The organism is Pseudomonas sp. HY13-MNA-CIBAN-0226, from assembly GCF_040310305.1.
GTDB classification, from domain to species: Bacteria; Pseudomonadota; Gammaproteobacteria; order Pseudomonadales; family Pseudomonadaceae; genus Aquipseudomonas; species Aquipseudomonas gregormendelii.
In genome coordinates this window covers 56,363-111,546 of sequence record NZ_JBEOPS010000022.1, presented here as the reverse complement: position 1 = coordinate 111,546, position 55,184 = coordinate 56,363, and the positions used below count along the sequence as shown (strand labels likewise).

Sequence of the window (55,184 nt, the reverse complement as noted above, 5' to 3'; positions counted from 1 at the left end):
GGAATTCGATGGCCGCGATGACTGCGCGTTGAACCTGCATTTTACTGGTCTCTCCGGCAGTAAAGTTCGTTTGATTCTATACGAACTTGCTCTGATCAAGACACCCGTCTCTCTCTACCATCACCTTACAGTCTTTCCTGATTGTCGGCGTTTTTTGCTCGCACAATCATTTGGTTCCAGAGGTGTTGCATGAGTATCGAGACAACGGCCGCCATCGCCAAACCGGTGATTAACATCCGTCTGTTCACGATCCGGATCATTACCGCCGTGTCGTTGTTTGCCGTGCTGGGCAAAGCCAACGTCTGGCTCGACACCGCCACCAACAGCATCCTTGCCCTGGGTTATCGGGCGTTGTTATTGCTGCTGCCGTTGACGTTGCTGGTGCTGGGTCGTCGTTCCCTGAGCGTCACCTTGCTGTGCGCCGCCCTGGGGTTGGTGCTGCTGGCCGTCACCAGCAATCAGGGCATGGTGATGTTCGCTGCGGCGCTGTTTGCCTATGGCATCGCGATTGCCGGGTACCTGATCAAGAGCGAAGCGGCGCAGACCAAGGAGGGCGCGGCCTACAACCGTGTGGCGATGAACATGGGCAGCCTGCTGGCCGGGTTGATCCTGCTGTCGCCACTGCTGACCCCGCCCCTGTTTTTCCTCGGTGCCGCCAGCTTTGTCCTGCTGTGCGTGCCAATTGCCATGGGCGCGACCTTCACCACCCAGTCAGCAGCGGCGAGTCCGGTGACACAGGACGGCAGCGGCTGGCGCAACAAACTGCCGTGGGCGATCGCCGGCATCATCATGGGCATCAAGCTGTTTGCTGTGTTCTCGATTCTTCCACAAGCGATCTTGCTCGAAACTGGTGAGTTGCCAGCCTGGTACGGCCTGATGCTGATCCTCAACAGCGCGGTCGTGGTGTTTGCCCAGGTGCCGGTGATGAAACTCATCGAGCGCACGGGGCGCTTCAAGGTGCTCGCCGTGATCGGGATCATCGTCGCCGGCTTCGCGGTGCTCTCGTCTCCCGCGGCCTTTCATGTTGAAACCCTGCTCGGCGCGTTGATCTGGGTGGCCTTGCTGTCCATCGCCGAGTGCGCCTTCAGCTACCTCGATTACTTCTCGGTCAAGCAGAACAACATGTTCGTCAAGGAAGTGTCCCTGGGCGTCGGCGCCGGGCTCACTGTGCTGATCATGCGGGTGGTGCCGGCGCCCCATAACGCGTTGCTGCTGGCCGCCATCGGCGCGGGCGGGATTCTGGCGTGGTACTGGCTCAACCGCACATCCAACGCGGCGCTGCACGACTGAGCCATTGCGGTTGCTTTTTTTGCTTCACAGGCAGGAGGTTTCATGAAGACGACGTCATGCGTAGTAGTGGTCGGGTACAACGGCAACCGGGTTCACGATATCCAGAAGCTGCGCGACCTCTGCAGGACGCTCTACAACGCAAGGCTGATCCTGGTGGTCGAGCGCATTGCCCCTGATGACGACCAGGTGGCGGACCACGTCTGCAGCGCTTCAATGGCGCCCGAGGATGTAACCGATTCCCTGGAACTGGTGGTGGGCTGCCTGGCGGTCGATCGCTGGAAACTGATCGGCGTGCTGCCGTTTTCCGACCGCGGGGTGTTGCTCGGCGCGGCCCTGGCCAGTCATTACGGCCTCCCGGGCATCACGCCCAACGAAGCACGGGCGGGGCTGGACAAGCAGATTTTCCGCAAGCTCGAAGCAACCTCCAGCACGGCTCCCGAAGATTACCGTCCCGTATTTTCAACCCGTGTCGAGAGCCTGGCAGAACTGCGCCAGCGGGTCGTCGAACTGGGCGGCAGGGCGTTCATCAAGCCCGCCTGTGAAGGTGCAAGTCGCGGCTGCCGGGTGATCCATCACCCGTCCGAATGCGACGAGGCGTGGCAGGCACTCAAGCCTTATCGCAATGGCGGCATCGTGCTTGAAGAATTGGTTCGCGATGCTCGGGAGTACAGCTGGGACTACGTGGCCGGCAGCACCTGGATCACCGAAAAAACCACGACCGAAGGCGCCTTCCGGGCCGAGATCCAGCAGGTGGTGCCTGCGCCGTTGCAGGGTGATGCCCAGGCTCGCCTGGCAGCGGCGGGGCGGCACATGTCGGGGCTGGTCTCCTTGGACAACGGTGCCTACCACAACGAAATCTTCCTGCGCCCTGAGCAACTCACTTCGGCGGTAGAAACCAACATGCGCCCTGGCGGCATGCACATCTGGGACCTGGCGCGCATTGCCTTTGTCGACTTCGACCCATGGGAGCGCTGGGTGAGGTGGGCCGTGGAGGGCCAGTGCGAGCGACAGGATCCGGTCGCGCGGGGTTATTGCGGCATTCGCCTGCTCAGGGCGCCGGGCGGTGGCCTGTTACGTGACCTGCCAGACATCGACGCCGTGGCACGGATGCTCGGCATCGAGTTGGTGGCGGCCGTGTATGAGCGGCGCATCGGCGACTCGGTGTCGGCGCTGGTCAAGGACAACACTTCATTTATCGGCCACATCGTCCTGTTCAACAAGGACTACGAGCAACTCACCAGTGACTTGTTGCGTCTGGCCGAGGCGGTTGAAGTGCGCATGGAAGTCGCCTGCCTGGCGCCGCCCGCCAGAGCGATGGGCTGAACACGATTTGATTGAGAGGTAATACCCATGTTTGAACACACAACCTGTGATGAGCGCTTCCTCACCCTCGCCAAGGAGTTGGGTTACGACATCTATGGCGAAAACACCGCCGGCGGCCACTACGCGCCCTTGGTCCGGCACCATGATGAGCTGTACATCAGCGGCATGGTGCCGCGCATGAATGGCAAGATCCAATACCCCGGACGGGTTGGCCTGGAGCTCAGCCTCAGTGATGCCCAGGCAGCCGCCAGCATCAGTGCCATGCGCGGGCTGGCGTTGATAGTGGATGCCATCGGCTCGCTGGATAAAATCAAGTCGCTGGTGCGGGTCACTGTGTACGTGAAATCCACTGCGGACTTTGTCGACCTCAGTGAAGTGGCCAATGGCGCATCGGACGTGTTCAGTCATGTGCTGGGGGATGCGGGTAAACATACAAGAACCACAGTTGGGGTTTATCAGTTGCCAAAGAATGCGGCGGTGGAAGTGGACATGATCGCAGCCCTGCGGCCTTCTGCGTTATAAGCGCGGCGTGTTGGGTTTACAGTGTCGATGGCTTCACCTATTGTTCGGTGAATGACGTCGACATCAAGTTGGAATGCGCGAATGAATAATGTTCAAGGTGCGTTTTTTTCATATGACGAGTTTCGTCAGAGTTTGCATCAGCCGCCCCAGAGTGCGCGGGTATGGACGAGCGATAAACTTGCTGCAATGCGCGAAAGTCTTGCGGGCAGCGAAGTCGATATCGTCGCATTGGCCCACGACAACAGCCTCGAAGGCTGCAAGTTGACACCGGGTGTGGCGGTGTCCATGCAATGGTTGAAACCCGGCGCTGTGTTGAATGGCCACGCCCATGGCTGGTGGCATCTGTTTGTCATACAGGCCGGCAGCGGCCTGCTGACCATGGGCGAGGATGACGAGGTGCGCGCCAGCACCGGCGACGTCCTGCTGGTGCCCGCCTGGACCCGACATGGCTTCGTCAACACCAGCGCCACCGAGTCGATGGCCATGCTCAACATGAGCAACATGCCGCAATTGGCGTTGCTTTCCAGTATGGCTACCGCAGTGAGCTGAGCCTCGACAACCCCCATACTCTGTTTGCTGTCCTTCCGGGAGTCCGCATTAGCCGACTCCCTGTTTTTGTTTTTGTATTGTCCGATGCGAGATTTCTGTATCCGTGTAAACAGATAATTTCTGTATCTGTTCAGTGCGTGAGCAACTATCTAGCATCGACTCCAGTGCAACGGATTAATAGTCTTGATGCAAGGGAGTGGTCCATGGAAAGTTCAAATATAAAGTTGTACGTAGGGGCGGATTTTGTCAGTGCTTTTGCCATGTCGGCATTTGTGGCGCTGAAAGAAAAACAACTTCCGTTTGAATGTGTAACCCTCGATTTGAAAAATAGAGAGAACTATCAGGCGAGTTATCGAGACCTGTCGATGACTTGCAAGATACCTACCCTGGTCCACGAAGACTTCGCGCTTTCAGAGTCTTCGGCCATTGCCGAATACCTGGACGAAGTCGCGCCCGAGGGCCGAAAACTGTTCCCTGCAGACACCCGGCTGCGCGCCCGGGCCCGCCAGCTTCAAGCCTGGTTACGCAGCGACCTGCTGATCATTCGCCGGGAGCGTCCGGCAGATCTCATCTACTTCGGAACAAAAGACACGCCCCTGTCCGAGGAGGCCCTGGTGGCTGTGGATCGATTGTTCTTCGTGGCCGATCGCCTGCTCAAAGGCGGCGCTGATCACCTGTTCGGTGACTGGAGCATCGCTGACACCGACCTGGCAATCATGCTCAACCGCTTGCTTGCCAATGGCGATCATGTGCCAGCGCGACTTGCCGCCTATGTTCGCCGGCAGTGGGACCGCGACAGCGTGCGGGCGTGGCTGGACATCGAGCGCATAGCACCGACTGCCCAGTAACTCGTCAGGAATTCATCGGGAGCGCTGCCATGCAGGGAATGTCGGAGCTGCACAGATACAAGCCCTATAACGCCCGGACCATCCGCGAGACGCCGTACTGGCACAGGCTCACGCCAGCGTTACAGGAAGCCATGGACGTGGTCGCGCGGGTGATGCCATTTCGCACCAACGAATACGTGCTCGGAACATTGATCGACTGGGACAGCATTCCCGATGATCCGATTTTTCGCATGACTTTTCCCCACCCGGACATGCTGTTGCCGCAGGAGTATGCGTCGCTCAAGCAACTGATCGAGCAGGACGACGCTGCGGCCATCAAGCGCCGGATCGAAGCGATCTGGCTGCGCATGAACCCCCATCCGGCCGGCCAGTTGACCCATAACGGCGCAAGCCTGGACGGTAAAGTCCTGCCGGGCATTCAGCACAAGTACCGGGAAACCGTGCTGTTCTTCCCTGGCGCCGGCCAGACCTGTCACGCGTACTGCACCTTCTGTTTTCGCTGGGCGCAGTTCATCGGTGAAGAAGAACTCAAGTTCAACGCCCGTGAGTCCCAGGAACTGGTGAGTTACCTGCGGGTGCACACCGAAGTCACTGACGTGCTGATCACCGGCGGTGACCCGATGATCATGAACACTCGCTCGCTGGCCGGCTACATCGAGCCGCTGCTGGAGTTACCGCACCTGCGCAGTATCCGCATCGGTACCAAGTCGGTGGCTTACTGGCCGCAGCGGTTCGTCAGCGACAAGGATGCCCCCGAGCTGCTGGCACTGTTCCGGCGAATCGTCGCGGCAGGCAAGCACTTGTCTGTGATGGGGCATTACAACCACCCGGTCGAGCTGCGCCAGGACATCGCCCGCCAGGCCGTCGAACGCATTCGCTCCACCGGCGCCGTGTTGCGCATGCAGGCGCCGGTGATCCGCCATATCAACGAAAACCCCGCCGATTGGGCCGAGCTCTGGACCGAAGGCGTGCGACTTGGCGCGGTGCCCTATTACATGTTCGTCGAGCGCGACACCGGCCCTCGTCATTACTTCGCGATGCCGCTGGCCCGGGCCTTCGAGATATTCCAGGCGGCCTATCGCAGCGTGTCCGGGCTCGCCCGCACGGTGCGCGGCCCCTCGATGAGCACCTTCTACGGCAAGGTTCTGATCAACGGGATTGAAACCGTGGCCGGAGAAAAAGTCTTCGTGTTGCAGTTTCTCCAGGCCCGGGATCCGCAATGGGTGCTGCGCACCTTTCATGCGCAATTCGATCCCCACGCCAGCTGGTTCGATGACCTGCGCCCAGCCTTTGGCGAGCGGCGATTCTTTTTTCAGGACGAGCCGCTGACTGCGCCCGAATTGATACCGGTCCTGCTGGAAACGGCGTAGGACGATTCACCAGGAGATATGGACATGAGTGGCATCCCGTTTGATCAGCGCGAAGGGCTTATCTGGCTCGACGGCGAGTTCGTCGAATGGTCCCAGGCGCGCTTGCATGTGTTGACCCATGGTTTGCATTACGCGAGCACCGTGTACGAAGGCGAGCGTGTGTACAACGGCAGGATCTTCAAGCTGCGCGAACACAGCGAACGGTTGTATCGCTCGGCACAATTGATGGATTTCGTGATTCCCTATGAGCTGGCCGAACTGGAAGCGGCCAGCCATGAGCTGCTGCAGCGCAATAACGTGGTCGACGGATACGTGCGGCCGGTGGCGTGGCGTGGCAGCGAAATGATCTCGACTTCGGCTCGCTTCAATCGCGTGCACCTGGCGATCGCCTGCTGGCAATGGCCGAGTTACTTCGACCCGGCAGGGCACATGGGCGGCATTCGCCTGAAGACCGCCGACTGGCGCCGGCCGCCCCCCAGCAGCAGCCCGTTCGAAGCCAAGGCTTCGGGGCATTACCAGATCGCTACCCTGAGCAAACACGATGCAGAAAACAACGGCTTTCACGATGCGCTGATGCTCGACTGGCGCGGCCATGTCGCCGAGGCCACCAGCGCCAACGTGTTTTTCGTCAAGGACCGGACGCTGCACACCCCGCTGCCCGACTGCTTCCTCAACGGCATCACCCGCCAGACCGTAATCGAATTGGCCGGGGCGCTGGATTACCAGGTGGTCGAGCGCACGATTCTTCCTACCGAGCTCGGCGACTTCGAGGAGTGTTTTCTGACGGGCACCGCTGCCGAAATCACCCCCGTGCGCAGCATTGATGAGCAGCGCTATCGCCCGGGCAACGCCTGTCGCGAATTCATTGCCGCCTACACCGCCACCGTCAACGCCGGATAAACCGCCAGGAATCTCACCATGTCCGATCAAGGGATTGCATTCAAAGCTGATGTTTCACTGGGCCACCGCCACGAAGAATTATCGGCACGGGGCTGGACAGTACTGACCGCCGACGAATTTGACGATGACGTGGTCGGCACACTGCAGCAGTTCGGTCCGATCATTCCGCAGTTCAACGGCCAGACGGCGTTCGCGATCACGCGCAAGCCGGGCTACGAAGACCTGCCGTACTCCCAGAGCATGAACGGTATCGGCCCGCACACCGAGGCGCCGGTCTATGCTCCGCCGCCGCGTTACCTGGCATTGCATTGTCATCAACAGGCGACCTGCGGCGGCGGCCATACGGGGCTGGTCGACGGCTACCAGTTCCTGGCATGGCTGGAACGCACCGAGCCGCAGTTGCACCAGTGGCTTGTCGAGACGCCAGTGGAGTTCGTGGCTACGGCCAAGCCTGGGGAGGCCGCGCAACGGCGGGTTAAGGAATACATCCTGACGCCGACGCAGGACGGTGACATCTTGCGCTTCAGCTACAACCAGTTTCACTACGGCGACGTCAATCCTTGCAAAGAGGATCTGCAGCAGTCGCAGGTGGCCAACAGCCCCTCGCCGCTGGCGCGGTTCGCGGTGTTGGGGGAAGCGTACTTTCTGGAGCACAACACCCCGGTGTTGATCCCTGACGGCTGCCTGCTGATTTGGGACAACTGGCGGATGATCCACGCCCGCAGTCGATACAATGACCCGGCGCGCAACCTGACCCGCTATTGGCTGGCCTGAATTTTCCGGCGCCATTCATTCTATTTGCGTACCCCTGGGTGGGTACGCGTACAACAGGTAACGCGTTATGCAAACAGCCATCGAGATCGCCAAAGTCGATCATCAATTGATCGTGCGGCTCAACCAGGCGTGGACCAAACGAGCCACGGTGTGTGCGCCGGACAAGTGGCAGGCCGGCGAAGCCTTCGACCCTGCGCGTCCGGATTACCCGGAGTGCATGGTGCCGTTTTTCCAGCACCCGAAATTCCAGGCCCTGAGCGACGAGCTCAAAAGCAGCGTGCTGACCTGGGGCTGGATCGGCTACAACCTGCGCACGGTCACTGCCGAAGAGCACGTGGTAAACCCAGCATTGAGCGTCATCGCCAATCAATACCTGGGGCAGCATGACTGGCATTTTCGCGAGGCGATGCAGCAGACGCTGATCGACGAGCACTACCACACGCTGATGCACCTGCGTGCGATCGAGCGCACCCGGGTCGACCGCGCGCTGGACCAGACGCTGGACTTGCCGCCGTCGGTCACCTATCTGCGGCTGCTGGCCCTGCGCGAAGCGTTGCCCGAACAGTGGCAGCGGGACCTGGCCTCCATCACTTTTGCAGTGGTGGCCGAAATCAGCGTCAATGCCTACCTGGATCTATTGGCGGACGATCAGAGCATCCAGCCGCAAAACCGTCGCGTGGCCGAGCTGCACAATCGTGACGAGTATGCCCACAGCAAGGTCCTGGCCGAGGTGGCCAAGGTCATGTACGGGAACATGCAGCCGCCGCAGCGGGAATTTTTCGCCCGTACGTTGTCCGTGGCCCTGAGTGCCTTTGTCGCCCAGGACTACTCGATGTGGGAAGCGATCCTGACTCAACTGGGGGTTGAGGACGCGGCGCTGATCATCGCCGACACCCGTGAGAGCAACCGTAACGCGACCATCATGCGCGACTACAGCGGGCTCCAGCGTCTGGCCGAGGACCTGGGTATCACCGGGCAAATCGATTTCGACTTCCGACCGACGCTCAAGACCGCCTCGGTGGCCTGAACCAGGAGCTGCCCCATGCCCGTTCCCGAGTACGAAGTGTTCGCCATCCGTGTCGGTGCCAATGCCCAGCGCACGGCCCGGGAGAATTTTCTGTACGACCCCTGCTGTGGTGATCCGAACGCGCCGATGCCGCTGGATTACTACTTCTGGGTGATTCGCCATGAGCAACGCGTGATCGTGGTGGACACCTGTTTCCAGCCGGCCACTGCGGATCGGCGCAACCGTCAGATGTATCGCCTGCCGGAAGAGTCCCTGCGCCAGCTGGGGATTGATCCGGCACAGGTCGACAACCTGATCCTGACTCATCTGCACTGGGACCATGCCGGAAACCTGGGTTTGTTTCCCAAGGCCACCGTGCATCTGCAGGAGGCGGAACTGCGCTTCTGCACCGGGCCGAAAATGGCCCATCGCACGGTGAACAAAACCTACGAGGTCGATGACGTGATGTCGGCGCTGCCGCCGCTGTTCGAGGGGCGCATGCGTTTGCACACGGGTACCGTCGAGGTCGCCGCCGGCGTGACCCTGCATCCGGTGGGCGGGCACACGCCGGGCAGCCAGGTGGTGCGGGTCAATACCCGGCGCGGGTGGATTGTGCTGGCTTCGGACGCTGCGCATTTGTGGGTGAACATTCGCCAGCGCAGTCCGTTTCCGATTATCGATGACCTGGCGCAAACGCTGGAAGCCTTCAACGAAATCGAGCGTCTGGCGGACGGTGAGGAGCACGTCATCCCTGGCCACGACCCCCTGATCGCCGAGCGTTTTCCGCATTGGAATGATGACCCGCACATCATTTGCCTGCATGAAAACGCCCTGGGGCTGCACCCAAACCCGAGCTGAAATACAGCTCCTACGGGGTACTTATACATCCCGGGGATCTCCATCAAACAGGCTTTACTTCTGGTTTTTCAGGAGTTGGCCCAGGGTCGCCAGCGCCTCCTCAATCCTCGGCGTAAACGGCGCGCCACACGTGATTCTCAGGCAGTGCCCAAACCCCGGCCCATTGGAAAAGATATCCCCAGGCAAAATCTGAATACCCACCTTCAACCCCTCATGAAACAAACGCATCGACGCATACCCAGGCGGCAGTTCCACCCATAACAGGGTGCCGCCCCGCGGCTCGGTCACGCGGGTGCCTTGGGGAAAGTGGCGCAGGATCGCGGTGCGCATCGCGTGGCGCTGCTGGGTCAGGGTGTTCCTCAGTCGGCGCAGGTAACGCTCGTAGGACGGTGTCTTCATGAACGCACTCACCGCCAACTGCGACAGCGCCTCACATCCCCTCGACTGGCTGTGCTTGAGCATCTCCACCCGGTCATGCCAGCGGCCGGCACTGATCCAGCCCAGGCGCATCCCCGGCGCGAGGGTCTTGTTCAGCGAGGCGCAGTAGATCAGGTTGTCGCTGCGGTCCCAGTGTTTCAGCGTGGACAACGGTTGCTCGGTGTCTACCAGGTCGCCGTAGGTGTCGTCCTCGATCAGCACCGTGGCGTGCTCGGCGCACAGTTGCACCAGTCGGGCCTTGTGCGAGTCGGGCATGATGCTGCCCAGGGGATTTTGCAAATTGGGTATCACGATCACGGCGCGGATCGGTTCAGAGCCGCGCAGCAATTGTTCCAGGGCGAACAGATTGATCCCGCAGTGCGCCGCTGCCGGCACCTCGCACACCCGCAGATTAAGGCTTTCGAGAATCTGCAGCAGGCCGTGGAAGGTTGGCGACTCGACGGCAACCGTATCACCGGGCTGGGTGACGGCGCGCAGGGCCAGGTTAAGCGCCTCGGTGGCGCCGTTGGTGATCACGATTTGCTCGGCGCTCAGGTGGGTTTTGCTGGTCAGGGCGCGGCGAGCAAGGATGTTGCGCAGTGCGAGGTTGCCGCTGGTGGGCGCGGTGGTGCCCAGCAGCTGTTGGTTCTGACGCAACGCCTTGACCATGTGGTCCTGCAGGGTCTTCAGCGGGTAGAGCTGGGGTGCGCAATAGGGGTTGGCGAAATTGACCTTGATCGTCGCTCGCTGGCTGGCCTTGAGCACCGAAGACACCTGTTGGTGAATGCCGACATAGGCATCGGCAGCCAGCGGTGCCGGTGGCAGGGGGTGCGGCAGGGGTTCCGGCTGGCGAATATAGTTGCCCGAGCGCGGGCGCGCCTCCAGCACCCCCTGACCCTCCAGCTCCCGGCACACCTGCACCGCCGTCGACAGGCTGACTGCGTGCTTCTCCATCATCAGGCGGATGGACGGAAAGCGTTCGCCGTTTTTCAAGGTGCCGCTGCGGATCGCGTCGAGGTAGTGATTGGCTAACTGACGGTACAGGGGAAGTGTGTTCATGCAGGCCTCAGCAGTTGCACCACTGAGGTCTGGGCTGGACAGTGAGTAGACGCTCCCCGCAGGCGGACCCATGGTGCTCGAGGGTTAAGGGAAGTGTTAGTGCTGTTTCGATACTGGAACAGTAGTCGCGGACTTGCCTGAATCGCAGGCAATAAAAAGCCCCGCACAAGGGCGGGGCTTGGGAGAAACACGAGCTGGCGAAAAAGCCTGTGGCTTGCTCGCGCTTGAGTGGGCAGCACTCACAAAAGAAGCGGTGCTGCCACTATTCCGCGGCCGCTACGCAGTCCAGGGGGAGCGAGCTCCCGCCCCACGGGGAGGGCGCTGCGCTGCGGGAGGTGTGTTACTGGGCAGCGATGCTGAAGCCATCGAACGCGGTCTGTTGCTGCAGCGCAGTGATGATGTTCTTGCGGTTGACCGCCTGTTCAGTCCCGGCGTTGTCGAGGAAGGTTTCGCTTTCCAGCTCCGCTTCATCGCCTTCACCGACGAACGCGAAACCGAGGAACTCCAGCGCTTGGCGATCAAGGTTCAGGCGCGAACGCGGCGTGCGCAGCGGCAAGGTGACGCTCACGCCGTCCTTGCTGATGGTGAACACTTCGACTTCTTTCTTCGCCCGCACTGTCTTGCCCTTGCTGCTGCCCGGATTGCTGATGGCCTGATGAGTCTGGTTCAGCACTTTCAGCGCCAGGCCGTAGACGATTTCCTGGAACGCAGGGTCGTCCTTGAAACTCGACAGGATGCGGCTGATCGGGAACTTGCTGCTGAGGTCTTCCAGTGCCGCGATATCAGCGGCCTCGGCGTCCTTGAGCTGCTTGAGTTCGCCCATCAGTTCGTAGGCCTTGTCATCGTCGAAGCTGTCGTGAGCCTGGCGGATCGCGGCACGCAGTTCGCGGATCTGGTCGCTTTCACGGGTCGACTGGAACGAGTCCAGGACCATCTCGGCGATGGTCTTGGCCTGTGGCAGGTGTTGTGAAAGATTGATGGAGTTTTCGTATTCCGCTTTGGACGACAAGGTGACTACGGATTCAGCGGTACTGGAATCGGACATTGAAATTTCACTACTTCTTTTAACTTGGGATGAGGCGAGAAAGCCCGGGGCCTTTTCAGGCCGCCTAATCTATTGGACCGGCGCCGTGTTGTCACGGACGAACAGGCCAGCGGCCAAAACATCCACCTCGGTGCCCCGTAGGAGCTGCCGCAGGCTGCGATCTTTTGATCCTGATCCTGATCCTGGCGGCCCCCACCTAGCCAAAGATCAAAAGATCGCAGGCTTCGCCAGCTCCTACGCATGAGTTGCCTTGAGCCCGCGAAACACCTGATAAAACCTGATCGAGCGCCCGCAAAACAGACCGCTGGCAATCCCGGACGCACAGGCCTTGAGCAACATGACTGGCAGCGTGTTCGATTGTTGCGGGTGAACCTGCGCCTCATAGCCGAAGTAGTAGTTGACCGCAAACAACAGCAGGTAGAGCACCAAGGTCTTGCTGGTGCCGGGCAGGATCAGCCCGGCTCTCGAGGCATCCAGCCTGACGTCCTGGCTGGAAAAAATCAGCAGTGCAGTGGCGCTGCCCACCAGTACGGCGACCAGCCAGAAGCCCAGCGACAACACCGGATGCAGCGCCAGATTGAGCGAATACAGGGACCAGGCGAGCAGGATCGGCGGCGTGATCAGCAGCGAGATTTTGCTTTCCCGGGTGGGGGAGAGGGCCTTGATCCCGAAATAGCAAAGCAGCACAAAGAGCGCGTAGACCCACGGTGGGGTGTTTTGCAGGGCGTTGAGCATCTTGACGTGTCCGTGTCGAAAAGCGAGCGTGGATAGTAGTCCTGTCGGGTTCTGTGCATCGGCCTATTTTCACGCAGGGGGTGAACTATCCGAACGTGTCTTGCCCGCCTTAGAGCCCTGTGGGAGCAAGGCTTGCCCGCGATGCAGGCAGCGCGGTCCGTCAGACCTTTCCCGGCGTATTCAGATTCATCGACCGCACCGCCAATTGCGTCGCAACTTCCTCATCCACCGGCAACGAAAACACCAACGTCGCCCCTTGCCCCGGCACATCCAGCAAACGAATCTCGCGGCCATGCAACTGCAAAATCCGCTGCACAATTCGCAACCCCAACCCGCCATCGCGCCGTGCGCCGCCAATATTGAACGGCCGCAGAAACAACCCCTCACGCAACTGCGCAGCAATCCCCGGGCCGCTGTCACTGACCGTGATCTCGACGAACCCGCCCTGCGGCACCAGGCTGATGCTGATGATTCCGCCCACCGGCGTATGGCGCAGGGCGTTGTCAAACAGGTTGGTCAGTACCCGCTCGATCAGCCCCAGGTCGGCAAACACCCCGGACACCGTTGGCGCAAAGTTGGCCTTGAGTTGCACCTGGCGCGCTTCGGCGGTCAGTTCGAATTTCTGGAATATGTCCTGCACCAGGTCGGTCAGGGAAAACCGCTCCAGCACGGGCTGCACAAATCCATGCTCCAGCCGCACCAGCTCCAGCAGCGACTGTGCCAGCCCGCCAACCTTGCGGCTCTGATCCAGGGCGATGCCCAGGTAACGGCGGCGGTCGGCCACGGACAAGGTCGCGTCCTTGAGCGACAAGGTTTCCAGATAACCATGCAACGACGCCAGGGGCGTGCGCAGGTCGTGGGAGATGTTCGCCACCAGCTCGCGCCGCTCCTGGTCCTGGCGAGTCAGCGAGCGCCATTGTTCGCTCAGGCGCGCCTGCATCTGGCGGAAGGCGGCGTCGAGTACGGCGATCTCGTCCTGGCTGGCGGCTTTTTCCACTGGCGCTGGGGGTGTTTGCGGCATGCCGTCGATATCGAACTGGCTGACGTTCGCGGTCAGGCGCCTCAAGGGCCGGGTGATCAGCGAGAAGGCCGCGAGACCGGCAATCAGGCATAACAACGCCACCAGCCCGATTGACCACAGGGCCGTGTTCAGCGCCGCGCTGGTCGCGCCTTGTTCGGCGAAGCGGTCATGTTCCTCGCCGAGCAGCACCACATAGAGGTAGCCAACCGGCTTGCCATCGACCGTCAACGGCGCGGCACTGAATACTTTGCGTGCGTCGGCGCTGCGCGGGTCGTCGCCCAGTATCGGCAGGGCATCGCCAGCGAGCAGGCGCTGGATGGGCGCCAGGTCCACCTGCTCGCGGCGAATCCGCCCCTCGGGTGCTGCGCTGCCGACAACCCGGCCTGCAGGGTCCAGCAGGTACACCTCGACGCTGGGGTTCACCAGCATCAACTGGCTGAACAGGTTGCGCACCGCATCGGGCATCAGGCCCTGGCTGTTCATCAGCACCGTGTCATTGGCAATGTGTTGCGCCAGGTTTCTCGACAACCCTTGCACCACCTCCTGCTCATGGATCTGGTTGGCGCGCACCTGCATCCACGCCGACGTGCCGCAGCACACCAGCAGGAGCACGGCGAACACCAGTGACAGGCGTTGTGTCAGGGTCAGCTTCATGGCTGGTCCTCTTGCGCCGCGAACTTGTAGCCACGGCCCCACACCGTGAGGATGCGCACGGGCTGCGCCGGGTCGGCCTCGATCTTGGCCCGCAGGCGATTGATGTGAGTGTTCACCGTGTGCTCGTAACCCTCGTGGCTGTAGCCCCACACCGCATTGAGCAAGTCCATGCGCGAGAACACCTTGCCGGGCTGGCGGGCGAAGAAGTACAGCAAGTCGAACTCCCTGGGCGTGAGGTCCAGGCGCCGACCATCGAGGGCGACGTCGCGAGTGATCGGGTCAATGGAAAGGCCATCGAGGCTCAGGCTGCCGGCGTCCATTTTCAGGTTGCGCGCCATCGCATCCACTCGCCGCAACAGCGCCTTGACCCGCGCCACCAGTTCGAGCATGGAAAAGGGCTTGGCCAGGTAATCGTCGGCACCCAGCTCCAGGCCCAGGATCCGGTGCATTTCACTGGAGCGGGCGCTGGTGATGATGATCGGCGTGTAGCGCGCCATCGCACGGGCGCGACGGCAGATTTCCAGCCCGTCGACCCCGGGTAGCATCAGGTCGAGGATCAGCGCATCCCAGCCTCCCTGCTGCAGCATGCGCATGCCTTCGTTCCCGTCCGCGCAGTGCACCACCTCGAGATGTTCATCACGAAGATGCAGGCAGATGAGGTCGGCAATATGCAGGTCGTCCTCGACCACCAGGACGCGTTTGGTCTGTTCCATCAAGCTTAATCCTTCAGCGCGGTGTGCGTAGTGTGCGGGTTTTTCGCCCATCGAGTTATCACGATTTATTTAACTCTCCGTGAGGATTTGGCGATCACACTCAGCCTAGGCTGTGTTCCATGAAAGGCCCCCTGGATTTTTGGAGACGAGCATGTTTTCACGACGGCAGTTTCTCGTAGCGAGCGGCGGGCTGGGGGTTGCAGCCCTGGCGGTCGGTGTATTGCCCAAATTTGCCGGGCGCTGCTCATTCATTGGCGATTTCATTGGCGATGCCAATGCCGCAGAGGTCTTCGAAGTGACGCACAGCGACAGTGAATGGCGCGCCCTGCTGAGCGACGAGCAATACGAAATCCTTCGCGAAGAGGGCACCGAGCGCGCCTACAGCAGTGCGCTGAACGATGAGCACCGGGACGGTACGTTCGCCTGTGCCGGTTGTGACCTGGCGCTGTTTTCCTCGGCCACCAAATTCGACAGCCGCACCGGCTGGCCGAGTTTTTGGGCGCCGCTGGACAACGCGGTGGGCATTCGTCAGGACCGTTCATTCGGCATGGTGCGCGAGGAGGTGCACTGCCGAAGATGTGGCGGTCACCTGGGCCATGTCTTCGATGACGGGCCCAAACCCACTGGCCAGCGTTACTGCATGAACGGCCTGGCGATGAAGTTCACGCCGGCTTGATCTTTCGTTTCTGGAGCAAGACCCATGAAATTATCCTTCACCTGGCGTCGCACACTGCTGGCCCTGACGGCTGCTGGCGTTATCGGTCAATGCTCGGCCTTCTCCCTGGGCGCCGAGGACGCAGTGGTCATTCCACCTCCGGCACTCGACTCAACCACCCAGGCCCGCAGTGAAACCGCGGTATTCGCCGGCGGATGTTTCTGGGGCGTGCAGGGTGTGTTCCAGCACGTCAAGGGCGTGCAAAAAGCCGAGTCGGGATACGCCGGCGGTAGGGCCGATACCGCTCGCTACGAGCGAGTGAGCGACGGCGACACCGGGCACGCGGAAGCCGTCGAAGTCACGTTCGACCCGACTCAGGTCAGCTACGGCACCCTGCTGCAAATCTACTTCTCGGTGGCCCACAACCCCACCGAACTCAATCGCCAGGGGCCGGACAGCGGCACTCAGTATCGATCGGCGATTTTTACCCGCAGCGGCGAGCAGCAAAAGGTCGCCCAGGCGTACATCGCCCAGCTCGATGCCGCGCATTCGTTCAGCAAACCGATCGTGACCAGGCTGGAAAGCTACAACGGTTTCTACCCGGCTGAGGATGAACATCAGGACTTCCTGACTGAACATCCCACCTATCCCTACATCGTCATCAACGACTTGCCGAAAGTGGCGCAGCTGAAGCAGCTGTTTGCGGATCGATACCAGGAGAAACCGGTGCTGATCAAGGGCGGGTCATAACCTTAGGCCTGCACATCGGTCAGGCGCTTGCCCATTTCGAACGCGCGCATTTCAAACCCCAGTTCTTCATAGAGGCGCTGCGCGGGCGCGTTGAAGCCCCACACGGTCAAACGCAAATCCGCCGCGCCCTGGTCGAGCGCCCAGGCTTGCGCCTGCGCCATCAATGCGCGGCCAACACCCTGGCCTCTGGCCGCCTGGTCAACACAGACCGAACCGATGCGCCCGACTCGCTGCGGCTGCATCAGCGAGCCCTTCGATTCGGTGACTTGCACGGTGATGAAACCCGTCACCGTGGCAGCCTGTTCGGCGAGGAACACCGCGTGATTTTCGCCCTCGATGCTGGGTCGCCAGAAGTCACTGTCGCGGGCGAAATCCCCGGTAGAGGGCGCGTAGATGTCCGGCCGGTGCTGGTGGTGCAGGCTGTTGAGTTGCTGGCCCAATCTGCAAATGGCCAGCAAATCCTGGGAAGTGGCTCGACGGTAAAGGGTGGGGGAAGTCATTGGCTGTCCTTGGCGTGTTGATGAAGCGAGATGCTCGACGCAGACACTAAACATCGTCGCTCTCCATGTCGATCATGTCCCCGGGCAGACTAGTGCATGCCGGGCTTGACTGGCTACTGCTTGCCCCATCGCTGCATGGCGAAGTCGACGAAATGGCGCAGCTTGGGCAGGCGGTAGCGATCCTGGGCATAAATCAGGCTCATGGGCCGGCTGGGCAGTTCGTAGTCGGGCATCAGCGCCACGAGTGCTCCACTCGCCAGGTCCTGCTCCACCAGCGCGTCCGGCAGCATCACGATGCCCATGCCGGTGCGGGCCGCCTGATGCAGGCCCGCCGAACTGTTGATCAGCAATGTGCCGCTGACGGCCACCATCACTTCACCCTCCGGACCGCTCAGGCGCCAATGTTTCGCCACCGATTGCCAGTCGTCCCCGGCCGGATAGGCGAAGGCCAGGCAGTCATGCTGTTGCAGGTCCAGGGGTGTTAGCGGATTGCCCCGGCGTGCCAGGTACGCCGGCGATGCGCACATGGTCAGGGTGTAGTCGATCAGCGGGCGGGCGATGACGTTGCTCGGCTCGATGGCGCCCAGGCGAAAGGCGACGTCCAGGCCATTTTCCAGCAGGTCGGGGCGCCCGTTGGAGAGCATCACGTCCAGTTTGACCTGTGGGTAGCGCAGGGCGAATTCGCTGAGGGCCGGCGCGAGTTTTTCGGTGCCGAAAGTCAGCGGTGCGGTGATGCGCAACGTGCCGCTGGGCGTGTCCTGGCTTTGTTCGGCGAGGCGCTCGGAATCAGCCACCAGCCCCAGCACTTCCAGGCAACGCTGATAGTAGGCGTTGCCGAATTCTGTCAGGCGCTGGCGGCGGGTGGTGCGATGGAGCAGGCGCACGCCAAGGCGCTGCTCCAGCGCACGCAGGTGATTGCCGACCATGGTGGTGGACATGGCGCACTGCAGCGCGGCGGCGGTCATGCTGCCGCTCTCGACCACCCGCACATAAACGGTCATTGCCTGGAACAAATCCATTATCAAGCCCAGCTTTAATATCATTGAAGGGTTGCAGCGTTTATCCAGCTCAAGTGGCTAACCATACTGCAAAAACACCGACAATTGATGGAGCTTGATGTCATGACCGCCGCCTGCCTGATGACCACCTACCAACCCCTGGCCCTGAGCTTTTGCAAAGGGCTGGGCACGCGCCTGTGGGATCAGGCCGGTCGCGAGTACCTGGACGCGGTGGCGGGTGTGGCGGTGACCAACGTCGGCCATTCCCACCCGAAAATCGTCGCGGCCATCAGCGAGCAGGCCGGCCTGTTGCTGCATACCTCCAACCTGTACAGCATCGACTGGCAACAGCGCTTGGCCGGGAAGCTGACCCAATTGGCCGGCATGCAGCGGGCGTTCTTCAACAACTCCGGCGCCGAAGCGAACGAAACCGCGCTGAAGCTGGCGCGCCTGCACGGCTGGCGCAAAGGCATCGAGCAGCCGCTGGTGGTGGTCATGGAAAATGCCTTCCACGGCCGGACCCTCGGCACCTTGTCCGCCAGCGACGGCCCTGCAGTGCGCCTGGGGTTCAGCGAACTGCCGGGAGATTTCGTCAAAGTGCCCTTTGGCGACCTCAAGGCGCTTGAGCGGGTGCAGCAACGGCACGGCCCACGCATCGTCGCGATCCTCATGGAACCGATCCAGGGCGAAAGCGGCGTGCAACCGGCGCCCCCCGGCTACCTGAAAGCCGTGCGCGAACTGTGCAACGGGCACGGGTGGTTGATGATGCTCGACGAAATCCAGACCGGCATCGGCCGCACCGGCCAGTGGTTCGCGTTCCAGCACGAAGGCATCGTCCCGGACGTCATGACCCTGGCCAAAGGCCTGGGTAACGGCATCCCCATCGGCGCCTGCCTGGCCCGCGGCAAAGCCGCCGACCTGTTCACCCCCGGCAGCCACGGCAGCACCTTCGGCGGCAACCCGCTGGCTTGCCGTGTCGGTTGCACGGTATTGGAAATCATCGAGGAACAGGCACTACTGGAAAACGCCGCACGCCAGGGCGAGCGGCTGCTCACCAGACTGCGCGCCGAACTGGCAGACAACCCAAACGTGCTGGCCATTCGTGGTCGGGGCCTGATGATCGGCATTGAACTCAAGCAGCCCATCCGCGACCTGACCCTGATCGCCGCCCGGGACCACGGCTTGCTGATCAACGTAACCCGCGGCAAAACCATCCGCCTGCTGCCGCCGTTGACCATTGATGAGCGGGAGGTGGAGATGATTGTCAGAGGAATCTGCCGGGCGATCTGATCACACCAAACCAACCACAACCCCGGTAACCCTCGATAACCCCCGGCAAATCCCGGCATTACCCCGGGATTACCCTGCAAATCCCGGCAAATCCCGGCAAACCCCGTAGGAGCTGCCGAAGGCTGCGATCTTTTGATCTTGATCTTGGATAACGCGGAAACCGCCGAAGATCAAAAAATCGTCCGAACGCGGCCCGAGCCCGCGGCAACTCTTACCAAGCCCAGATCAGTAGTGATACCGGCACATCACAACCCGAAGCTCACCGTTCTCAACTGAGTACACAAGGCGATGTTCTGCGGTGATTCGCCGTGACCAAAAGCCGCTCAAATTGTGTTTGAGCGGCTCAGGCTTCCCAAGTCCGGTGAAAGGCTCGCGCTGAATTGATTTGATCAGCAGGTTGATTCGCTTGAGGCCTGCCTTGTCATTGTGTTGGAACCACAGATAGTCGTCCCAACCTTCAGGAGTGAACTCGATATTCATTCTTCAATGAGTTGCCTGGCTTTGGTTTTTCCTGCGCGCAAATTGCCGATCGATTTGATCAGGCGCTCGGCATTGGCTGGAGAGCGCAGTAAATATGCCGTCTCCTCCAAAGCGTTGTATTCCGCCAGGGACATCATCACCACCGGCTCACCTTTTTGACGAGTCACCAGCAGTGGAGCACGGTCTTCGTTCACTCGATCCATTGTTTCGGCCAAGTGCGCTCGAGCTGTCGTATAGTTGATGGTTTGCATATTGTAGTCCTCGCCTGAAGCAAAGAACGTACAGAAATGAGTACAGGATGGCAAGGCAATACCTCTGAGTGGTCGCTACGCAAACGGTGCATTTGCGTATGAGCTGAGTATCACTCGATAGCCGCCGAGACGTTTCTGTTAGTGATGTAGGCCTTTTCCGATAAATGCGCCATCCTGCATTCCGCCAGGATCAGGTCGGTTTCTGACTGGTACGCTCCCCAAGGCTTTCCACCAACCGCACCAGATACCCATCCGGATCCTGCAGCAGAAACTCCCGCTGGCCCACTTCAACCTCACCCGCGCGATACCAGGTGTCGGCACAGGCTCGAAACAGCGGCCATTGAACTTCAGCCAGCCGCCGCAAAACAAGTTCAACCGATTCAACAGTAATCTGGAAATTGATACCCCGACCGAAGGGCGCCCGCAGCGCACCACTGAGCCATTGCCCCTCGCCGGGATCGTATTGCTCCAGCATCAGCTGCGCGCCGTTCAAGTCAAGGTAGGCAAACCCGATTTCAGGACGCTCGTAGGCAATCGGAATACCGACCAATACCGTCCAGAAATGCAGGCTTTTCCTGATGTCGCTGACCATCAGTTCAGGTACCAACTTGCTCCGTGCAAACATACATATCCCTTTGTAGGAGTGAGCCTGCTCGCGTTACGGACGACCCGGTCCCCCGTCAGTCCTCTTGCGGCGCCACCATCCGCGTCTTCGGCAGGCCATTTGAATTGTGCTGATAAATCGCCTGGGGCTGACCCTGTTCGTTAAAGAACACCTGCCCGATCCCCGCCGAATTCCACAGCCGCTCACCCGCTTCAGCATGCTCCGGCACATGCGGCACAATGCGCATCAGCCGGCGCTTGGTCAGCCAGTTCAGCGGCGAGCGCGGCGAGTAGAGCCAGCGGTTGAGCCGGTCGAACCACTCCAGCAGCCTCGGCGGAAATTCGTTCTTGATGCCACTGCTGGTGACCTGCCAGATACGCGGCCCACCCTTGCGGTGTCGAATAAACACCTCGTAGACGAAGGAATAATGCACATCCCCCGACAGGACCACGTAATTACCCGGCGTGCGCGAGTGTCGGAAAATATTCAGGATCACCTGCGCGGCGCCGCGATGGGCCATCCAGTTCTCCGCATCCACCAGCAGCGGAAAACCGCACCAGCTGAATACTTTCTGCACCGTCTCGATCAACTTCACACCAAAGATCGGCGCCGGCGAGACGATGATCGCCGAGGGGTGATCCAGCAGTTCCTGCTGCAACTCGCTGAGCGCTTCCCAATCGAGCAAACCCGAAGGCTGCTTCAGCGTCATCTCGCTGCGCCAGCGCCGGGTGCGCGTATCGATCACCACCAGCGCCGGGCTGGTGGGCAGCACGTAATGCCACTGCTGAAACTTCAGCAAGTCATCGATCAGGTCGTCCTGTACCGGGCTGTCCAGGTAATGGTCTTGCCCGGTCGCGCTGAACTGCGCAGTTTTCTTCAGCAGATCCTTGAACGCGTCCGGGTTATTGCCCCAACCCTGACACAGCATGTAGGCGATCAACGCATTGCCGATGATCCGCTTGGAAAACGGATGCCCGTAGGCCGTTTCCTCCCACTGCGCGGAAAGGTTCCAGTCATCGGTAATATCGTGGTCATCGAAAATCATCAGGCTGGGCAAATGCGCCAGCGCCCGGGCCACACGCCCCAAGCCAGCTTTGAAACCATCGATGCGCGTCTGCTCCAGCGCATACCGCTCACGGCGCTCGGCAGTCAGCACCGGCGGTTGTGGCGCAATCAGCGTCCAGGCCGTCGGCGACCACACCAGCAGGTACATCGCCATCACCTCGGCAAACGTCACCAAATGATTGTCGGCACTGCTGCTGGTGAAAATCGGCTTGCGCGCCCCCCCGAAAAACCGCTCACGTAACGTCTCGTTGCTCTCAAGCGCCGGTAACAAATCCGCACGGTGGTAATAGCTGGCCGGGTGCTCATAGAGCTTGGCACTGTCGCTGACCACCGCGCCTTCGAGGTGCTCCTCGAACAGCCCCAACCGCTCGATCAGCGCATGAATGGCCCGCAGCGTGGGCCCGGCGACGTCGTCGGCATACACCTGGTCGCCCGTCATCATCAGCAACGCGGGACGTTGCTGCGGCTCGTGTTCGGTCGCCAGCAACTGATCGACGCAAAGCAAACCGTCGGCAGCGGGATGATGCGGCTTGCGGCAGGAACCGTGCAGCAACTGATCGACCCGCGAGCGCAGCACAAAATTCGGTCGCAGCGCGTCGCCATACAACAGATGCGGCGCCCAGTCGGCAATGCCGGCCCCGTCAATCAACACGTCATATTCGATCAGCGTGTCGCAGGGCAGGGCGCTGTCGAGGGGCACATCGATCAAATGCACGAAAGCATGGCTGCCCACGGCAATCACCGTGCACTGCGTGGCGTCGAGGCGAATGTCGGCGACACCCTGCAAACGCAGGGTCAGCTCCAGCTCCCGAGAACCCACCAGCCACAGCACCAGCCGCGTGGGCTCCAGGCGCCGCAACAGCGGGCCGGCGAGAACCGGTGGCAGGGAGTGAAGATCGGCGGTTGGTGGCAGCGGTACGGACATCCGGTCAAGGCTCTTGGTGCGCAGAGGCGGGCGATGATAACGCAGGTGGCGGCGGACAGCGAAAGCATCGCGGCATCGCCGGGGGCACTTGTTGCTGTGCTGCGTGCCCAAACTTGGCGTAACGCGGATTCCGGCGATCCTGCCCGGGTTCAACGGCGTGACCGCGATATTTGCCGCGCTCAGCGTTCGGGCGATCGAAGTGGCGGTGAAGGCCACGGCGGGGGAGGAGTAGGTAAGCCTGCGGCAACATGCTTAGATAGGCATTTAACCCATAGGGAATGGCACATGATCGACTTCAACAACAAAGGCTTCTTCAAGCTCAAGCAAAACGACGAATACGCCGAACGGGTTACCGCACTGCTATTGGAGGGCGAGCAGGTCATCGACTCCTACAAATCCATGCGCGACGGCGTGGTGTTTACCAACAAACGCATCATCGCAGTGAACGTCCAGGGGCTGACGGGCAGCAAGAAAGACTTCACCTCATTGCCGTACAAAAACATCGTGGCGTATTCGGTGGAAACGTCGGGAACCTTCGATCTGGATTCGGAACTGGAGATCTATTTTTCGTCGTTGGGCAGAGTGAAATTCGAATTCACTGGCCGCACTTCGATGGTGGAAATCTCCAAGTTGATTTCCCAGCACCTGCTCTGAAGCGGGGGCAAACCCCCGATAAGCTCGGGCCTGGCCTCATTCGCACCGACCTCGAACCAGCGGGAGCCCCGCTCCAAAAAGCCCGCTGTGGAAACCCCCCCATGGAGTTACCTCTGTGGAATCCCTCCTGTGGGAGACCCAGTTGAAGTGACCTGTATGGGAGCAAGGATTGCCCGCGATGGCGCCAGCCCAGCCACCGTCAGCCTCAATGCACAACCCCAGCTCCCAGCAGACAAACAAAAATCCAGCTCCCAAAACACTACCCCTGTGGGAGCGGGCTTGCCCGCGAAAGCGCCAGATCATCCACAGCAAACCCAAATGACCCAGCACCATCGCAAGCCCACCCTCAGACTAACCCCCAGAATTCCCCCGCTCCCGCATCAAAACCTTCACCGAATCATCAACCAACGCCTTACCCATAGCCACCAGATAATGCGCAGCCCAAGCATGCCGCCCATTGTCCTTCGCATAAGCAGCATCTTCAGTCAGCGACTTGGCAAGGCAAAGAAAATCAGAAGCCATGGACAACGCATCACCAATGGGCACGCCACCAATGACGTGAAACATCGCTTGATTACCGAGGTAGATCGCGGGGGTGAAGCCGATGGTTTTGAGTTCGGGATTGTCGGTCATTTGCCACCTCCGGTGATGGAGAGGCCGTGTGGGAGGGTGGATGGTGGGGCGTCATGCGATCGGGAATCGCATAGAAGAAATAGCCAAATTTCGAACGGATTTATACTGCGCATGATGAAGCTCCAAGGTTGGAAAACCGAAAATCCAGTAAACCGGCACGTCCGAAGACGCCCCACGCACAGCCGCAATAGACCAAGATCGCAGGAGTAAAAAATCACCTGTAATCATGAATAAAACGCTGATGCGCTCCCAGATTTGAACGGGTTTCCAAGCCCGGTCGTGAGTAAACAACGACGGCAGAAGGGTACCGCCCAAGCCGTTGTCCTGCAACCTTTGAAAGCTTCCTGGTTCAGGCTGTTCGCTGAAACCCTTCGGTCTCAGGCTGTATAAGGATGCACTTGTCGTAATCTCAGAGCTTTCCGATAGTGGTCCGTGTTTTGAAGTGTGAATAGTACTTGAATTGTGCAATTTTATATTTGGATTGAGCGGAATTTGACAGCAGATATATTATTTTTTTCAATATGATTATGTATGTATAATTGGTTGGAGGTTGCTGTGGTTTTTAAATTAGGTTTAACGCGTTTTATTAAATCTTCTGCTCCGAGCTCGTTACATGGTGTTACGAGTAAAATTGTGAAAGCAACTGGAGCCGAAGTGAAGCGAGTGACAAATATTTCCACTCCCCTGGTGATGATCGGGAAGGGTACAAAAGAAAATGCGAAATTCGACTCTAAAAAGAGTGAATTACGAGAGTTGAAAGAATATTTGAAAAACCATCTGAATGCACTCAAAGAAAATAAAGGTAACAAATCAAAAATAAAGACTATGGAGGCTTATATATCAGAAATTAATGGCGCATCTGAAAAAAATTCTAATATTAAGTCGAAGAGCATATTGGAGGGTTTATGCAGCCTCGAGATGTTTTTAAATATAAGTAAGATTTCTGTTTCGAGCATCTGCTGATTTTTAGGCTTGCGCTCAGAAGCTTTTTTGTATCAGGTTTATTAAATATTTGGCGCGCAGAATTTATGCTGAGTATGGTCTGACAAAAAAGCTTCTATTTCGTATTGTCTTGCTCCCTTTTATTAGGGCAGAGAATTCCCGGGTAGGGTCTTAAGTTACTGCTCTCGGGCAATATCTCCAGCGTTCATTAAATATCATCAAGCTAGGGATCGAGAGATCAATTCATACCCGTCCCTCTCTCAAAAAAAGATATTCAGCGCTAGGTCAGGAAGTTCTTCAATTATGGGTGGTTGCTGCAGTCTTGCCCTTGAGCAAAAATAATTAAAAAATTTTCTTGTTCGGTATGGGAATGCAGTTGTTTGCATGCGTATCGAAGTCCATGGAAGAGGCTTGGGGAGGTGAGCGCGCACGATTAAGTACGTCCCGCCAGTCAGGTGTCTTTTGCTTTGCGTTCGGTATGAACGAAGTATGGCGTTTGGTTTTATTCCATCGCTATGATCGCAGATTAATGAAATGGAGTTGGCGTTGTAAAAGTCTATTGGGGCTAGAGTCTGCAGTTGCGTGGCGAGAATAACTAGCCGCTATATTTAATCGCTATCTGTAAACGCCGTAGGGCATATCGCCTAGGGTCGCTGAGGGCAGGCTTGGACGCTAAGGAGGGCAAGTTGCTTGATTTGCAGAATAAGATCAACAGCCTGCTGAATACTGCCAGGATGATGTGCCCGGGTACCAGCGCAGCCGAAAGACTCGAGCGGATGAGTCAGGAAGCGGACGGTGAAAGTAAAATAATCAGGAGATGTAGGCCAACCGAAAAAATTGAAGGTGCCAGTGTATGAGTTTATGGTTTTGGACAACGCAAGCATCTTGCAACGCGTGAAACAGCGACGCGGTGGCACACTTGAGGTTTGCCGTTACCAATTGATTTTTGGTGGTCAATAAATGTCTTTCAGATAGTTCTGCAGCAGCAGAAGCGGCGCTTCCAGTTGCTGCAAAGTCTGCGCGCCACAAAAATCCATCGACAGCCTTTGCAGCTCGCGCCCCAAGGGCCTATCCACGCCCCCCAAGGCATCCAGTGCCAACGCCAGGCATTGGTTGACCCTCAACTGGATCGCCGCGACATCCCCCTGGCGCACCAGTAAACCAAAAACCTCGCGCTCGTAATCGCTCATGATCGGATCGTCGCGCAGAATCGGGCTCGAGTCTTCCGTCTCATGTGCGAGCTTCAGGCAGAACAGGGCGACGGTTTCCAGGAGCAATTCCATGGGGGAATCCTTGAATTTTTCACCGGGTGTGGGAGCGGGGCGAGAGGAGCAGGATCAAAAGATCGTCCGATCGCGGCCCGAGCCTTCGGCAGCTCCTACGCGGTGGTGGGGTGTCAGGTGCTTTATCGCAGGCGAAAAAAAAGGCCTTGCTAAGCAAGACCTTTCTCAATTTTGGTGCCCCGAGGGAGACTCGAACTCCCACTTCTTGCGAAAACGGATTTTGAATCCGCCGCGTCTACCAATTCCGCCATCAGGGCTCAATGGCGGCGAAGTATAGAGATGAGATTACCGTTGGTCAATCACGTTTCATGGAGAATTTTTGATATTTCCGCTAGACTTCCCGGCCCTGCTAGACGAACCCCATCATGCGCGTTGCTGACTTTACTTTCGAGCTCCCTGATTCGCTGATCGCTCGCCATCCTTTGGCTGAGCGTCGCAACAGTCGCCTGTTGACCCTTGATGGGGTCAGCGGCGCCCTGGCACACCGTCAATTCACTGATTTGCTTGAGCATTTACGCCCAGGCGACTTGATGGTGTTCAACAATACCCGGGTGATTCCGGCGCGGCTGTTTGGCCAGAAAGCTTCCGGCGGCAAGCTGGAAATTCTGGTTGAGCGGGTGCTCGACAGTCATCGCGTGCTGGCCCATGTGCGGTCCAGCAAGTCGCCCAAGCCTGGGTCGAAGATCCTCATCGACGGCGGTGGCGAGGCCGAGATGTTGGCCCGTCATGATGCGTTGTTCGAGCTGGGGTTTAGTGAAGAGGTGTTGCCCCTGCTGGACCGTGTCGGCCACATGCCGTTGCCTCCTTATATAGACCGCCCGGATGAAGGCTCGGATCGCGAGCGTTATCAGACGGTGTACGCCGAGCGCCTGGGCGCGGTGGCGGCGCCGACGGCGGGGCTGCATTTTGATCAGCCGCTGCTGGAGGCGATTGCCGCCAAGGGCGTCGAGACCGCGTTCGTGACCCTGCACGTGGGTGCGGGTACGTTCCAGCCGGTGCGCGTCGAGAAGATCGAAGATCACCACATGCACACTGAATGGCTGGAAGTCGGCCAGGATGTGGTCGATGCAGTGGCGGCCTGTCGCGCTCGCGGTGGGCGGGTGGTGGCGGTGGGTACCACCAGCGTGCGGTCCCTGGAAAGTGCCGCCCGCGATGGCGTGCTCAAGCCGTTCAGTGGCGACACCGACATCTTTATCTACCCCGGGCGGCCGTTTCATGTGGTCGATGCCCTGGTCACCAACTTCCATTTGCCCGAATCCACGCTGTTGATGCTGGTTTCGGCGTTCGCCGGTTATCCCGAAGCCATGGCCGCTTATAAAGCCGCCGTGGAGCATGAATACCGTTTTTTCAGCTACGGTGATGCGATGTTTATCACCCGTAACCCCGCACCACGTGGCCCTGAGGACAAAGAATGAGTCGCCAAAGTCGTATGTCGTTTGAGTTGCTTGCCACAGACGGCAAGGCTCGTCGCGGTCGCCTGACCTTCCCGCGCGGTACCGTCGAGACCCCGGCGTTCATGCCGGTGGGCACGTACGGCACCGTGAAGGGCATGCTGCCGCGGGATATTACCGCCACCGGCGCGGAAATCATTCTGGGCAACACGTTTCACCTGTGGCTGCGCCCTGGCACCGAAGTGATCAAGAAGCACGGCGACCTGCACGATTTCATGCAGTGGAAAGGCCCGATCCTGACTGACTCCGGTGGTTTCCAGGTGTTCAGCCTGGGCGCCATGCGCAAGATCAAGGAGGAGGGCGTGACCTTCGCCTCCCCGGTGGATGGCGCCAAGGTGTTCATGGGGCCGGAAGAGTCGATGCAGGTTCAGCGTGACCTGGGCTCGGACATCGTGATGATTTTCGACGAATGCACGCCGTACCCGGCTGACGAGGACGTCGCGCGCATTTCCATGGAGCTGTCGTTGCGCTGGGCCCAGCGTTCGAAGAATGCCCATGGCGACAATACGGCGGCGCTGTTCGGGATCGTTCAGGGCGGCATGCACCAGGATCTGCGCATGCGCTCCCTGGAAGGCCTGGACAAGATCGGCTTCGACGGCCTGGCCATTGGCGGTCTGTCGGTGGGCGAACCCAAGCACGAGATGATCAAGGTGCTGGATTATCTGCCGGGCCAGATGCCGGCTGACAAACCTCGTTACCTTATGGGCGTTGGCAAACCGGAAGATCTGGTTGAGGGTGTGCGCCGCGGTGTGGACATGTTCGATTGCGTGATGCCAACCCGTAATGCCCGCAATGGGCATCTGTTCATTGATACAGGCGTGCTGAAGATCCGCAACGCGTTCCATCGCCATGATGATTCGCCGCTGGATCCGACCTGCGATTGCTACACCTGCCAGAACTTCTCCCGTGCTTATCTGCACCATCTGGACAAGTGTGGCGAAATGCTGGGTAGCATGTTGAATACCATCCACAATTTGCGCCATTACCAGGTGCTTATGGCTGGTTTGCGCGAGGCTATTCAACAGGGTACATTGGCCGCCTTTGTCGATGCCTTCTACGCCAAACGCGGGCTTCCCGTTCCGCCTTTGGACTGAGTTTTCTGACCCCAAGATTCAACATTTGCAACTGGAGTGCTAAATGAGCTTTTTTATCTCTAACGCCATGGCTGACGCTGCTGCACCTGCTGCAGGCCCAATGGGCGGCGGCTTTGAGTGGATTTTCCTGGTCGGTTTCCTGGTCATCTTCTACCTGATGATCTGGCGTCCACAGGCCAAGCGCGCCAAAGAGCAGAAGAACCTGCTGAGCAGCCTGCAAAAAGGCGACGAAGTTGTGACCACCGGCGGCATCGCCGGCAAGATCACCAAAGTGGCTGATGATTTCGTGGTTCTGGAAGTTTCTGACACTGTCGAAATGAAGTTCCAGAAAGGCGCTATCGCCGCCACGCTGCCAAAAGGCACGCTCAAAGCGATCTAAGTTTCAACTTCTACTCAATCGACGGGGCGCGCAAGGCGCCCCGCGTCATAAGCGGGCGGCGTGATGCTGAACAAATACCCTCTGTGGAAATACATTCTGATCCTGGCGGTGCTGGCGGTCGGTCTGATTTATTCCGCTCCCAATCTTTATCCTGATGACCCGGCCATTCAGGTCAGCGGTGCAAGCACTGCGCTGCAGGTCAATCAGGCTGATCTGGATCGAGTGAGCGCTGCGCTCAAGGCATCCGGGATCAACGTCAAGGCGACCTCGCTGACGGCAGGTGGCAAGGGCGGTCTGATTCGCCTGGTCAAGGCTGAAGACCAACTGCCAGCCAAGGACGTTGTGCGCAAGGCGTTGGGTGATGACTACGTCGTTGCACTGAACCTGGCACAAACCACCCCGCAATGGCTGCGCAGCCTGGGCGCGCACCCGATGAAGCTGGGTCTGGACTTGTCCGGTGGTGTGCACTTCCTGCTGGAAGTGGACATGGACAAAGCCCTCGATGCCCGCCTGAAAGTCTACGAAGGCGACGTCAAGAGCCTGTTGCGCAAAGAGAAGCTGCGCTATCGCAGCCTGCCGCAACTCAACGGTGCCATTCAGCTGGGTTTCACTGATGAAGCTTCCCGCGAGCAGGCCCGTGCACTGATCCGCAAGAACTTCAACGATTTCGATATTGTTCCGGCCGACCTCAATGGTCAGGCGGTGCTGCGTCTGGCGATGACCCCGGCCAAGCTGGCGGAAATCCGCGAATACTCCATCAAGCAGAACTTGACCACGGTACGTAACCGCGTCAACGAGCTGGGTGTTGCCGAACCGATCGTGCAGCGCCAGGGCGCCAACCGCATCGTGGTTGAGCTGCCAGGCGTGCAGGACACGGCTGAAGCCAAGCGTATCCTGGGCAAGACGGCCAACCTCGAGTTCCGTCTGGCTGCAGAGCCGGGCGCTTCGAAAGCCACTTCGGAAACGTTCGAGTTCCGTGAAGGCAATCGTCCGTCGGCACAGATCGAGCGTAGCCTGATCATCACCGGTGACCAGGTGACTGACGCCAAGGCTGGCTTCGGCGAGCAAGGTACGCCAGAAGTGAACATCCGCCTGGATGGCCACGGTGGCGAGCTGATGAGCCGTGCGACCCGTAACAATGTCGGTCGCAGCATGGCGGTGATCTTCATCGAGCAGCGTCCTGTGACCACTTACACCAAGCAAGTGGTCGACGGCGTCGAGAAAGACGTGGCGGTGCAGACCTTCAAGGAAGAGAAGAAGATCATCAGCCTGGCGACCATCCAGTCGCCACTGGGTGCCCAGTTCCGTATCACCGGCCTGAACGGCCAGGGCGAGTCCTCCGAGCTGGCACTGCTGCTGCGTGCCGGTGGCTTGGCTGCCCCGATGTACTTCGCGGAAGAGCGCACCATCGGCCCGAGCCTGGGTGCGGACAACATCACCAAGGGTATCGATGCGTCGCTGTGGGGCATGCTGTTTGTCTCGCTGTTCATCATCGCCATCTACCGCTTCTTCGGCATCATCGCCACCGTCGCTCTGGCAGTGAACATGGTGTTGCTGCTGGCGCTGATGTCGCTGCTGGGTGCTACGCTGACCCTGCCGGGTATCGCCGGTATCGTATTGACCATGGGTATGGCGGTTGACGCCAACGTGCTGATCTTCTCGCGGATTCGTGAAGAGATTGCGGCGGGCATGACCATCCAGCGGGCAATCAACGAAGGCTTCGGCCGGGCATTCACTGCGATTCTCGACGCCAACCTGACGACGTTGCTGGTCGGCGGGATTCTCTTCGCCATGGGCACAGGCCCGGTCAAGGGCTTCGCAGTGACCATGTCCCTCGGGATCTTTACCTCGATGTTCACGGCCATCATGGTGACCCGCGCGATGGTCAACCTGATCTTCGGCGGTCGTGACTTCAAGAAGTTGTGGATTTAAGGGGCTGCCATGTTACGTACAATCAACTTCATGGGCGTTCGCAACGTTGCGTTCGGCGTCACATTGTTCCTCACGTTGCTGGCCTTGTTCAGTGTTGCGACCAAGGGCATGAACTGGGGCCTGGACTTCACCGGCGGTACGCTCATCGAGCTGACCTACGAGCATCCGGCCGATGTCACCAAGGTGCGCGAGCAGCTGGTTGCCTCGGGTTATCACGACGCGATCGTGCAGAGCTTCGGTGCAACTACCGATTTGCTGGTGCGGATGCCGGGTGAAGACCCGCAGCTGGGGCATCAGGTCGCTGAAGCGCTGCTGAAGGTTGGCGGCGACAACCCGGCGGCGGTCAAGCGAGTCGAGTTTGTCGGCCCGCAGGTCGGTGAAGAACTGCGCGACCAGGGCGGCCTAGGCATGCTGATGGCGCTCGGCGGCATCCTGATCTACCTGGCCTTCCGCTTTCAGTGGAAGTTCGCGGTCGGCGCCATTGTTTCGCTGATCCACGACGTGATCGTGACCATCGGTATCCTGTCGTTCTTCCAGATCACCTTCGACCTGACGGTATTGGCGGCGGTGCTGGCGATCATTGGTTACTCGCTCAACGACACCATCGTGGTATTCGACCGGGTTCGAGAGAACTTCCGGGTGCTGCGCAAGGCGACGCTGATCGAGAACATCAACATCTCGACCACCCAGACCCTGCTGCGGACCATGGCTACTTCGATCTCCACGTTGCTGGCGATTGCGGCGCTGTTGTTCTTCGGCGGTGACAACCTGTGGGGCTTCTCCATTGCGCTGTTTATCGGTGTTCTGGCGGGTACCTACTCGTCGATCTACATCGCTAACGTGGTGCTGATCTGGCTGAACCTGAGCACTGAGGATCTGATTCCTCCAGTGGCTACCGATAAGGAAGTCGACGACCGCCCATAACGGCTTTCGTCTTCCAGCTGTCGGCCTAAAAGGCGCGAGTATTGAACTCGCGCCTTTTTTTATGCTCCAAGGCTGGGAGAAGCGCGGGCGTTGTCCCGCCTATGATGGTCAGGAGGTTCATGTGAACAAGTCGTTGCTGGTTGGTGCGGTATTGGGTGCTGTCGGTGTAACTGCCGGGGGTGCTGTTGCCACCTACAGCCTGGTTAAAAGCGGCCCTGAGTATGCGCAAGTTCTAGCCGTTGACCCGGTCAAGAAACAGATCAAGACGCCACGTGAAGTGTGCAAGGACGTGGCCGTGACCCGCCAGGCGCCGGTCAAGGATCAACACCAGATCCTCGGTACCGCCATTGGCGCAGTGGCCGGTGGTTTGCTGGGTAATCAGGTCGGCGGCGGCACCGGCAAGAAGATCGCCACCGTAGCTGGCGCCGTGGGCGGCGGTTATGCCGGCAACAAGGTGCAGGAAGGTATGCAGAATCGCGATACCTACACCACCACCCAGACTCGCTGTAACACGGTGAATGACATCAGCGACAAGGTCGTAGGCTACGACGTCCGTTATTCGCTGGACGGCAAGGAAGGCAAGGTGCGGATGGATCGCGATCCGGGCAACCAGATTCCGGTGGATAAGGAAGGCAAGCTGGTGCTGTCACAGAACGAACCGGCTCAGTAAGCGCCGACCGTTTTATCAAAAAGCGCCCTGCGGGGTGCTTTTTTGTGCCCGCTATTTTGGCAATGCCTCTTATCCCGGTGGCACCGATTTGTCGTGGCGCCTCATCATGTTGACTCCTCTAATTCGATCATTCTCATGATGAACATATGCTCGACATCGATGGCCACCCAGTCGAGACCGGAAATAAGCTTGCCCGACTGCGAAACGCTCCTTGGGTGTAAGCCATCACGAAAAATGCTGCGTGTCTTTCGATATGGGGAATTTTCTTGTGACGCATTCGCAGAAAGCTAGGTATTCATACAGTCTTGGAAGGATGCTTTTCTATACTGTAATGGCGAAAAGTTCGGTGTGCTTAAATCAATATAGGAAAATTCCTATTGTTGTAGTTTTTTTTGTCATTAATATTGTTTTTAGGCGTTAAATATTCATGCTGACAAGAATAGATAAGTAACCATTCTTGCCTGAGCTTGATTTTTTATGCTGAAAGTTATTGATGCGCTCGTGTGGTGAGATGGATTTTTCTGATTTTCTATGGAGGGAGTGATGTTTAATTTTGCTAGAAAAACGTTGTGTGTCGGGGCTTCAGTTGCATGCCTGACGTTTTTTTCAGTGTCCGCTCAAGCTGCTCCCGATAACGGTTTGATTATCAATAAAACAGTGGAAGGTACATGCAGTGTTGGGAATTTCTCTGGTTGGGTAAAGGCGCTTGCTGTATTGAGGGCAGTGGGTGATTATCAAGAATGGACAGTTACTCTTCATCAATATAGGATTACAAAAAGTAATGGGCAGAAAGGCGGGAATAAAGCTAATTTGGATTTATCCATTGTAGAAGCTGGAAATAATTCCGCCGAAACTAAATCGCCAGATTCTTTGAAGCAGGATGGGCAGCTCAACTTTACCGATGTAAGTGCTACTGTGCGTGCGACTCAGGGAGTGGCGCCCTCTGTATTACTTAGAGCCATATTTACTTTTGATAAAGCGGGCCCGGACCCATGGTGTGATCTAAGATTTCATGTGCCCAATTAATGTTTTTCTTGCTTGGTGAGGGGTATGTTCACTATGCGTGCCCCGATCTTTCTCGCGTTTTAATTATGGCGTCGTAAGATCCGACTGCATTTTCTCGTCAATGACGCTACACGTAGCACCACTGTACTACTCCGTGAATAAGCACTCATCCAACGCAGTGGGCTTCACCTGTGGTGAGGCGCGCTTAAATGATCGGCGTCCGAGCTGTCATGGACGCCTCATGCTTTTGACTCCCTCGGTTCAACTCCCCCAAGATGAACATGTCTCCCATTGCTTTTGCCCCCGATGACCGCCAAGCATTTATCGTGCTCAGCGGTATTAGCAAAAAATACTGGCGCGGTGGCCAGGCCCATAACATCCTCGAGAGTATCTCTTTGAAGATACAGTTGGGAGCAAGTTGCGCGATTCTAGGCTCGTCGGGGTCGGGCAAAAGCACTTTGTTGAATATTCTAGGCCTGCTGGATTTACCCGATAGCGGAGACTACTTTATCGCCAATCAACGAGTGGCTGATTTGAATCACTCGCAACTGGCGGCCCTGCGCAACCAACAAATTGGCTTCGTCTTCCAGGGCTTTAATTTACTGGCGCACTTCACGGCGCTGGAAAATGTCGCGCTGCCCCTGAACTATCGTGGCGTACCGCGGCGCGAGGCGTTGGAGCGGGCTCAGCATCTACTCGATTTGGTGGGGCTGACACAGCGCAGTCATTTTCGCCCTGCCGACCTGTCCGGTGGGCAGCGCCAGCGCGTGGCCATCGCCCGGGCGTTGGTCGGTGAGCCGCGACTGATTCTTGCCGATGAACCCACGGGCAACCTCGACACCGATACTGCCCAGGAAATCATCGACCTGTTGCTGACGATCAATCGCGAGCAGCAAACCACGCTGGTGGTGGTCACGCATGCGCCGTCAATCGCTGCGCAGATGAGCCGCCAGATCCTGGTCGAGAACGGCTCGGTCAGTGAAGCAGGGCGCCCATGCACTTCGCATTGAATACTCACCTGAGCTACCGCCAGTTGTTGCGCGACGCACTCTTCAGTTTGCAGACCCACAGCCGTCGTTCATTCCTGGCGTTGCTGGGTATCGCCATTGGCAGCGCTTCGGTGGTGGCGATGATCAACCTCGGTCATAACGCCGCGGAAAATGCCGTCGCAATCTTCAAGGAAATGGGGGTCGATATGCTCAGTGTGAGCCTTGCCCGCGCGGACTCGACACAAGCGGTGCGTCCCGACTTAAATGTGCAGGCGCTGCGAGCTGCGGTGCCCACGCTCACTTTCATTGCGCCCATCTCGTCTAGCGGCAAGGAAGTGGCGTTCGACGGTCGCAGGCAATACGCGTCACTGGCCGCCGTCACTCCGGAATTTGCCGCCACCATGCGCATGCTTATGGACGAGGGTCGTTTTTTCTCACGGTTTGATGAGGCTGAAACCTTGGTCGTGCTCGGGCATCGCCTCGCCCGGGACCTGGGTACCGCCGACCACCCTGTTGGAACGGGCGACCAGGTCCAGCTGGATGGCTACCTGTTTACGGTGATTGGCATTGTGCAGCGTCAGCTGGTTTCGCCTATTGTCCCGGTGTCGGTAGACCGAACCTTTTTCCTGTCGTTCCAGGGTTTGGTGCGTCTGGGGCAGTCCGCAGACATCAGCAACATTATTGCTCGCGTGGCGCCCGGGCAGGATGTTGCCCGCGCCGCCGAGCAGCTTACGCCAGCCCTGCAGTTGCAGTTTCCCGGTCAGCAAATACAGGTCGAAGTGCCTGAGCAAATCATCGAAGGGATGAAAAACCAGACGCGTACCTTTGCGTATCTGCTGATGGCCCTGGGCATCACTTCACTGATCGGCGCGGGGGTGGGCATCATGAATGTGATGCTGATGAATGTCTCGCAGCGCCGGCGGGAGATCGGTGTACGTATTGCCCTGGGTGCGCGCCGCGTCGATATCCGCAATCTGTTCCTGCTCGAAGCCATGGCGTTGACCGCCGCGGGCGCCCTGCTGGGGGTGGTGCTCGGCGTCGTCGGTGCCTGGGTTCATGCCAGCGTGGTCGGCTGGAAGTTCTACCTGTCACCTGCTGCAGTGTTGCTCGGTAGCGCCAGCACCTTGTTGGTCGGCTTGTTCTTCGGCCTCTACCCGGCACTTTCAGCCGCGCGCTTGCAACCGGTGGAGGCACTGCGCGATGAATAACTGGCGTCCCTTGGCCCTTGTTCTTCTGTGCTCGGCCAGTCAGCACAGCCTGGCCAACATTGTTGATCAGGTATCCCATCCTACGGTGCAGGGTGCCAGCGCCAGCGCGTTCATGTTGGGCAAGCAGGCAACTGAATTGACCTTGGCCGACGCGGTGTACCTGGGCCTGCGCAGCAATCGCGAGATCCGTAGTGCTTATTTGCAGCGGGTGGCGCAAAAATTTGACCTGCGGGTGTCGGAGGATACATTCAAGCCAAAGCTGACCCTTAGCGCGAACTACACGAGCGCCAAAGGCTCCAGTGACCGCAAGCAAACCGCCACGATGGGCCCGACCACCGACTGGTTGAGTGAATACGGGACCCGCACAACCCTGGGCTGGAAGCAGGAGCAGGGGAGTGGTCTGGGTTCCGGACGCTATCGGAGCGACGGTCTGGACCTGGCGATTATCCAGCCCTTGCTGCGCGGTGCCGGGCGCGAGGTCACCACGGCGCCCGTGCGTCTGGCGCGGCTCAATGAGCAGGCCAACCGCCTTAACCTCAAGAGCAGCGTGTCGTCCACCATCAGCGAGATCATCAGCACTTATCGTCAGTTGCTCAGGTCCCAGGAGCAGTTGACCATTGCCCGGCAAGCGCTGGAGCGAGCCCGGCAGTTGTTGGCCGTGAACAATGCGCTGATCGACGCGGGGCGCATGGCTGCGTTCGACGCGGTGCAGACCGAAGCCGATATCGCCTCTCAGGAGCTACAGGTTGAAGAGGCGCAGAACCAGCTGGATACCGATCGCTTGTCATTGTTGCGTTTGTTGGCGCTCGACTTGTCGACGCCGATTCATGCCAGTGAAACCCTGCAAGTGTCACGGATCAACATCGACAAAATTGACGCGCTGCGTTTAGCCCGGGCCCAGCAGCCGCGCTACCTGGCAACGCTGCTGGGCAGTCAGCAGGCGGACCTCAACCTGGTGGTTGCCAAGGACCAGGCCCGCTGGGACGTTTCGCTGGTGGCGGGGGCGAATCAGGTGCGCGACCGGTTTGAACGCACCAGCACGTCGGCGCGTAGTTGGGAAAGTTATGCTGGCGTGCACCTACAGATCCCTGTCGGTGATCTTGCCTCGCGCCAGTCCAGGGTCAATGCTCAGGTTGGCGTGGAGACCCAGGCATTGCTGCTTGAAGATGCCCATCAAGCACTGGAGCGCGACGTTAGCGACGTGGTCCGCGACCTGGGCACGCGATGGCGGCAGTATGAAATCGCCCAGCGCTCTCACGAACTGGCAACGCGCAAGCTGGCGATCGAGCACGAAAAGCTGAATGTCGGACGCTCCAGCAACTTTCAGGTGCTGAGTTACGAGAGCGACTTGCGCAACAGTGAAAACGCGTTGCTCAACGCTCGAATCGCCTACCTCAATGCCCAGACACAGCTGGATCAGGTGTTGGGCATGACTCTGGAAAGCTGGGACATCGCACTCAATGACTACTGAAAAAACCTCCCTTCAACGCAAGCGCCTGCACCAGGGCATCGTGCTGGCGCTGGTATTGAGTCTTGTTGGCGTGATGATTGGCGGTTACCTGCAATCAGACGTTGCCGAGGCGCCCGCCGAGCAGTGGCTGGCGGTCAGCGAAGCACCGCTGAAGGTGCGCATCGGCCTGCTCGGCAAGATTGAGCCGCAGCAGGTCATCACGCTGGCCGCGCCGTTCGAGGGCGATCTCAAGCGCTACCTGGTTGAGCCTGGAGCACGGGTCGAGGCCGGTCAGGTGCTGGTGGAAATGGACCCTGCATTGATCGAGACGCAGTTGCGTGATGCGCTGGCGGCAAAACTGAAGGCTCAGCGTGCCGCAGCCGAGCTTCGAAACTGGAGCAACGGCAGTCAGATGATGCGTGCGCGTCGTGCCGTGAGCGCTGCGCAAATGGCCCTGGGTAATGCACAACGCAAACTGACTGAAAGCCGAACCCTGTTCGAGCGTGGGATTATCTCGCGCAGTGAAGTGGACGATCTCGAACAACAGGTGCAGGCATTGGATATTGGCCTGGCGGCGGCCAGGGAGGACCGCGAGCAAGTCTTGGAGCAGGGTGAGGGTGAGTTCCTGCAAATCGCCGAGATGGAGTTGAGTAATGCCACGGTCAAGTATGACGCTGTGCGCAAGTTGCTTGATGAGCAAACCGTCCGCGCGCCGTTTGCCGGTGTGATCGTGCCGATAGGGGTCGATTCTGATTCAACCGGCGCGGGCGCTTCCGTGCACGCCGGTAGTAAGGTCGGTAAAGGCCAGCCGATGTTTGGCCTGGCCAACCTTGAGCAGTTAAAGATTGCCAGCAGGGTGTCCGAACTGGACGTCAACCAGTTGCAGCCGGGGCAGGCAGTAGACATCGAGGGTGACGGTTTTGGTCAGCGACTCAGTGGTGTGGTCGATGTGGTCAGCCGCATAGCATTGCCCGACGATGATCCGGGCAGCGCTGCACAGTTCCCGATCAGCCTGTCGATCAGCCCGATTGCAACGGACCGTCAGCATGAGATACGCCTGGGCATGAGCGCTCGCCTGCACATTGTCACTTACAGCAATGACCGCGCGATCGTGGTGGCGCCGGGGGCAATCCAGGAAGAGGCGGGCGCCTTTTTCGTCGAGTACCGGGAAGGCGACAATCAGCTGTCTCAGCGTGTCGCGGTGACGGTGGGACGGTCTGTTGCGCACGGCGTCGAGGTGTTTGGGCTGAAGTCGGGGTTTGTACGGGTGGCTGGGTAGCCACCGCGCTCTGTGTGCGGGCTTGCCAGCTATGCGTTATTTCATTAAGCATTGACGCTGACTGACACTCCGCCTTCGCGGGCAAGCCCGCTCCCACAGGGGTATGTGGTGAATTGAAGAGTGAAGTTCCGGGCATAAAAAAGCACCCCGAGGGGTGCCTTTTTTTGTCGCTGGAAGCTTAGCGCTTCAGCGAGGCTGGCAGGTGCGGCTGGATCGCCGTCAGCACTGCCTTGAAGCACTTGGTGTTGCCGGCAACGATGTGGCCTTTTTCAAGGAAGTCGTGGCCGCCGGTGAAGTCGCTCACCAAACCGCCTGCTTCCTGAATCAGCAGGGCGCCTGCAGCCATGTCCCACTCGGACAGGCCCGATTCCCAGAACGCATCGAAACGGCCGGCAGCCACGTAGGCCAGGTCCAGGCTCGCCGAACCGGCGCGGCGGATGCCGGCGGTCTGGCCAACCAGGGCGCGGAACATGCCCAGGTAGTTGTCGAGGTTGTCCATCTGGTCATCACGGAACGGGAAGCCGGTGCCCAGCAGGGCGCCGTCCAGGCTGGTGCGGCCGCTGACGCGCAGGCGACGACCGTTCAGTTGGGCGCCGCGACCACGGCTGGCGGTGAATTCTTCCTGGCGAACCGGGTCCAGAACCACTGCGTGTTCCAGGCGGCCACGGTATTTGCAGGCAATGCTGACTGCAAAGTGCGGGATGCCGCGCAGGAAGTTGGTGGTGCCGTCCAGTGGATCGATGATCCACAGGTACTCTTCGCCTTCGATACCGGTGCCGGCGTGCATGCCGGTTTCTTCACCCATGATCGAGTGATTCGGGTAGGCCTTGCGCAGCGCGTCGATGATTTTCTGCTCGGCGGCGCGATCCACCTCGGATACGTAATCCTTGGCGTCTTTTTCGTCGACCTTGATGGTATCCAGGCGCTCGATGGAGCGGAAGATCAATTCACTGGCGCTGCGGGCGGCGCGCAGCGCGATATTCAGCATGGGCTGCATGGATGTGTCACCTAAGGTTGTTAAAGAAAGCCGGGCATTCTATCAGAAAGTTTCTACAGGTGAAGGACGACGTTCGCTTTCATAGCTTAACGGTAGTAGGCGCTGTAAGATTCGGCTCCCCTTTATTGTGTTCGAGAGCGCCTCCCTTGCTGCAAAACATTCGTGTCGTCCTGGTCAATACCAGCCATCCCGGGAACATCGGCGGGGCTGCGCGTGCCATGAAGAACATGGGCCTGTCGCGGCTGGTGCTGGTTGAACCACGGTTGTTCCCGCACCACGAGGCCGATGCCCGGGCTTCCGGCGCCGGGGATATCCTGGAAAACGCCCAGGTTGTCGCCACCCTCGAAGACGCCCTGGTGGGCTGCAACCTGGTGCTCGGCACCAGCGCCCGTGACCGGCGCATCCCCTGGCCACTGCTCGATCCGCGCGAATGCGGGACGAAAGTGGTCGAGGACGCCGGGCAGGGCGCCGAAATCGCCCTGGTGTTCGGTCGTGAAGATTCCGGCCTGACCAACGAAGAGCTGCAGCGATGTCATTATCACGTGCACATCCCATCAGACCCTGAGTTCAGTTCGCTGAACCTCGGGGCCGCGGTGCAGGTATTGAGTTATGAAGTGCGCATGTCCTGGCTCGCGGCCCAAGGCCAGCCGAGCAAGGTCGAGAAGGATGAGGTGGCTTCCACTAAAAGTGGCGAGCTGGCGACCATGGATGAGCTGGAGCGATTCTATGAGCACCTGGAGCAGACCCTGGTGGCCATCGAATTCCTCGATCCGGAAAAACCGCGGCACTTGATGGCGCGCCTGCGTCGGTTGTACGGACGAAGCTCGGTCAGCCGGGCGGAAATGAATATATTGCGTGGCATCCTCACGGAAACCCAAAAAGCGGCCCGTGGTGAGCTTCTAAAGCGGAAGGATTAAAAATGTTCGAGCGTTTGCGTGAAGATATCCAGAGTGTTTTCCATCGTGATCCGGCAGCGCGCAACGCCTTCGAAGTCCTGACCTGCTATCCGGGCATGCACGCCATCTGGATTCATCGGCTGGCGGCGGCCCTGTGGCGCGCCGAGCTGAAGTGGCTGGCGCGGCTGGTGTCGAACTTTGGTCGCTGGTTGACCGGTATCGAGATTCATCCGGGGGCCAAGGTCGGGCGTCGGTTCTTTATCGACCACGGCATGGGCATCGTCATTGGTGAAACTGCCGAGATCGGCAACGATGTCACGCTGTACCAGGGCGTTACCCTGGGTGGCACCAGCTGGAACAAGGGCAAGCGTCACCCGACCCTGGAAGATGGCGTGGTGGTTGGCGCCGGCGCCAAGGTGCTGGGGCCGTTCACTGTGGGCGCGGGGGCCAAGGTGGGTTCCAATGCCGTGGTGACCAAGGCCGTGCCGCCCGGCGCGACAGTGGTGGGGATACCGGGTCGCATCATCGTCAAGACCGATGAAGAGCAGGATGCCCGGCGCAAGGCGATGGCCGAGAAGATCGGCTTTGATGCCTACGGTGTCGGCGAAGACATGCCCGACCCGGTGGCTCGCGCCATCAACCAGTTGCTGGATCATCTGCAGGCAGTGGATGGGCGCCTGGAGGGGATGTGCGGCGCGCTGAAGGATCTGGGCAGTAATTATTGTGCGAAAGATCTGCCTGAGCTGCGCGAAGAAGATTTCGCGTGCGTGAAGGACAAAGACGAAACCAAAGCTGGCTAATTCCCCTGTAGGAGCTGCCGAAGGCTCGGGCCGCGTTCGGCAGCTCCTACGGCGGGCTCGTTTAGCCAATGAGGCCGCGCCGAGCGGTGTGCCATTACGCCGCATACCCTGCTATGATACCGCCGCTCTTTTGCGGGTAATCCTGACTAAAGTACTAGGTCTTATAGTTGACTTAAATACTCGGGAATTGCATACTCGCCCCATTCCGAACTCCGTGGTAATTGTCCATGCGACTGACTACAAAAGGCCGATACGCCGTGACCGCCATGCTCGACCTGGCGTTGCACGCGCAGCACGGGCCGGTGTCCCTGGCCGATATCTCCGAGCGCCAAGGCATCTCCCTGTCCTACCTCGAGCAGCTTTTCGCCAAGCTGCGTCGTAGCAACCTGGTTTCCAGCGTCCGCGGTCCGGGCGGCGGCTACCAGCTGTCGCGCGACATGCAGGGCATCCAGGTGGCCCAGGTGATCGATGCGGTGAACGAATCGGTCGACGCCACCAAGTGCCAGGGCCAAGGGGATTGCCATCAAGGCGACACCTGCCTGACCCACCACCTGTGGTGCGACTTGAGCTTGCAGATCCACGAATTTCTGAGCGGTATCAGCTTGGCTGATCTTGTCACTCGCCGTGAGGTACAAGAAGTAGCCCAGCGTCAGGACCAGCGTCGTTGCAACAGCAAGGCGCCGCGCCTGGACAAGATTGAAGCGTCCGCCGTCGAATGACAGCCAAAGAGCTAGCGGCACGCCAGCCAGCCTGATTTAGGAGATAGTCCATGAAATTGCCGATTTACCTTGATTACTCTGCGACCACCCCGGTTGATCCGCGTGTAGCGCAAAAGATGAGTGAATGCCTGCTGGTCGACGGAAACTTCGGTAACCCGGCGTCCCGTTCCCACGTGTTTGGCTGGAAAGCCGAAGAGTCGGTCGAAAACGCTCGCCGTCAGGTTGCCGACCTGGTGAATGCCGACCCACGTGAAATCGTCTGGACCTCCGGTGCCACCGAGTCCAACAACCTGGCAATCAAGGGCGCGGCGCATTTCTATGCGACCAAGGGCAAGCACCTGATCACCACCAAGATTGAGCACAAGGCTGTCCTCGACACCATGCGCCAACTGGAGCGTGAAGGTTTCGAAGTGACCTATCTCGAGCCTCAGACTGACGGTCTGGTAACGCCGGCCATGATTGAAGCAGCGCTGCGCGACGACACCATCCTGGTGTCGGCCATGCACGTGAACAACGAAATCGGCACCATCAACGACATCGAAGCCATCGGCGAACTGCTGCGTTCGAAGGGCATCCTGTTCCACGTTGACGCGGCTCAGTCCACTGGCAAGGTCGAGATCGACCTGCAGAAGCTCAAAGTCGACATGATGTCGTTCTCGGCGCACAAGACCTATGGCCCTAAAGGCATCGGCGCGCTGTACGTCAGCCGCAAGCCGCGTGTGCGCATCGAAGCGACCATGCACGGCGGCGGTCACGAACGTGGCATGCGCTCCGGCACCCTGGCGACCCACCAGATCGTCGGCATGGGTGAAGCCTTCCGCGTAGCCAAGGAAGACATGGCTGCCGAAAACGTGCGCATCAAAGCCCTGAGCGACCGCTTCTTCAAACAGGTCGAAGGCCTGGAAGAGCTGTACGTCAACGGCAGCATGACCGCCCGCGTACCGCACAACCTGAACCTGAGCTTCAACTACGTCGAAGGCGAGTCGCTGATCATGGCGCTCAAGGACCTGGCGGTTTCGTCCGGTTCGGCCTGCACCTCGGCATCCCTTGAGCCTTCGTACGTACTGCGCGCCCTGGGCCGCAACGACGAACTGGCACACAGCTCGATTCGCTTCACCTTCGGTCGTTTCACCACCGAAGAAGAAATCGACTACGCCGCGCAGAAAGTCTGCGAGGCCGTTACCAAGCTGCGCACCTTGTCGCCGCTGTGGGACATGTACAAAGACGGTGTCGACATTTCGAAAATCGAGTGGGCGGCACACTGATTTCAAGTCGCCGCAAACCGGCCCTGCCAACCTTCGGGCAGCAGGGCTCAAGAGCGACTCTCTGATGAGTGAGGATTGAGAATCATGGCTTACAGCGAAAAGGTCATCGACCACTACGAGAACCCGCGCAACGTCGGCAAGATGGACGCGGAAGACCCTGATGTCGGCACCGGCATGGTCGGCGCTCCGGCGTGCGGCGACGTGATGCGCCTGCAGATCAAGGTCAACGAGCAAGGCATCATCGAAGACGCCAAGTTCAAGACCTACGGTTGCGGTTCGGCGATCGCCTCCAGCTCCCTGGCGACCGAGTGGATGAAAGGCAAGACTCTGGATGAAGCAGAGACCATCAAGAACACTCAGCTGGCTGAAGAGCTGGCGCTGCCACCGGTAAAAATTCACTGCTCCGTGCTCGCTGAAGACGCCATCAAGGCGGCCGTTCGCGACTACAAGCAGAAGAAAGGCTTGATCTAAGCATTGGGCGACGAGTAAGGAGTCAACGATGGCTATCAGCATGACAGAAGCGGCTGCTCGACACGTGCGACGCTCCCTTGACGGGCGCGGCAAAGGTGAGGGGATTCGTCTGGGTGTTCGCACCACGGGCTGTTCCGGCCTTGCCTACGTGCTGGAGTTTGTCGACGAGGTGGTTGCAGAGGACCAGGTGTTCGAGAGTCACGGCGAGAAAGTGATCATCGACCCCAAGAGCCTGTCCTACCTGGACGGCACCGAGCTCGACTTCGTCAAGGAAGGGTTGAACGAAGGCTTCAAGTTCAACAACCCCAACGTGCGCGGTGAATGTGGCTGCGGCGAAAGCTTCAATATCTGAGGCTGATCGTGGGTACTCCTTGTCATTTCGCTTTATTTGAGCTGCAGCCGAGTTTCAACCTGGACCTCGACCAGCTGGCCACGCGCTACCGTGAGTTGGCGCGCGGCGTTCATCCGGACCGTTTTGCAGACGCTTCCGAGCGCGAGCAGCGGCTGGCGCTGGAGCAATCCGCGAGCCTCAACGAGGCCTACCAGACGCTCAAGAACCCCCCGAAGCGCGCGCGATACCTGCTCGCCATGGGTGGTCGCGAGTTGCCGTTGGAGGTCACGGTGCATGATCCGGAATTCCTCCTGCAGCAGATGGAGCTGCGTGAAGAGCTCGAAGACCTGTCCGATATGGACGGTGTTGCAGCGTTCAAGCGCCGCCTGAAGCTCGCCCAGGATGAACTGAACCAAAGCTTCGCAGCCTGTTGGGATGATGCAGCGCACCGTGATCAGGCCGAACGCCTGATGCGACGCATGCAGTTTCTCGACAAGCTCACCTACGAAGTGCGCCAGTTAGAAGAGCGCCTCGACGATTAACCCAGTGCCGCTCCGGTCGCACGCCTGATATACAGATAAGTCCTGATAACGATGGCCCTACTGCAGATCGCCGAACCCGGCCAAAGTCCTCAACCGCACCAGCGTCGTCTGGCTGTGGGGATCGACTTGGGCACTACCAATTCGCTGGTCGCTGCGTTGCGCAGTGGTCTTTCCGAGCCCCTGGCCGATGCTGGCGGGCAGGTCATCCTGCCGTCCGCCGTGCGCTACCACGCCGACCGCGTCGAAGTGGGCGAGTCGGCCAAGCTGGCTGCCGCCACCGATCCCCTGAACACCGTGCTGTCGGTCAAGCGCTTGATGGGTCGTGGTCTGTCCGACGTCAAGCAGCTGGGCGACCAACTGCCTTACCGCTTTGTCGGTGGCGAGTCGCACATGCCGTTCATCGAGACGATCCAGGGGCCGAAAAGCCCGGTTGAAGTCTCTGCCGATATCCTCAAGGTGTTGCGCGAGCGCGCTGAAGCGGCCCTGGGTGGCGAGCTGGTCGGCGCGGTGATTACCGTTCCTGCCTATTTCGATGATGCCCAGCGCCAGGCCACCAAGGATGCGGCCAAGCTGGCCGGCCTTAACGTGCTGCGCCTGCTCAATGAGCCGACGGCGGCTGCGGTGGCCTACGGTCTGGATCAGCATGCCGAAGGCCTGGTCGCCATTTATGACCTGGGCGGCGGCACCTTCGATATTTCGATTCTGCGCCTCACCGGCGGTGTGTTTGAAGTGCTGGCCACCGGTGGCGACAGCGCCCTGGGCGGCGATGACTTCGATCACGCGATTGCCGGCTGGATCATCGAGAGCGCCGGTTTGTCTGCCGATCTCGACCCGGGTGCGCAACGCAGCCTGCTGCAAACCGCGTGCGCGGCCAAGGAAGCGCTGACCAATGCGGCATCGGTTGAAGTGACCTATGGCGACTGGAAAGCCGAACTGAGCCGTGAAGCCTTCAATGCGCTGATCGAGCCGTTGGTCGCTCGCAGCCTGAAAGCCTGTCGCCGGGCGGTGCGCGACTCGGGTATCGAGCTTGAAGAAGTGCACGCAGTGGTCATGGTCGGCGGTTCGACTCGTGTGCCGCGAGTTCGCGAAGCAGTGGCCGAAGCCTTTGGTCGTCAGCCCCTGACTGAAATCGACCCGGATCAAGTGGTGGCCATCGGTGCCGCGATCCAGGCCGATACCCTGGCGGGCAACAAGCGCGATGGCGGCGAGTTGCTGCTGCTGGACGTGATTCCGTTGTCCCTGGGCCTGGAAACCATGGGCGGCCTGATGGAGAAGGTGATTCCGCGTAACACCACCATCCCCGTTGCCCGTGCCCAGGACTTCACCACCTACAAAGATGGCCAGTCGGCCATGGCGATCCATGTGCTGCAGGGTGAGCGCGAGCTGATCAGCGACTGCCGTTCCCTGGCGCGCTTCGAGCTGCGCGGCATTCCGGCCATGGTGGCGGGTGCGGCGAAAATTCGCGTGACCTTCCAGGTCGATGCTGACGGCCTGCTCAGCGTTTCGGCCCGTGAATTGGGTTCGGGCGTGGAAGCCAGCATCCAGGTCAAGCCGTCCTACGGCCTGACCGACGGCGAAATCGCCAAGATGCTCAAGGATTCGTTCCAGCATGCCAATGACGACAAGGTGGCCCGCGTACTGCGCGAGCAGCAGGTCGACGCCCAGCGCCTGATCGAGGCGGTGCAGGCGGCCCTTGAGGTCGATGGCGAGCGCCTGCTCGACGCCGAAGAGCGCATGGTCATCGACATGCAGGTTCAGGAACTGACCGAACTGATGAAAGGTACCGATGGTTACGCCATCGAGCAGCAGACCAAGCGTCTGTCGCAAGTGACCGATGCCTTTGCTGCCCGCCGTATGGATTTGACGGTGAAAGCCGCTCTGTCGGGGCGCAATCTGAATGAAATCGAGGATATCTGATGCCGCAGGTCATTTTTCTGCCCCACGACAAATTTTGCCCGGAGGGCATGGTGGTCGAGGCTGAGCCGGGTACTTCCATCCTGGATCTGGCGCACGAGCACCACATCGAGATGGAAAACGCCTGCGGCGGCGTCTGTGCCTGCACGACCTGCCACTGCATCATCCGCGAGGGTTTTGACTCGATGGAAGAGGCTGACGAGCTGGAGGAAGACTTCCTCGATCGCGCCTGGGGTCTGGAAGCGCAATCGCGCCTGGCGTGCCAGGCTATCGTTGGTGAAGAAGACATCACCGTCGAGATTCCGAAGTATTCGCTCAACCACGCTGCCGAAGCGCCGCACTGATTGGTACTACTGTCATGAGTTATGGTTGGAATGATGTTCAGCGCATTGCAGAAGAACTGGCCGAATCCAAGCCGGATGTCGATCCAATTTCTGTCAATTTCGTAGACCTGCAGCGATGGATCATGGAACTTCCCGATTTCGACAACACCTCTGGCCGCTGTGGCGAGAAAGTGTTGGAAGCGGTTCAGGCACTTTGGATCGAAGAAGCCGACTGATCGTCCTCGCAGGTTAGGCAATACCAAAGAACCCGCGTATAATTCGCGGGTTTAATTTTTCACAAATTATCGTTTCTGGAGTTACACCATGGCTGTTCAACGTACTTTCTCCATCATCAAGCCTGACGCTGTTGCAAAAAACGTCATCGGCGAGATCACCACTCGTTTCGAAAAAGCCGGCCTGCGCGTTGTAGCTTCGAAACTGAAGCAACTGTCCAAAGCCGAAGCTGAAGGCTTCTACGCTGAGCACAGCGCTCGTGGTTTCTTCGGCGACCTGGTTGCTTTCATGATCTCCGGCCCGGTTGTTGTCCAGGTTCTGGAAGGCGAAAACGCTATCGCTCTGAACCGTGAGCTGATGGGCGCTACCAACCCTAAAGAAGCTGCTGCCGGCACCATCCGTGCTGACTTCGCTGATTCGATCGACGCCAACGCTGTACACGGTTCGGACTCCGAAGCCGCTGCTGCTCGCGAAATCTCGTACTTCTTCGCAGCTACTGAAGTAACCACTCGCTAAGCATTGGCTTAAGAGTGAAGGTGAATCCATGACTACATCGACTGTAAAAACCAACCTGCTGGGTCTGACTCAACAGGAAATGGAAAAATTCTTCGACTCGATCGGGGAGAAGCGTTTCCGTGCCGGTCAGGTAATGAAATGGATTCACCACCTTGGCGTCGATGATTTCGACGCCATGACGAACGTCAGCAAGGCCTTGCGCGACAAGCTCAAGGTTATTGCCGAAGTTCGCGGTCCTGAAGTCGTCAGCGAGGACATTTCCACCGACGGTACCCGTAAATGGGTCGTGCGCGTGGCGTCCGGCAGCTGCGTCGAGACCGTCTACATTCCCCAGGGCAAGCGCGGCACTCTGTGCGTTTCGTCCCAGGCAGGCTGTGCCCTGGATTGCAGCTTCTGCTCCACCGGCAAGCAAGGTTTCAACAGCAACCTCACCGCCGCCGAAGTCATCGGCCAGGTGTGGATTGCCAATAAATCGTTTGGCAGCATCCCGGCGACCGCCGACCGTGCCATCACCAACGTGGTGATGATGGGCATGGGTGAGCCGCTGCTGAACTTCGACAACGTCGTGGCCGCCATGCATCTGATGATGGATGACCTGGGCTACGGGATCTCCAAGCGCCGCGTGACCCTGTCCACTTCGGGCGTGGTGCCGATGATCGATGAGCTGTCCAAGCACATCGACGTGTCCCTGGCGTTGTCCCTGCACGCACCCAATGACGCATTGCGTAATCAATTGGTGCCGATCAACAAGAAGTATCCACTTAAGATGCTGCTTGAGTCGTGCCAGCGCTACATGTCGTCCCTGGGCGAAAAGCGCGTGCTGACCATCGAGTACACCTTGCTCAAGGACATCAACGACAAGGTCGAGCACGCGGTCGAGATGATCGAGCTGCTCAAGAATATCCCGTGCAAGATCAACCTGATTCCGTTCAACCCGTTCCCGCATTCCGGCTACGAACGCCCGAGCAACAATGCGATTCGCCGTTTTCAGGATCAGCTTCACCATGCCGGCTTCAATGTCACCGTACGCACCACCCGCGGTGAAGACATCGATGCCGCGTGTGGCCAATTGGTAGGGCAGGTGCTGGATCGCACCCGTCGCAGCGAACGTTATATCGCCGTGCGCGAGTTGAGCGCCGAAAACGATATCGCACAGAACGCCGCGAAATAAAGTAAGAGAGGATCTCTATGTCCCTGCGCTTTGCGCTGCTATTGCTGATGGCCAGCCTGTGTGCTGGTTGTGTCCTGTCGGGTGACTACAACCCGATGAAGACCAGCAAGGGCCGCGACGAAGCGCGTGCTGCCTATGTACAGCTGGGGCTGGGGTATCTGCAGCAGGGTATGACGGAGCGCGCGAAGGTGCCGTTGAAGAAGGCCCTGGACCTGAACAGTTCGGATCCTGACGCCAATGCTGCACTGGGCCTGGTGTTCCAGGCCGAGATGGAGCCGGAACTGGCCGACGAGCATTTTCGCAAGGCACTGTCTTCGCGCCCCAACGACGCGCGAATCCTGAACAACTACGGCAGTTTTCTCTACGAAGAGAAGCGTTACAAGGAAGCCTACGAACGCTTCGAACAGGCCGCTTCCGACTCCCTGTATCCTGAGCGCTCGCGAGTGTTCGAGAACCTGGGCATGACCGCTGCGAAGCTTGGAGAGCGTGACCTGGCGCTGCAGCAACTGGAAAAAGCCCTGCGCTTGAATCGTCAACAGCCACGCGCTTTGCTGGAAATGGCTGAGTTGTCGTACGAAGACAGGCATTATGTGCCCGCGCGTGACTATTACGATCGTTTTAGCCTGCTCACCGAACAAAATGCACGTAGTCTATTGCTCGGCATTCGTCTGGCAAAAGTGTTTGAAGATCGCGACAAGGCTGCCAGTTATGGCCTGCAACTAAAACGACTCTATCCCGGTACGCCGGAATATCAGCAATACCTGTCGGAGCAATGATGAAAGCGGCGCATCCCGAAGTTGTAGCAGCGAATCGCGTTAACCCCGGTGAAACCTTGCGCCAGGCCCGCGAAAGCAATGGCTGGTCGCTGGCTGAAGTGGCGCTCAAGCTCAACCTCACCGTCAACTCCCTGACCAATCTTGAGGCCGGCGCATTCGACAAGCTGCCGGGGCATACCTTTGCGCGTGGTTATATCCGTGCCTATGCCAAGTTGCTCGGCATGGACCAGACCGCCCTCGTCCAGCAATTCGACCAATCCACCGGCACCGATTCCCAGGGCAGCAATGTGCACAGCCTGGGCCGTATCGAAGAGCCGGTGCGGGTTTCCCACACCATTTTGCGAATCGTCAGCCTGTTGCTGCTGGTTGCCGTGATCGGCGGTGGTTTCTTCTGGTGGCAGGATCAAACCTCCCAGCGTGCCAAGGACCTGACCACCTTGAGCCCGGAGCACGTCGAAGTCGAAGGTGCCGATGGCACCACGCAGATCCATCCGCTGGACGAGCCGGAAGACCAGGCCGTCGTGGAAGGTCAGGCCGAGGGCGCAACCTCGCTGGCACTGCCGCAGACCAACACTGCGGCGCAAGATGAAGCGATTGCCCCAGGCGCTGCACCGAATACACAGACCTCACCGTCCGTGCCTGTGCCAAATACTGCGCCGGCCGCTGCGACCCCGGCGACTCCTGCTCCTGCCGTTCCTGCCGTGCCAGCGCCGGTGGTGACTGCTCCGGTTGCGCCAAGTGTTGCTGCCGTTGCACCGACTACGGCAGTGGCCGGCCAAGGCCAGGTTTCATTGCAATTCACCGCCGATTGCTGGACACAAGTTTCCGATGGCACCGGCAAGGTGCTGTTGAGTGGTCTCAAGCGTAAAGGCGAAAATGTTTCCGTCAGCGGCAAGCCACCCTTTGCCGTGCGTCTGGGCTACGCCCGTGGCGCGCAGGTCAGCTATAACGGGCAGGTGGTTGATGTCGCTCCGTTCACCAGTGGCGAGACTGCTCGCCTGAAGTTGGGTCAATAAGTCATGCACGGCGAATCTCCAATCAAACGTCGCGAATCGCGCAAGATCTGGGTCGGTAATGTGCCCGTGGGCGGCGATGCCCCTATCGCTGTGCAGAGCATGACCAACAGCGATACCAACGACGTCGCGGCCACCGTGGCCCAGATCAATCGTCTGGAAGCGGCGGGCGTCGACATCGTGCGCATTTCCGTACCGGACATGGACGCTGCCGAGGCGTTTGGCAAGATCAAGCAGCTGGTCAAGGTGCCGCTGGTTGCCGACATCCACTTCGACTACAAAATCGCTTTGCGTGTCGCTGAGCTGGGTGTTGACTGCCTGCGCATCAATCCTGGCAACATCGGTCGCGAAGACCGCGTACGTGCGGTGGTCGATGCCGCCCGTGATCGCGGGATTCCGATTCGCATCGGGGTCAACGCCGGTTCCCTGGAAAAAGACCTGCAGAAAAAGTACGGCGAGCCAACGCCGGCTGCGCTGGTCGAATCCGCCCTGCGCCACGTCGAGCACCTGGAGCGCCTGAATTTCCAGGACTTCAAGGTCAGCGTGAAGGCCTCCGACGTGTTCATGGCCGTCGAAGCCTACCGTTTGCTGGCCAAGGAAATCGTCCAGCCGTTGCACCTGGGCATCACCGAAGCCGGTGGTTTGCGTTCAGGCACGGTGAAATCCGCCGTGGGCCTCGGTATGCTGCTCGCCGAAGGGATTGGCGATACTATTCGCATCTCGTTGGCGGCTGATCCGGTCGAGGAAGTGAAAGTCGGTTACGACATTCTCAAATCCCTGCACTTGCGTTCACGGGGCATCAACTTCATCGCCTGCCCGAGCTGCTCGCGGCAGAACTTCGACGTGGTCAAGACCATGAACGAGCTGGAAGGGCGCCTTGAAGACCTGCTGGTGCCGCTGGATGTCGCGGTAATCGGTTGTGTGGTCAACGGCCCCGGTGAAGCCAAGGAAGCCCATATCGGCTTGACCGGCGGTACACCGAACCTGATTTACATCGACGGCAAGCCGTCGCAGAAACTGACGAATGACAATCTGGTGGATGAGCTTGAACGCTTGATCCGCCAGAAAGCGGCCGAGAAGGTCGAAGCTGACGCAGCGGTTATCGCGCGCGGCTGAGCCGACTGAAGAGCCGAACGAATTTAAGGATTTATAGTGAGCAAGTCTCTGCAAGCCATACGTGGCATGAACGACATCCTGCCCGAACAGACTCCCCTGTGGCGTCATTTCGAAGGCACCGTCTCGCGCCTGCTGGATAACTACGGTTACAAGCAGATCCGCATGCCGATCGTCGAATTCACCGAGCTGTTCAAGCGTTCCATCGGCGAAGTGACCGACATCGTCGAAAAAGAGATGTACACCTTCGACGACCGCAACGGCGACTCCCTGACCCTGCGCCCCGAAGGTACGGCGGCCTGCGTGCGTGCGGTGCTGGAGCACGGTATCACCGGTGGTGGCCAGGTGCAGAAACTCTGGTACATCGGCCCGATGTTCCGCCACGAGCGCCCGCAGAAAGGCCGTTATCGCCAGTTCCACCAGATCGGTGTCGAAGTGTTCAACCTCGACGGGCCGGACATCGACGCCGAGCTGATCGTGCTGACCTGGCGCCTGTGGGGCGAGCTGGGGATTCGTGACGCGGTCAAGCTTGAACTCAATAGCCTGGGCACCGCCGAGTCTCGTGGTCGTTACCGCGAGGCGCTGGTCGAGTATCTTTCGGCGCGCCTGGACCAGCTGGACGAAGACAGCCAACGCCGTCTGAAGACCAACCCGTTGCGCGTGCTGGACACCAAGAACGCCGACACTCAAGCCGTGCTGGTCGATGCGCCGAAGATGGCCGACTACCTCGACGAGGAGTCCCGCGTGCACTTCGAGGGCCTCAAGGCTCGCCTGGATGCTGCCGGTATTCCTTATGTGATCAACCCGAAGCTGGTTCGCGGGCTGGATTACTACAGCAAGACCGTTTTCGAATGGGTCACCGACAAGCTCGGCGCCCAAGGCACCGTGTGTGCCGGTGGTCGTTACGATGGCCTGGTCGAGCAGATGGGCGGCAAGCCGACTGCCGGCGTGGGTTTCGCCATGGGCATCGAGCGCCTGGTGCTGCTGCTGGAAACCCTGGAGCAGATCCCGGCCGAGATTTCCCGTCAGGTCGACGTCTACCTCTGCGCGTTCGGCGAAGCCGCCGAATTGGCCGGGCTGACCCTGGCCGAGCGAGTGCGTGATCAATTGCCTAACCTGCGCCTGCAAGTCAATGCCGGCGCCGGCAGCTTCAAAAGCCAGTTCAAGAAAGCCGACAAGAGCGGTGCGTTGTATGCGCTGATCCTCGGCGACGACGAAATGGCCCAGCAAGTGGTAGGTTTCAAACCCCTGCGTGGCCAGGGCGAACAACAAAGCATTGCCTGGGATGCGCTTGCTGCACACCTGGCCACCTGCGTTGTGCAGGGTTGAAGCTGTCATAAACAGCCGATTTAGCGATTAAGGAGTATTGGGGTGTCGAGTACCGAAGACGAAAACCTGGCGGATTTGAAGGATTGGTGGACACGCAACGGCAAGCCCCTGGTTACTGGCGGCCTGTTGGCGCTGGTCATCGTGTTCGGCTGGCAGGCCTTTCAGAAGTATCAGGGCAATCAGGCACAAAGTGCCTCGATTCTCTATCAGCAATTGCTCGAAACCACGCTGACCCCTGACGGCAAGCCTGATGCCGCGCGTGTTTCGGACCTGGCCGGCAAGCTCAACAGCGAGTTCGGCGGCACCGCGTACGCGCAGTACGGCAGCCTGTTCGTGGCCAAGGTCGCAGTCGACAGCGGCAAGCTGGATGACGCAGCCACTGAACTCAAGGCGATCATTGCCAAACCGGCCAACCCGGCACTGGGCGAAATCGCCCGTCAGCGCCTGGCGCAGGTTCTGGGCGCGCAGGACAAGGCTGATGAAGCCCTGAAACTGCTCGAAGGCGACGCTGACACTGCATTCCTGGCCACCCGCGAAGAGCTCAAGGGCGACCTGCTGGTGAAACTGGGTCGTACCGATGAAGCAAACACGGCGTATCAAAAAGCCAAGGCGGCACTGTCGGACGAAGCGGCAGTAGGTGGCCTACAAATCAAGCTGGACGACCTGGCCAAAGGGGATGCGTGACGTGATCCGTTGGAAACATGCAGCATTGCTGGCCCTGGCCATTTTGGCCGCGGGTTGCAGCAGCAACAGCAAAAAGGAATTGCCACCGGCCGAGTTGACCGACTTCAAAGAAGAAGTGGTTCTGCAGAAGCAGTGGAGTCGTTCGATCGGTGACGGTCAGGGCGAAACCTATAACATGCTGGTCCCGGCGATCGATGGCGACACCATCTATGCCGCCGACGTCACCGGTGTGGTGATGTCGATGGATCGCAGCAATGGCGACGTCAAATGGGAAAAAGATCTTGAGCTGCCAGTTTCCGGCGCCGTTGGCGTGGGTTACGGGTTGGTCATGATCGGTACGCTCAAGGGCGAAATCGTTGCCCTGGATGCCAGCAGCGGTGAAGAGAAATGGCGCGCTCGCGTGTCCAGCGAAGTCCTCGCACCGCCTGCCAGCAATGGTGATGTGGTGGTGGTTCAGACTCAGGATGATCGTCTGATCGGCCTGGATGCTGCCACCGGCAACCAGCGCTGGTTGTATGACAGCACTCCGGCGGTCCTGACCCTTCGCGGTACCAGTGCTCCGATCGTGACCAACCGCCTCGCGGTGGCTGGCCTGTCGACCGGTAAAGTGGTGGCTTTGGACATCTCCAACGGCGTGCCGGTCTGGGAACAACGCGTTGCCATTCCACAGGGTCGTTCGGAGCTGGAGCGTGTGGTCGACATCGACGGCGGCTTGCTGCTGTCCGGCGGTACGCTGTACGTGGCCAGCTACCAGGGTCGCGTTGCGGCACTGGACCTGGAAAGCGGTCGTCAGCTCTGGCAGCGTGATGCTTCCAGCTATGCCGGTGTCGCCCAGGGTTTTGGCAGCGTCTACGTGAGCCTGTCGTCGGGCACCGTTGAAGGCGTCGACGAACGTACCACCACAGCCTTGTGGACCAACGATTCGCTGGCTCGTCGTCAACTGTCGGCTCCGGAAGTGTTCTCCAGCTACGTGGCTGTCGGCGACCTGGAAGGCTACCTGCACCTGCTGAGCCAGGTGGACGGTCGCTTCGTCGGACGCGAGCGCATCGACAGCGACGGCCTGCGTGCCCGACCGCTGGTGGTGGGTGACATGATTTATGTGTATGGCAACAGCGGCAAACTGGAAGCCCTGACCATCAAGTAAGAACTATGCTTGGGGATTAACCCCCAAGCGGCTTCACCGTTCGCAAACTGTAGGAGCGAGCTCGCTCGCGAAGGACGTCAACGATAACGTTGGCTTCTTGGATAAACGCAGTGTCTTGGCGTTTTTCGCGAGCAGGCTCGCTCCTACAGGAAAGCACGCAGTGATTGCCCCGAGCACCAGCCGCTGCCTAGCAGCGGCTTTTGTATTTTCTGAAATAACGAAGTGGAGAGCCGCATGGTTCCCGTAATCGCCCTGGTGGGCCGACCCAATGTCGGCAAGTCCACCTTGTTCAACCGCCTGACCAGGACTCGTGACGCCATCGTCGGCGACTTGTCCGGTCTGACCCGTGATCGCCAATACGGTGAGGCCAAATGGCAAGGGCGTTCCTACATTCTGGTCGACACCGGCGGTATCTCCGGTGACGAGCACGGTATGGACGAAAAAATGGCCG

At 59.3% G+C, this 55,184-nt stretch carries 59 protein-coding genes, 1 tRNA gene and 2 pseudogenes (2 of these 62 running past the window's edge); 46 read left to right on the top strand and 16 right to left on the bottom strand.

What is annotated here, in order from left to right:
- Positions 1–40, bottom strand: partial view of an aminotransferase-like domain-containing protein gene (locus AAEZ05_RS22725; protein ID WP_350648975.1) — the start only. Its footprint begins 1,379 nt before the window's first position; 40 of the gene's 1,419 nt are visible here — the first part of the coding sequence; the start codon lies at positions 38–40; the stop codon falls past the left edge of the window.
- Between the two features lie 149 nt (positions 41–189).
- Here AAEZ05_RS22725 and AAEZ05_RS22720 point away from each other — a divergent pair, with 149 nt between their 5' ends.
- The 10 genes from AAEZ05_RS22720 (at position 190) to AAEZ05_RS22675 (ending at position 9,440) form a co-directional block, all read left to right on the top strand.
- The gene (locus tag AAEZ05_RS22720) at positions 190–1,290 is read left to right on the top strand and encodes an MFS transporter (protein ID WP_350648973.1); all 1,101 of its coding nucleotides are present in this window, start codon (positions 190–192) and stop codon (positions 1,288–1,290) included.
- A gap of 42 nt (positions 1,291–1,332) precedes the next feature.
- Positions 1,333–2,613, top strand: coding sequence for an ATP-grasp domain-containing protein (locus AAEZ05_RS22715; protein WP_350648971.1), 1,281 nt, complete (start codon positions 1,333–1,335; stop codon positions 2,611–2,613).
- A gap of 27 nt (positions 2,614–2,640) precedes the next feature.
- Entirely contained in the window at positions 2,641–3,135 is a 495-nt protein-coding gene (locus AAEZ05_RS22710; RefSeq protein ID WP_045062691.1) for a RidA family protein, read from the top strand.
- A gap of 81 nt (positions 3,136–3,216) precedes the next feature.
- Positions 3,217–3,684 (top strand): cupin domain-containing protein, encoded by a 468-nt coding sequence (locus AAEZ05_RS22705; protein ID WP_045062689.1) that lies wholly within the window; start codon positions 3,217–3,219, stop codon positions 3,682–3,684.
- Positions 3,685–3,887: 203 nt separating this feature from the next.
- Positions 3,888–4,532: a glutathione transferase gene (yfcF, locus tag AAEZ05_RS22700; RefSeq protein ID WP_045062687.1), complete on the top strand. Its 645-nt coding sequence runs from the start codon at positions 3,888–3,890 to the stop codon at positions 4,530–4,532.
- A gap of 29 nt (positions 4,533–4,561) precedes the next feature.
- Complete coding sequence (locus AAEZ05_RS22695) at positions 4,562–5,902, top strand: KamA family radical SAM protein (protein ID WP_045062686.1); 1,341 nt, start codon at positions 4,562–4,564, stop codon at positions 5,900–5,902.
- Positions 5,903–5,926: 24 nt separating this feature from the next.
- Positions 5,927–6,802 carry a branched-chain amino acid aminotransferase gene (locus AAEZ05_RS22690; RefSeq protein ID WP_045062685.1) on the top strand — a complete coding sequence of 292 codons (876 nt, stop codon included), beginning with the start codon at positions 5,927–5,929 and terminating at the stop codon, positions 6,800–6,802.
- An 18-nt stretch (positions 6,803–6,820) separates the two neighbouring features.
- Positions 6,821–7,576, top strand: coding sequence for a TauD/TfdA family dioxygenase (locus AAEZ05_RS22685; RefSeq protein WP_045062684.1), 756 nt, complete (start codon positions 6,821–6,823; stop codon positions 7,574–7,576).
- Between the two features lie 67 nt (positions 7,577–7,643).
- Positions 7,644–8,603 carry a diiron oxygenase gene (locus AAEZ05_RS22680; protein ID WP_045062683.1) on the top strand — a complete coding sequence of 320 codons (960 nt, stop codon included), beginning with the start codon at positions 7,644–7,646 and terminating at the stop codon, positions 8,601–8,603.
- A gap of 15 nt (positions 8,604–8,618) precedes the next feature.
- The gene (locus tag AAEZ05_RS22675) at positions 8,619–9,440 is read left to right on the top strand and encodes an N-acyl homoserine lactonase family protein (protein WP_350648968.1); all 822 of its coding nucleotides are present in this window, start codon (positions 8,619–8,621) and stop codon (positions 9,438–9,440) included.
- A 54-nt stretch (positions 9,441–9,494) separates the two neighbouring features.
- On the opposite strand, the gene AAEZ05_RS22670 is transcribed toward AAEZ05_RS22675, so the two are convergent.
- The 5 genes and pseudogenes from AAEZ05_RS22670 to AAEZ05_RS22650 form a co-directional block, all read right to left on the bottom strand.
- The gene (locus AAEZ05_RS22670; RefSeq protein WP_350648967.1) at positions 9,495–10,916 is read right to left on the bottom strand and encodes an aminotransferase-like domain-containing protein; all 1,422 of its coding nucleotides are present in this window, start codon (positions 10,914–10,916) and stop codon (positions 9,495–9,497) included.
- Positions 10,917–11,256: 340 nt separating this feature from the next.
- Positions 11,257–11,961, bottom strand: coding sequence for a hypothetical protein (locus AAEZ05_RS22665; RefSeq protein WP_045062679.1), 705 nt, complete (start codon positions 11,959–11,961; stop codon positions 11,257–11,259).
- Positions 11,962–12,195: 234 nt separating this feature from the next.
- Positions 12,196–12,714 (bottom strand): annotated as a pseudogene (locus tag AAEZ05_RS22660) (DUF6622 family protein); the annotation flags it as partial.
- A 142-nt stretch (positions 12,715–12,856) separates the two neighbouring features.
- Positions 12,857–14,371 carry a sensor histidine kinase gene (locus AAEZ05_RS22655; RefSeq protein ID WP_350648964.1) on the bottom strand — a complete coding sequence of 505 codons (1,515 nt, stop codon included), beginning with the start codon at positions 14,369–14,371 and terminating at the stop codon, positions 12,857–12,859.
- Positions 14,368–15,084 carry a response regulator transcription factor gene (locus tag AAEZ05_RS22650; RefSeq protein WP_205893013.1) on the bottom strand — a complete coding sequence of 239 codons (717 nt, stop codon included), beginning with the start codon at positions 15,082–15,084 and terminating at the stop codon, positions 14,368–14,370. The genes AAEZ05_RS22655 and AAEZ05_RS22650 overlap by 4 nt, the downstream gene beginning before the upstream one ends.
- 151 nt (positions 15,085–15,235) lie before the next feature.
- Between AAEZ05_RS22650 and msrB the strand changes: the two genes are divergently transcribed.
- Positions 15,236–15,760: a peptide-methionine (R)-S-oxide reductase MsrB gene (msrB, locus tag AAEZ05_RS22645; RefSeq protein ID WP_350648962.1), complete on the top strand. Its 525-nt coding sequence runs from the start codon at positions 15,236–15,238 to the stop codon at positions 15,758–15,760.
- Between the two features lie 24 nt (positions 15,761–15,784).
- On the top strand, positions 15,785–16,489 hold the full coding sequence (gene msrA, locus AAEZ05_RS22640) for a peptide-methionine (S)-S-oxide reductase MsrA (protein WP_045062672.1): 705 nt from the start codon (positions 15,785–15,787) through the stop codon (positions 16,487–16,489).
- 2 nt (positions 16,490–16,491) lie between these two features.
- On the opposite strand, the gene AAEZ05_RS22635 is transcribed toward msrA, so the two are convergent.
- Both AAEZ05_RS22635 and AAEZ05_RS22630 read right to left on the bottom strand, forming a co-directional pair.
- Positions 16,492–16,989, bottom strand: a complete 498-nt coding sequence (locus AAEZ05_RS22635) for a GNAT family N-acetyltransferase (RefSeq protein ID WP_350648960.1) — start codon at positions 16,987–16,989, stop codon at positions 16,492–16,494.
- 113 nt (positions 16,990–17,102) lie between these two features.
- Complete coding sequence (locus AAEZ05_RS22630; protein WP_350648958.1) at positions 17,103–18,008, bottom strand: LysR family transcriptional regulator; 906 nt, start codon at positions 18,006–18,008, stop codon at positions 17,103–17,105.
- Between the two features lie 102 nt (positions 18,009–18,110).
- Here AAEZ05_RS22630 and AAEZ05_RS22625 point away from each other — a divergent pair, with 102 nt between their 5' ends.
- Positions 18,111–19,277 carry an aspartate aminotransferase family protein gene (locus AAEZ05_RS22625; RefSeq protein WP_350600801.1) on the top strand — a complete coding sequence of 389 codons (1,167 nt, stop codon included), beginning with the start codon at positions 18,111–18,113 and terminating at the stop codon, positions 19,275–19,277.
- Positions 19,278–19,502: 225 nt separating this feature from the next.
- Here AAEZ05_RS22625 and AAEZ05_RS22620 read toward each other — a convergent pair whose 3' ends face one another.
- The 4 genes from AAEZ05_RS22620 to AAEZ05_RS22605 all read right to left on the bottom strand — a co-directional run bounded on the left by AAEZ05_RS22620 (position 19,503) and on the right by AAEZ05_RS22605 (position 22,602).
- Positions 19,503–19,757: a Txe/YoeB family addiction module toxin gene (locus AAEZ05_RS22620; RefSeq protein WP_350648956.1), complete on the bottom strand. Its 255-nt coding sequence runs from the start codon at positions 19,755–19,757 to the stop codon at positions 19,503–19,505.
- On the bottom strand, positions 19,754–20,008 hold the full coding sequence (locus AAEZ05_RS22615; RefSeq protein ID WP_082069261.1) for a type II toxin-antitoxin system prevent-host-death family antitoxin: 255 nt from the start codon (positions 20,006–20,008) through the stop codon (positions 19,754–19,756). Before AAEZ05_RS22615 ends, AAEZ05_RS22620 begins: the two co-directional genes overlap by 4 nt.
- A 190-nt stretch (positions 20,009–20,198) precedes the next feature.
- A complete protein-coding gene (locus AAEZ05_RS22610) occupies positions 20,199–20,633 on the bottom strand; it encodes a bleomycin resistance protein (protein ID WP_350648954.1) in 435 nt (144 codons plus the stop codon).
- Positions 20,634–20,688: 55 nt separating this feature from the next.
- The gene (locus AAEZ05_RS22605; protein ID WP_350648952.1) at positions 20,689–22,602 is read right to left on the bottom strand and encodes an alkaline phosphatase D family protein; all 1,914 of its coding nucleotides are present in this window, start codon (positions 22,600–22,602) and stop codon (positions 20,689–20,691) included.
- A 103-nt stretch (positions 22,603–22,705) separates the two neighbouring features.
- Here AAEZ05_RS22605 and AAEZ05_RS22600 point away from each other — a divergent pair.
- Positions 22,706–22,834, top strand: a pseudogene (locus tag AAEZ05_RS22600) (potassium channel family protein); the annotation flags it as partial.
- Positions 22,835–22,887: 53 nt separating this feature from the next.
- A complete protein-coding gene (locus AAEZ05_RS22595; RefSeq protein WP_045062660.1) occupies positions 22,888–23,256 on the top strand; it encodes a PH domain-containing protein in 369 nt (122 codons plus the stop codon).
- Positions 23,257–23,607: 351 nt separating this feature from the next.
- Here AAEZ05_RS22595 and AAEZ05_RS22590 read toward each other — a convergent pair whose 3' ends face one another.
- Positions 23,608–23,889 (bottom strand): DUF3077 domain-containing protein, encoded by a 282-nt coding sequence (locus AAEZ05_RS22590; protein ID WP_350648950.1) that lies wholly within the window; start codon positions 23,887–23,889, stop codon positions 23,608–23,610.
- A 531-nt stretch (positions 23,890–24,420) separates the two neighbouring features.
- Here AAEZ05_RS22590 and AAEZ05_RS22585 point away from each other — a divergent pair.
- Positions 24,421–24,852 carry a hypothetical protein gene (locus AAEZ05_RS22585; protein ID WP_350648948.1) on the top strand — a complete coding sequence of 144 codons (432 nt, stop codon included), beginning with the start codon at positions 24,421–24,423 and terminating at the stop codon, positions 24,850–24,852.
- Positions 24,853–25,784: 932 nt separating this feature from the next.
- On the opposite strand, the gene AAEZ05_RS22580 is transcribed toward AAEZ05_RS22585, so the two are convergent.
- Entirely contained in the window at positions 25,785–26,114 is a 330-nt protein-coding gene (locus tag AAEZ05_RS22580) for a hypothetical protein (RefSeq protein ID WP_350648946.1), read from the bottom strand.
- 172 nt (positions 26,115–26,286) lie between these two features.
- Positions 26,287–26,371 (bottom strand) — tRNA-Leu (locus AAEZ05_RS22575).
- A 108-nt stretch (positions 26,372–26,479) separates the two neighbouring features.
- On the opposite strand from AAEZ05_RS22575, the gene queA reads away from it, so the two are divergent.
- The 11 genes from queA to AAEZ05_RS22520 all read left to right on the top strand — a co-directional run bounded on the left by queA (position 26,480) and on the right by AAEZ05_RS22520 (position 38,495).
- On the top strand, positions 26,480–27,529 hold the full coding sequence (gene queA / locus AAEZ05_RS22570) for a tRNA preQ1(34) S-adenosylmethionine ribosyltransferase-isomerase QueA (protein WP_122837616.1): 1,050 nt from the start codon (positions 26,480–26,482) through the stop codon (positions 27,527–27,529).
- Between the two features lie 14 nt (positions 27,530–27,543).
- Entirely contained in the window at positions 27,544–28,659 is a 1,116-nt protein-coding gene (tgt, locus tag AAEZ05_RS22565; protein WP_163019375.1) for a tRNA guanosine(34) transglycosylase Tgt, read from the top strand.
- 43 nt (positions 28,660–28,702) lie between these two features.
- Positions 28,703–29,038 (top strand): preprotein translocase subunit YajC, encoded by a 336-nt coding sequence (yajC, locus tag AAEZ05_RS22560; RefSeq protein WP_007982729.1) that lies wholly within the window; start codon positions 28,703–28,705, stop codon positions 29,036–29,038.
- Positions 29,039–29,101: 63 nt separating this feature from the next.
- Positions 29,102–30,970 (top strand): protein translocase subunit SecD, encoded by a 1,869-nt coding sequence (gene secD / locus AAEZ05_RS22555; protein WP_350600808.1) that lies wholly within the window; start codon positions 29,102–29,104, stop codon positions 30,968–30,970.
- Between the two features lie 9 nt (positions 30,971–30,979).
- The gene (gene secF / locus AAEZ05_RS22550; protein WP_045061577.1) at positions 30,980–31,894 is read left to right on the top strand and encodes a protein translocase subunit SecF; all 915 of its coding nucleotides are present in this window, start codon (positions 30,980–30,982) and stop codon (positions 31,892–31,894) included.
- A 121-nt stretch (positions 31,895–32,015) separates the two neighbouring features.
- Positions 32,016–32,564 carry a glycine zipper 2TM domain-containing protein gene (locus AAEZ05_RS22545; RefSeq protein ID WP_045061576.1) on the top strand — a complete coding sequence of 183 codons (549 nt, stop codon included), beginning with the start codon at positions 32,016–32,018 and terminating at the stop codon, positions 32,562–32,564.
- A gap of 543 nt (positions 32,565–33,107) precedes the next feature.
- The gene (locus tag AAEZ05_RS22540) at positions 33,108–33,590 is read left to right on the top strand and encodes a hypothetical protein (protein ID WP_350648944.1); all 483 of its coding nucleotides are present in this window, start codon (positions 33,108–33,110) and stop codon (positions 33,588–33,590) included.
- A gap of 260 nt (positions 33,591–33,850) precedes the next feature.
- Positions 33,851–34,579, top strand: a complete 729-nt coding sequence (locus AAEZ05_RS22535) for an ABC transporter ATP-binding protein (RefSeq protein WP_350648942.1) — start codon at positions 33,851–33,853, stop codon at positions 34,577–34,579.
- A complete protein-coding gene (locus AAEZ05_RS22530; protein ID WP_350648940.1) occupies positions 34,564–35,766 on the top strand; it encodes an ABC transporter permease in 1,203 nt (400 codons plus the stop codon). Before AAEZ05_RS22535 ends, AAEZ05_RS22530 begins: the two co-directional genes overlap by 16 nt.
- Positions 35,759–37,237, top strand: a complete 1,479-nt coding sequence (locus AAEZ05_RS22525; protein WP_350648938.1) for a TolC family protein — start codon at positions 35,759–35,761, stop codon at positions 37,235–37,237. Before AAEZ05_RS22530 ends, AAEZ05_RS22525 begins: the two co-directional genes overlap by 8 nt.
- Complete coding sequence (locus tag AAEZ05_RS22520; protein ID WP_350648936.1) at positions 37,227–38,495, top strand: efflux RND transporter periplasmic adaptor subunit; 1,269 nt, start codon at positions 37,227–37,229, stop codon at positions 38,493–38,495. The genes AAEZ05_RS22525 and AAEZ05_RS22520 overlap by 11 nt, the downstream gene beginning before the upstream one ends.
- A 178-nt stretch (positions 38,496–38,673) precedes the next feature.
- Here AAEZ05_RS22520 and suhB read toward each other — a convergent pair whose 3' ends face one another.
- A complete protein-coding gene (suhB, locus tag AAEZ05_RS22515; protein ID WP_008014726.1) occupies positions 38,674–39,492 on the bottom strand; it encodes a type III secretion system regulator SuhB in 819 nt (272 codons plus the stop codon).
- Between the two features lie 146 nt (positions 39,493–39,638).
- Here suhB and trmJ point away from each other — a divergent pair, with 146 nt between their 5' ends.
- The 19 genes from trmJ to der form a co-directional block, all read left to right on the top strand.
- Positions 39,639–40,409 carry a tRNA (cytosine(32)/uridine(32)-2'-O)-methyltransferase TrmJ gene (gene trmJ / locus AAEZ05_RS22510; RefSeq protein WP_045057715.1) on the top strand — a complete coding sequence of 257 codons (771 nt, stop codon included), beginning with the start codon at positions 39,639–39,641 and terminating at the stop codon, positions 40,407–40,409.
- Between the two features lie 2 nt (positions 40,410–40,411).
- The gene (cysE, locus tag AAEZ05_RS22505) at positions 40,412–41,188 is read left to right on the top strand and encodes a serine O-acetyltransferase (RefSeq protein WP_205893872.1); all 777 of its coding nucleotides are present in this window, start codon (positions 40,412–40,414) and stop codon (positions 41,186–41,188) included.
- A gap of 227 nt (positions 41,189–41,415) precedes the next feature.
- Complete coding sequence (iscR, locus tag AAEZ05_RS22500) at positions 41,416–41,907, top strand: Fe-S cluster assembly transcriptional regulator IscR (RefSeq protein ID WP_007903581.1); 492 nt, start codon at positions 41,416–41,418, stop codon at positions 41,905–41,907.
- A 50-nt stretch (positions 41,908–41,957) separates the two neighbouring features.
- Complete coding sequence (locus tag AAEZ05_RS22495) at positions 41,958–43,172, top strand: IscS subfamily cysteine desulfurase (RefSeq protein ID WP_045057717.1); 1,215 nt, start codon at positions 41,958–41,960, stop codon at positions 43,170–43,172.
- A gap of 84 nt (positions 43,173–43,256) precedes the next feature.
- A complete protein-coding gene (gene iscU, locus AAEZ05_RS22490; protein WP_003443374.1) occupies positions 43,257–43,643 on the top strand; it encodes a Fe-S cluster assembly scaffold IscU in 387 nt (128 codons plus the stop codon).
- 28 nt (positions 43,644–43,671) lie between these two features.
- Positions 43,672–43,995, top strand: a complete 324-nt coding sequence (gene iscA, locus AAEZ05_RS22485; RefSeq protein WP_028620147.1) for an iron-sulfur cluster assembly protein IscA — start codon at positions 43,672–43,674, stop codon at positions 43,993–43,995.
- 8 nt (positions 43,996–44,003) lie between these two features.
- Complete coding sequence (gene hscB / locus AAEZ05_RS22480) at positions 44,004–44,516, top strand: co-chaperone HscB (RefSeq protein WP_045057718.1); 513 nt, start codon at positions 44,004–44,006, stop codon at positions 44,514–44,516.
- Between the two features lie 51 nt (positions 44,517–44,567).
- The gene (hscA, locus tag AAEZ05_RS22475) at positions 44,568–46,433 is read left to right on the top strand and encodes a Fe-S protein assembly chaperone HscA (protein WP_045057719.1); all 1,866 of its coding nucleotides are present in this window, start codon (positions 44,568–44,570) and stop codon (positions 46,431–46,433) included.
- Entirely contained in the window at positions 46,433–46,774 is a 342-nt protein-coding gene (gene fdx, locus AAEZ05_RS22470) for an ISC system 2Fe-2S type ferredoxin (protein WP_045057720.1), read from the top strand. The genes hscA and fdx overlap by 1 nt, the downstream gene beginning before the upstream one ends.
- A 14-nt stretch (positions 46,775–46,788) precedes the next feature.
- Positions 46,789–46,989, top strand: coding sequence for a Fe-S cluster assembly protein IscX (gene iscX, locus AAEZ05_RS22465; protein ID WP_045057721.1), 201 nt, complete (start codon positions 46,789–46,791; stop codon positions 46,987–46,989).
- 88 nt (positions 46,990–47,077) lie between these two features.
- Positions 47,078–47,503 (top strand): nucleoside-diphosphate kinase, encoded by a 426-nt coding sequence (ndk, locus tag AAEZ05_RS22460; RefSeq protein ID WP_007916882.1) that lies wholly within the window; start codon positions 47,078–47,080, stop codon positions 47,501–47,503.
- Positions 47,504–47,531: 28 nt separating this feature from the next.
- Positions 47,532–48,674 carry a dual-specificity RNA methyltransferase RlmN gene (gene rlmN, locus AAEZ05_RS22455; protein ID WP_045057722.1) on the top strand — a complete coding sequence of 381 codons (1,143 nt, stop codon included), beginning with the start codon at positions 47,532–47,534 and terminating at the stop codon, positions 48,672–48,674.
- Positions 48,675–48,691: 17 nt separating this feature from the next.
- Positions 48,692–49,450, top strand: a complete 759-nt coding sequence (gene pilW, locus AAEZ05_RS22450; RefSeq protein ID WP_045057723.1) for a type IV pilus biogenesis/stability protein PilW — start codon at positions 48,692–48,694, stop codon at positions 49,448–49,450.
- A complete protein-coding gene (locus tag AAEZ05_RS22445) occupies positions 49,450–50,466 on the top strand; it encodes a RodZ domain-containing protein (protein ID WP_350648932.1) in 1,017 nt (338 codons plus the stop codon). Before pilW ends, AAEZ05_RS22445 begins: the two co-directional genes overlap by 1 nt.
- Positions 50,467–50,469: 3 nt before the next feature.
- Positions 50,470–51,579, top strand: a complete 1,110-nt coding sequence (ispG, locus tag AAEZ05_RS22440; protein ID WP_045057725.1) for a flavodoxin-dependent (E)-4-hydroxy-3-methylbut-2-enyl-diphosphate synthase — start codon at positions 50,470–50,472, stop codon at positions 51,577–51,579.
- Positions 51,580–51,615: 36 nt separating this feature from the next.
- Positions 51,616–52,905, top strand: a complete 1,290-nt coding sequence (gene hisS, locus AAEZ05_RS22435) for a histidine--tRNA ligase (RefSeq protein ID WP_045057726.1) — start codon at positions 51,616–51,618, stop codon at positions 52,903–52,905.
- Between the two features lie 42 nt (positions 52,906–52,947).
- Positions 52,948–53,589 carry a tetratricopeptide repeat protein gene (locus AAEZ05_RS22430; RefSeq protein ID WP_045057727.1) on the top strand — a complete coding sequence of 214 codons (642 nt, stop codon included), beginning with the start codon at positions 52,948–52,950 and terminating at the stop codon, positions 53,587–53,589.
- Entirely contained in the window at positions 53,582–54,733 is a 1,152-nt protein-coding gene (gene bamB / locus AAEZ05_RS22425) for an outer membrane protein assembly factor BamB (RefSeq protein WP_045057728.1), read from the top strand. The genes AAEZ05_RS22430 and bamB overlap by 8 nt, the downstream gene beginning before the upstream one ends.
- A 234-nt stretch (positions 54,734–54,967) precedes the next feature.
- Positions 54,968–55,184, top strand: the beginning of a protein-coding gene (gene der, locus AAEZ05_RS22420; protein WP_045057729.1) for a ribosome biogenesis GTPase Der. Its footprint extends 1,253 nt past the window's final position; 217 of the gene's 1,470 nt are visible here — the first part of the coding sequence; it begins with the start codon at positions 54,968–54,970; its stop codon lies off the right edge, out of view.

Excerpts from the sequence above, each read along its gene's own strand:
- AAEZ05_RS22620 (WP_350648956.1), bottom strand. The coding sequence starts at position 19,757 with ATGAATATCGAGTTCACTCCTGAAGGTTGGGACGACTATCTGTGGTTC.
- AAEZ05_RS22535 (WP_350648942.1), top strand. The coding sequence starts at position 33,851 with ATGTCTCCCATTGCTTTTGCCCCCGATGACCGCCAAGCATTTATCGTG.
- yajC (WP_007982729.1), top strand. The coding sequence starts at position 28,703 with ATGAGCTTTTTTATCTCTAACGCCATGGCTGACGCTGCTGCACCTGCT.
- AAEZ05_RS22590 (WP_350648950.1), bottom strand. The coding sequence starts at position 23,889 with ATGACCGACAATCCCGAACTCAAAACCATCGGCTTCACCCCCGCGATC.
- AAEZ05_RS22530 (WP_350648940.1), top strand. The coding sequence starts at position 34,564 with ATGCACTTCGCATTGAATACTCACCTGAGCTACCGCCAGTTGTTGCGC.
- AAEZ05_RS22705 (WP_045062689.1), top strand. The coding sequence starts at position 3,217 with ATGAATAATGTTCAAGGTGCGTTTTTTTCATATGACGAGTTTCGTCAG.
- iscU (WP_003443374.1), top strand. The coding sequence starts at position 43,257 with ATGGCTTACAGCGAAAAGGTCATCGACCACTACGAGAACCCGCGCAAC.
- AAEZ05_RS22635 (WP_350648960.1), bottom strand. The coding sequence starts at position 16,989 with ATGACTTCCCCCACCCTTTACCGTCGAGCCACTTCCCAGGATTTGCTG.
- secF (WP_045061577.1), top strand. The coding sequence starts at position 30,980 with ATGTTACGTACAATCAACTTCATGGGCGTTCGCAACGTTGCGTTCGGC.
- yfcF (WP_045062687.1), top strand. The coding sequence starts at position 3,888 with ATGGAAAGTTCAAATATAAAGTTGTACGTAGGGGCGGATTTTGTCAGT.
- AAEZ05_RS22710 (WP_045062691.1), top strand. The coding sequence starts at position 2,641 with ATGTTTGAACACACAACCTGTGATGAGCGCTTCCTCACCCTCGCCAAG.
- AAEZ05_RS22630 (WP_350648958.1), bottom strand. The coding sequence starts at position 18,008 with ATGGATTTGTTCCAGGCAATGACCGTTTATGTGCGGGTGGTCGAGAGC.
- ispG (WP_045057725.1), top strand. The coding sequence starts at position 50,470 with ATGCACGGCGAATCTCCAATCAAACGTCGCGAATCGCGCAAGATCTGG.
- hscA (WP_045057719.1), top strand. The coding sequence starts at position 44,568 with ATGGCCCTACTGCAGATCGCCGAACCCGGCCAAAGTCCTCAACCGCAC.
- AAEZ05_RS22525 (WP_350648938.1), top strand. The coding sequence starts at position 35,759 with ATGAATAACTGGCGTCCCTTGGCCCTTGTTCTTCTGTGCTCGGCCAGT.
- AAEZ05_RS22680 (WP_045062683.1), top strand. The coding sequence starts at position 7,644 with ATGCAAACAGCCATCGAGATCGCCAAAGTCGATCATCAATTGATCGTG.
- AAEZ05_RS22655 (WP_350648964.1), bottom strand. The coding sequence starts at position 14,371 with ATGAAGCTGACCCTGACACAACGCCTGTCACTGGTGTTCGCCGTGCTC.
- tgt (WP_163019375.1), top strand. The coding sequence starts at position 27,544 with ATGTCGTTTGAGTTGCTTGCCACAGACGGCAAGGCTCGTCGCGGTCGC.
- suhB (WP_008014726.1), bottom strand. The coding sequence starts at position 39,492 with ATGCAGCCCATGCTGAATATCGCGCTGCGCGCCGCCCGCAGCGCCAGT.
- AAEZ05_RS22495 (WP_045057717.1), top strand. The coding sequence starts at position 41,958 with ATGAAATTGCCGATTTACCTTGATTACTCTGCGACCACCCCGGTTGAT.
- iscA (WP_028620147.1), top strand. The coding sequence starts at position 43,672 with ATGGCTATCAGCATGACAGAAGCGGCTGCTCGACACGTGCGACGCTCC.
- iscX (WP_045057721.1), top strand. The coding sequence starts at position 46,789 with ATGAGTTATGGTTGGAATGATGTTCAGCGCATTGCAGAAGAACTGGCC.
- msrA (WP_045062672.1), top strand. The coding sequence starts at position 15,785 with ATGAAATTATCCTTCACCTGGCGTCGCACACTGCTGGCCCTGACGGCT.
- AAEZ05_RS22625 (WP_350600801.1), top strand. The coding sequence starts at position 18,111 with ATGACCGCCGCCTGCCTGATGACCACCTACCAACCCCTGGCCCTGAGC.
- AAEZ05_RS22675 (WP_350648968.1), top strand. The coding sequence starts at position 8,619 with ATGCCCGTTCCCGAGTACGAAGTGTTCGCCATCCGTGTCGGTGCCAAT.
- msrB (WP_350648962.1), top strand. The coding sequence starts at position 15,236 with ATGTTTTCACGACGGCAGTTTCTCGTAGCGAGCGGCGGGCTGGGGGTT.
- AAEZ05_RS22650 (WP_205893013.1), bottom strand. The coding sequence starts at position 15,084 with ATGGAACAGACCAAACGCGTCCTGGTGGTCGAGGACGACCTGCATATT.
- cysE (WP_205893872.1), top strand. The coding sequence starts at position 40,412 with ATGTTCGAGCGTTTGCGTGAAGATATCCAGAGTGTTTTCCATCGTGAT.
- AAEZ05_RS22595 (WP_045062660.1), top strand. The coding sequence starts at position 22,888 with ATGATCGACTTCAACAACAAAGGCTTCTTCAAGCTCAAGCAAAACGAC.
- pilW (WP_045057723.1), top strand. The coding sequence starts at position 48,692 with ATGTCCCTGCGCTTTGCGCTGCTATTGCTGATGGCCAGCCTGTGTGCT.
- ndk (WP_007916882.1), top strand. The coding sequence starts at position 47,078 with ATGGCTGTTCAACGTACTTTCTCCATCATCAAGCCTGACGCTGTTGCA.
- AAEZ05_RS22720 (WP_350648973.1), top strand. The coding sequence starts at position 190 with ATGAGTATCGAGACAACGGCCGCCATCGCCAAACCGGTGATTAACATC.
- AAEZ05_RS22540 (WP_350648944.1), top strand. The coding sequence starts at position 33,108 with ATGTTTAATTTTGCTAGAAAAACGTTGTGTGTCGGGGCTTCAGTTGCA.
- iscR (WP_007903581.1), top strand. The coding sequence starts at position 41,416 with ATGCGACTGACTACAAAAGGCCGATACGCCGTGACCGCCATGCTCGAC.
- AAEZ05_RS22585 (WP_350648948.1), top strand. The coding sequence starts at position 24,421 with ATGTATAATTGGTTGGAGGTTGCTGTGGTTTTTAAATTAGGTTTAACG.
- AAEZ05_RS22685 (WP_045062684.1), top strand. The coding sequence starts at position 6,821 with ATGTCCGATCAAGGGATTGCATTCAAAGCTGATGTTTCACTGGGCCAC.
- AAEZ05_RS22670 (WP_350648967.1), bottom strand. The coding sequence starts at position 10,916 with ATGAACACACTTCCCCTGTACCGTCAGTTAGCCAATCACTACCTCGAC.
- bamB (WP_045057728.1), top strand. The coding sequence starts at position 53,582 with ATGCGTGACGTGATCCGTTGGAAACATGCAGCATTGCTGGCCCTGGCC.
- fdx (WP_045057720.1), top strand. The coding sequence starts at position 46,433 with ATGCCGCAGGTCATTTTTCTGCCCCACGACAAATTTTGCCCGGAGGGC.
- AAEZ05_RS22580 (WP_350648946.1), bottom strand. The coding sequence starts at position 26,114 with ATGGAATTGCTCCTGGAAACCGTCGCCCTGTTCTGCCTGAAGCTCGCA.
- AAEZ05_RS22605 (WP_350648952.1), bottom strand. The coding sequence starts at position 22,602 with ATGTCCGTACCGCTGCCACCAACCGCCGATCTTCACTCCCTGCCACCG.
- AAEZ05_RS22715 (WP_350648971.1), top strand. The coding sequence starts at position 1,333 with ATGAAGACGACGTCATGCGTAGTAGTGGTCGGGTACAACGGCAACCGG.
- AAEZ05_RS22695 (WP_045062686.1), top strand. The coding sequence starts at position 4,562 with ATGCAGGGAATGTCGGAGCTGCACAGATACAAGCCCTATAACGCCCGG.
- queA (WP_122837616.1), top strand. The coding sequence starts at position 26,480 with ATGCGCGTTGCTGACTTTACTTTCGAGCTCCCTGATTCGCTGATCGCT.
- AAEZ05_RS22520 (WP_350648936.1), top strand. The coding sequence starts at position 37,227 with ATGACTACTGAAAAAACCTCCCTTCAACGCAAGCGCCTGCACCAGGGC.
- AAEZ05_RS22445 (WP_350648932.1), top strand. The coding sequence starts at position 49,450 with ATGAAAGCGGCGCATCCCGAAGTTGTAGCAGCGAATCGCGTTAACCCC.
- secD (WP_350600808.1), top strand. The coding sequence starts at position 29,102 with ATGCTGAACAAATACCCTCTGTGGAAATACATTCTGATCCTGGCGGTG.
- AAEZ05_RS22665 (WP_045062679.1), bottom strand. The coding sequence starts at position 11,961 with ATGTCCGATTCCAGTACCGCTGAATCCGTAGTCACCTTGTCGTCCAAA.
- rlmN (WP_045057722.1), top strand. The coding sequence starts at position 47,532 with ATGACTACATCGACTGTAAAAACCAACCTGCTGGGTCTGACTCAACAG.
- AAEZ05_RS22615 (WP_082069261.1), bottom strand. The coding sequence starts at position 20,008 with ATGCAAACCATCAACTATACGACAGCTCGAGCGCACTTGGCCGAAACA.
- AAEZ05_RS22610 (WP_350648954.1), bottom strand. The coding sequence starts at position 20,633 with ATGTTTGCACGGAGCAAGTTGGTACCTGAACTGATGGTCAGCGACATC.
- AAEZ05_RS22690 (WP_045062685.1), top strand. The coding sequence starts at position 5,927 with ATGAGTGGCATCCCGTTTGATCAGCGCGAAGGGCTTATCTGGCTCGAC.